The sequence below is a fragment of the Sulfurimonas sp. genome (genome assembly GCF_041563035.1).
Taxonomy (GTDB): domain Bacteria; phylum Campylobacterota; class Campylobacteria; order Campylobacterales; family Sulfurimonadaceae; genus Sulfurimonas.
In genome coordinates, this window is record NZ_JBFFNS010000017.1 from 1 (window position 1) to 53,206 (window position 53,206).

The 53,206-nt window shown below is 32.3% G+C and carries 55 protein-coding genes; 34 read left to right on the forward strand and 21 right to left on the reverse strand.

Annotated elements, in window-relative coordinates; genetic code table 11:
• From ABZC13_RS10645 to ABZC13_RS10695, 11 genes are all read left to right on the forward strand, one after another.
• Window positions 1-141, forward strand: a 141-nt coding sequence (locus ABZC13_RS10645) for an ExbD/TolR family protein (RefSeq protein WP_373003485.1), incomplete at its 5' end; no start/stop codon positions are given.
• On the forward strand, window positions 134-850 hold the full coding sequence (locus ABZC13_RS10650) for a TonB C-terminal domain-containing protein (protein WP_373003329.1): 717 nt from the start codon (window positions 134-136) through the stop codon (window positions 848-850). The genes ABZC13_RS10645 and ABZC13_RS10650, both read left to right, overlap by 8 nt.
• Window positions 851-852: 2 nt before the next feature.
• Entirely contained in the window at window positions 853-2,103 is a 1,251-nt protein-coding gene (gene tolB, locus ABZC13_RS10655) for a Tol-Pal system protein TolB (protein ID WP_373003332.1), read from the forward strand.
• A gap of 105 nt (window positions 2,104-2,208) precedes the next feature.
• Window positions 2,209-2,763, forward strand: a complete 555-nt coding sequence (locus tag ABZC13_RS10660) for an OmpA family protein (protein WP_373003335.1) — start codon at window positions 2,209-2,211, stop codon at window positions 2,761-2,763.
• Window positions 2,764-2,766: 3 nt separating this feature from the next.
• A complete protein-coding gene (locus tag ABZC13_RS10665; protein ID WP_373003338.1) occupies window positions 2,767-3,687 on the forward strand; it encodes a tol-pal system YbgF family protein in 921 nt (306 codons plus the stop codon).
• A 70-nt stretch (window positions 3,688-3,757) separates the two neighbouring features.
• Window positions 3,758-4,276, forward strand: a complete 519-nt coding sequence (locus ABZC13_RS10670; protein WP_373003341.1) for a peptidylprolyl isomerase — start codon at window positions 3,758-3,760, stop codon at window positions 4,274-4,276.
• Window positions 4,239-5,015: a Fis family transcriptional regulator gene (locus tag ABZC13_RS10675; RefSeq protein ID WP_373003344.1), complete on the forward strand. Its 777-nt coding sequence runs from the start codon at window positions 4,239-4,241 to the stop codon at window positions 5,013-5,015. The genes ABZC13_RS10670 and ABZC13_RS10675 overlap by 38 nt, the downstream gene beginning before the upstream one ends.
• A 32-nt stretch (window positions 5,016-5,047) precedes the next feature.
• Window positions 5,048-5,986, forward strand: coding sequence for an ACP S-malonyltransferase (gene fabD, locus ABZC13_RS10680; RefSeq protein WP_373003347.1), 939 nt, complete (start codon window positions 5,048-5,050; stop codon window positions 5,984-5,986).
• A 1-nt stretch (window position 5,987) separates the two neighbouring features.
• Entirely contained in the window at window positions 5,988-6,704 is a 717-nt protein-coding gene (locus ABZC13_RS10685) for a nitrilase-related carbon-nitrogen hydrolase (RefSeq protein ID WP_373003350.1), read from the forward strand.
• 15 nt (window positions 6,705-6,719) lie between these two features.
• Window positions 6,720-7,415 carry a 5'-methylthioadenosine/adenosylhomocysteine nucleosidase gene (locus tag ABZC13_RS10690; RefSeq protein ID WP_373003353.1) on the forward strand — a complete coding sequence of 232 codons (696 nt, stop codon included), beginning with the start codon at window positions 6,720-6,722 and terminating at the stop codon, window positions 7,413-7,415.
• On the forward strand, window positions 7,416-8,177 hold the full coding sequence (locus tag ABZC13_RS10695) for a tRNA 2-thiocytidine biosynthesis TtcA family protein (RefSeq protein ID WP_373003356.1): 762 nt from the start codon (window positions 7,416-7,418) through the stop codon (window positions 8,175-8,177).
• Here ABZC13_RS10695 and ABZC13_RS10700 read toward each other — a convergent pair.
• Complete coding sequence (locus ABZC13_RS10700) at window positions 8,167-8,658, reverse strand: hypothetical protein (RefSeq protein ID WP_373003359.1); 492 nt, start codon at window positions 8,656-8,658, stop codon at window positions 8,167-8,169. The genes ABZC13_RS10695 and ABZC13_RS10700 overlap by 11 nt on opposite strands.
• A gap of 86 nt (window positions 8,659-8,744) precedes the next feature.
• On the opposite strand from ABZC13_RS10700, the gene ABZC13_RS10705 reads away from it, so the two are divergent.
• The 3 genes from ABZC13_RS10705 to ABZC13_RS10715 are packed head-to-tail and all read left to right on the forward strand — an operon-like array spanning window position 8,745 to window position 10,398.
• Complete coding sequence (locus ABZC13_RS10705) at window positions 8,745-9,092, forward strand: hypothetical protein (RefSeq protein ID WP_373003362.1); 348 nt, start codon at window positions 8,745-8,747, stop codon at window positions 9,090-9,092.
• Window positions 9,093-9,103: 11 nt separating this feature from the next.
• The gene (locus tag ABZC13_RS10710; RefSeq protein WP_373003365.1) at window positions 9,104-9,814 is read left to right on the forward strand and encodes a YebC/PmpR family DNA-binding transcriptional regulator; all 711 of its coding nucleotides are present in this window, start codon (window positions 9,104-9,106) and stop codon (window positions 9,812-9,814) included.
• Between the two features lie 8 nt (window positions 9,815-9,822).
• Window positions 9,823-10,398 carry a YigZ family protein gene (locus ABZC13_RS10715; protein WP_373003368.1) on the forward strand — a complete coding sequence of 192 codons (576 nt, stop codon included), beginning with the start codon at window positions 9,823-9,825 and terminating at the stop codon, window positions 10,396-10,398.
• Window positions 10,399-10,408: 10 nt separating this feature from the next.
• Here the strand turns inward: ABZC13_RS10715 and ABZC13_RS10720 are convergent, their stop codons facing one another.
• The 18 genes from ABZC13_RS10720 to ABZC13_RS10805 all read right to left on the reverse strand — a co-directional run bounded on the left by ABZC13_RS10720 (window position 10,409) and on the right by ABZC13_RS10805 (window position 28,056).
• Window positions 10,409-11,653, reverse strand: coding sequence for a type II secretion system F family protein (locus ABZC13_RS10720; RefSeq protein WP_373003371.1), 1,245 nt, complete (start codon window positions 11,651-11,653; stop codon window positions 10,409-10,411).
• Complete coding sequence (locus tag ABZC13_RS10725; protein WP_373003374.1) at window positions 11,650-13,386, reverse strand: GspE/PulE family protein; 1,737 nt, start codon at window positions 13,384-13,386, stop codon at window positions 11,650-11,652. The genes ABZC13_RS10720 and ABZC13_RS10725 overlap by 4 nt, the downstream gene beginning before the upstream one ends.
• A 13-nt stretch (window positions 13,387-13,399) precedes the next feature.
• Window positions 13,400-13,942, reverse strand: coding sequence for a hypothetical protein (locus ABZC13_RS10730; protein ID WP_373003377.1), 543 nt, complete (start codon window positions 13,940-13,942; stop codon window positions 13,400-13,402).
• Complete coding sequence (locus ABZC13_RS10735; protein WP_373003380.1) at window positions 13,939-14,739, reverse strand: hypothetical protein; 801 nt, start codon at window positions 14,737-14,739, stop codon at window positions 13,939-13,941. Before ABZC13_RS10735 ends, ABZC13_RS10730 begins: the two co-directional genes overlap by 4 nt.
• Window positions 14,732-15,547, reverse strand: coding sequence for an AAA family ATPase (locus tag ABZC13_RS10740; RefSeq protein WP_373003383.1), 816 nt, complete (start codon window positions 15,545-15,547; stop codon window positions 14,732-14,734). Before ABZC13_RS10740 ends, ABZC13_RS10735 begins: the two co-directional genes overlap by 8 nt.
• Window positions 15,537-17,165 carry a pilus (MSHA type) biogenesis protein MshL gene (gene mshL / locus ABZC13_RS10745; RefSeq protein ID WP_373003386.1) on the reverse strand — a complete coding sequence of 543 codons (1,629 nt, stop codon included), beginning with the start codon at window positions 17,163-17,165 and terminating at the stop codon, window positions 15,537-15,539. Before mshL ends, ABZC13_RS10740 begins: the two co-directional genes overlap by 11 nt.
• A 13-nt stretch (window positions 17,166-17,178) precedes the next feature.
• Window positions 17,179-17,643: a hypothetical protein gene (locus ABZC13_RS10750; protein ID WP_373003389.1), complete on the reverse strand. Its 465-nt coding sequence runs from the start codon at window positions 17,641-17,643 to the stop codon at window positions 17,179-17,181.
• Window positions 17,643-18,275, reverse strand: a complete 633-nt coding sequence (gene pilO, locus ABZC13_RS10755) for a type 4a pilus biogenesis protein PilO (RefSeq protein ID WP_373003392.1) — start codon at window positions 18,273-18,275, stop codon at window positions 17,643-17,645. The genes ABZC13_RS10750 and pilO overlap by 1 nt, the downstream gene beginning before the upstream one ends.
• Window positions 18,272-19,807 carry a hypothetical protein gene (locus ABZC13_RS10760; RefSeq protein ID WP_373003394.1) on the reverse strand — a complete coding sequence of 512 codons (1,536 nt, stop codon included), beginning with the start codon at window positions 19,805-19,807 and terminating at the stop codon, window positions 18,272-18,274. The genes pilO and ABZC13_RS10760 overlap by 4 nt, the downstream gene beginning before the upstream one ends.
• An 11-nt stretch (window positions 19,808-19,818) precedes the next feature.
• Window positions 19,819-21,051, reverse strand: a complete 1,233-nt coding sequence (locus tag ABZC13_RS10765) for a M99 family carboxypeptidase catalytic domain-containing protein (RefSeq protein WP_373003397.1) — start codon at window positions 21,049-21,051, stop codon at window positions 19,819-19,821.
• Between the two features lie 76 nt (window positions 21,052-21,127).
• A complete protein-coding gene (locus ABZC13_RS10770) occupies window positions 21,128-22,096 on the reverse strand; it encodes a murein L,D-transpeptidase family protein (protein ID WP_373003400.1) in 969 nt (322 codons plus the stop codon).
• Window positions 22,093-22,971 carry a GTPase Era gene (era, locus tag ABZC13_RS10775; protein ID WP_373003404.1) on the reverse strand — a complete coding sequence of 293 codons (879 nt, stop codon included), beginning with the start codon at window positions 22,969-22,971 and terminating at the stop codon, window positions 22,093-22,095. The genes ABZC13_RS10770 and era overlap by 4 nt, the downstream gene beginning before the upstream one ends.
• 96 nt (window positions 22,972-23,067) lie before the next feature.
• The gene (gene hslU / locus ABZC13_RS10780; RefSeq protein WP_373003407.1) at window positions 23,068-24,396 is read right to left on the reverse strand and encodes an HslU--HslV peptidase ATPase subunit; all 1,329 of its coding nucleotides are present in this window, start codon (window positions 24,394-24,396) and stop codon (window positions 23,068-23,070) included.
• The gene (gene hslV / locus ABZC13_RS10785) at window positions 24,396-24,938 is read right to left on the reverse strand and encodes an ATP-dependent protease subunit HslV (protein ID WP_373003410.1); all 543 of its coding nucleotides are present in this window, start codon (window positions 24,936-24,938) and stop codon (window positions 24,396-24,398) included. The genes hslU and hslV overlap by 1 nt, the downstream gene beginning before the upstream one ends.
• Window positions 24,939-25,385, reverse strand: coding sequence for a 50S ribosomal protein L9 (rplI, locus tag ABZC13_RS10790; protein ID WP_373003413.1), 447 nt, complete (start codon window positions 25,383-25,385; stop codon window positions 24,939-24,941).
• 145 nt (window positions 25,386-25,530) lie between these two features.
• The gene (locus ABZC13_RS10795) at window positions 25,531-26,268 is read right to left on the reverse strand and encodes a ferredoxin-thioredoxin reductase catalytic domain-containing protein (RefSeq protein WP_373003416.1); all 738 of its coding nucleotides are present in this window, start codon (window positions 26,266-26,268) and stop codon (window positions 25,531-25,533) included.
• 22 nt (window positions 26,269-26,290) lie between these two features.
• Window positions 26,291-27,529, reverse strand: coding sequence for an argininosuccinate synthase (locus tag ABZC13_RS10800; RefSeq protein ID WP_373003419.1), 1,239 nt, complete (start codon window positions 27,527-27,529; stop codon window positions 26,291-26,293).
• A 137-nt stretch (window positions 27,530-27,666) separates the two neighbouring features.
• A complete protein-coding gene (locus ABZC13_RS10805) occupies window positions 27,667-28,056 on the reverse strand; it encodes a flagellar protein FlaG (RefSeq protein ID WP_373003422.1) in 390 nt (129 codons plus the stop codon).
• 130 nt (window positions 28,057-28,186) lie between these two features.
• On the opposite strand from ABZC13_RS10805, the gene ABZC13_RS10810 reads away from it, so the two are divergent.
• From ABZC13_RS10810 to ABZC13_RS10885, 16 genes are all read left to right on the forward strand, one after another.
• A complete protein-coding gene (locus tag ABZC13_RS10810) occupies window positions 28,187-29,392 on the forward strand; it encodes an MFS transporter (protein WP_373003425.1) in 1,206 nt (401 codons plus the stop codon).
• An 87-nt stretch (window positions 29,393-29,479) separates the two neighbouring features.
• Window positions 29,480-29,752: a hypothetical protein gene (locus tag ABZC13_RS10815; protein WP_373003428.1), complete on the forward strand. Its 273-nt coding sequence runs from the start codon at window positions 29,480-29,482 to the stop codon at window positions 29,750-29,752.
• A gap of 35 nt (window positions 29,753-29,787) precedes the next feature.
• Complete coding sequence (locus tag ABZC13_RS10820) at window positions 29,788-31,065, forward strand: MATE family efflux transporter (protein ID WP_373003489.1); 1,278 nt, start codon at window positions 29,788-29,790, stop codon at window positions 31,063-31,065.
• A gap of 53 nt (window positions 31,066-31,118) precedes the next feature.
• Window positions 31,119-33,278: an EAL domain-containing protein gene (locus ABZC13_RS10825; RefSeq protein ID WP_373003431.1), complete on the forward strand. Its 2,160-nt coding sequence runs from the start codon at window positions 31,119-31,121 to the stop codon at window positions 33,276-33,278.
• 18 nt (window positions 33,279-33,296) lie between these two features.
• A complete protein-coding gene (locus ABZC13_RS10830) occupies window positions 33,297-34,526 on the forward strand; it encodes a hypothetical protein (protein WP_373003433.1) in 1,230 nt (409 codons plus the stop codon).
• Between the two features lie 25 nt (window positions 34,527-34,551).
• Window positions 34,552-36,513, forward strand: a complete 1,962-nt coding sequence (gene ligA, locus ABZC13_RS10835) for an NAD-dependent DNA ligase LigA (RefSeq protein WP_373003436.1) — start codon at window positions 34,552-34,554, stop codon at window positions 36,511-36,513.
• Entirely contained in the window at window positions 36,514-37,056 is a 543-nt protein-coding gene (locus tag ABZC13_RS10840; RefSeq protein ID WP_373003439.1) for an outer membrane beta-barrel protein, read from the forward strand.
• Window positions 37,056-37,763, forward strand: a complete 708-nt coding sequence (locus ABZC13_RS10845) for a TlyA family RNA methyltransferase (protein ID WP_373003442.1) — start codon at window positions 37,056-37,058, stop codon at window positions 37,761-37,763. Before ABZC13_RS10840 ends, ABZC13_RS10845 begins: the two co-directional genes overlap by 1 nt.
• Window positions 37,753-38,574: a bifunctional riboflavin kinase/FAD synthetase gene (locus ABZC13_RS10850; protein WP_373003492.1), complete on the forward strand. Its 822-nt coding sequence runs from the start codon at window positions 37,753-37,755 to the stop codon at window positions 38,572-38,574. The genes ABZC13_RS10845 and ABZC13_RS10850 overlap by 11 nt, the downstream gene beginning before the upstream one ends.
• Window positions 38,571-39,602: a tRNA pseudouridine(13) synthase TruD gene (locus ABZC13_RS10855; protein ID WP_373003445.1), complete on the forward strand. Its 1,032-nt coding sequence runs from the start codon at window positions 38,571-38,573 to the stop codon at window positions 39,600-39,602. The genes ABZC13_RS10850 and ABZC13_RS10855 overlap by 4 nt, the downstream gene beginning before the upstream one ends.
• A 99-nt stretch (window positions 39,603-39,701) precedes the next feature.
• Entirely contained in the window at window positions 39,702-40,376 is a 675-nt protein-coding gene (locus ABZC13_RS10860; protein ID WP_373003448.1) for a F0F1 ATP synthase subunit A, read from the forward strand.
• Between the two features lie 16 nt (window positions 40,377-40,392).
• Complete coding sequence (locus ABZC13_RS10865; protein WP_373003451.1) at window positions 40,393-40,656, forward strand: hypothetical protein; 264 nt, start codon at window positions 40,393-40,395, stop codon at window positions 40,654-40,656.
• A gap of 62 nt (window positions 40,657-40,718) precedes the next feature.
• Window positions 40,719-42,143, forward strand: a complete 1,425-nt coding sequence (gene gatB / locus ABZC13_RS10870; protein WP_373003454.1) for an Asp-tRNA(Asn)/Glu-tRNA(Gln) amidotransferase subunit GatB — start codon at window positions 40,719-40,721, stop codon at window positions 42,141-42,143.
• 7 nt (window positions 42,144-42,150) lie between these two features.
• Window positions 42,151-43,716 carry an ion transporter gene (locus ABZC13_RS10875; RefSeq protein WP_373003457.1) on the forward strand — a complete coding sequence of 522 codons (1,566 nt, stop codon included), beginning with the start codon at window positions 42,151-42,153 and terminating at the stop codon, window positions 43,714-43,716.
• Window positions 43,706-44,377 carry a TrkA C-terminal domain-containing protein gene (locus ABZC13_RS10880; protein ID WP_373003460.1) on the forward strand — a complete coding sequence of 224 codons (672 nt, stop codon included), beginning with the start codon at window positions 43,706-43,708 and terminating at the stop codon, window positions 44,375-44,377. Before ABZC13_RS10875 ends, ABZC13_RS10880 begins: the two co-directional genes overlap by 11 nt.
• The gene (locus tag ABZC13_RS10885) at window positions 44,370-45,260 is read left to right on the forward strand and encodes an NAD(P)H-dependent glycerol-3-phosphate dehydrogenase (protein WP_373003463.1); all 891 of its coding nucleotides are present in this window, start codon (window positions 44,370-44,372) and stop codon (window positions 45,258-45,260) included. The genes ABZC13_RS10880 and ABZC13_RS10885 overlap by 8 nt, the downstream gene beginning before the upstream one ends.
• Here ABZC13_RS10885 and ABZC13_RS10890 read toward each other — a convergent pair whose 3' ends face one another.
• The gene (locus tag ABZC13_RS10890) at window positions 45,261-45,623 is read right to left on the reverse strand and encodes a cytochrome c (RefSeq protein ID WP_373003466.1); all 363 of its coding nucleotides are present in this window, start codon (window positions 45,621-45,623) and stop codon (window positions 45,261-45,263) included.
• 117 nt (window positions 45,624-45,740) lie between these two features.
• On the opposite strand from ABZC13_RS10890, the gene ABZC13_RS10895 reads away from it, so the two are divergent.
• Window positions 45,741-47,099: a DASS family sodium-coupled anion symporter gene (locus tag ABZC13_RS10895; RefSeq protein ID WP_373003470.1), complete on the forward strand. Its 1,359-nt coding sequence runs from the start codon at window positions 45,741-45,743 to the stop codon at window positions 47,097-47,099.
• Between the two features lie 89 nt (window positions 47,100-47,188).
• Here ABZC13_RS10895 and ABZC13_RS10900 read toward each other — a convergent pair whose 3' ends face one another.
• Window positions 47,189-47,404 carry a hypothetical protein gene (locus ABZC13_RS10900; protein WP_373003473.1) on the reverse strand — a complete coding sequence of 72 codons (216 nt, stop codon included), beginning with the start codon at window positions 47,402-47,404 and terminating at the stop codon, window positions 47,189-47,191.
• Window positions 47,405-47,444: 40 nt separating this feature from the next.
• On the opposite strand from ABZC13_RS10900, the gene ABZC13_RS10905 reads away from it, so the two are divergent.
• From ABZC13_RS10905 to ABZC13_RS10915, 3 genes are all read left to right on the forward strand, one after another.
• Window positions 47,445-47,735, forward strand: a complete 291-nt coding sequence (locus tag ABZC13_RS10905; protein ID WP_373003476.1) for a Dabb family protein — start codon at window positions 47,445-47,447, stop codon at window positions 47,733-47,735.
• A gap of 200 nt (window positions 47,736-47,935) precedes the next feature.
• Complete coding sequence (locus tag ABZC13_RS10910) at window positions 47,936-49,477, forward strand: ShlB/FhaC/HecB family hemolysin secretion/activation protein (protein WP_373003479.1); 1,542 nt, start codon at window positions 47,936-47,938, stop codon at window positions 49,475-49,477.
• A gap of 8 nt (window positions 49,478-49,485) precedes the next feature.
• A partial coding sequence (locus ABZC13_RS10915; protein WP_373003482.1) for a filamentous hemagglutinin N-terminal domain-containing protein occupies window positions 49,486-53,206 on the forward strand: 3,721 nt, incomplete at its 3' end.

The following is a 53,206-nucleotide window of genomic DNA, read 5'->3' on the forward strand; positions in this document are numbered from 1 at the left end:
CTTTATTCTAAAAAATTAGATTTAAAAGCTACTGTACTTATAAGTGCAGATAAAACTTTGGACTACGGTGTTGTAATGTCAGTTTTGGCTGCAGTAAAACAAGCAGGCTTTTCTGAGGTTTCATTAGCTACAAATGGGTAACAATAACTCATATTTTTATATAAGTGGATTTATATCAATATCACTTTTTCTATTCTTTTTATCTCTTATTATTTTTATGCTATTTTCCAAATCAAATATTGATATTTATGCTTTAAAAAAAGATAACTACATATCTATATCACTTGAGATGCCAGAAATACAAACAAGTGCAAAAAAGAGTGTTTCAACTCCTATAATAAAAGATAGTGCAATAGAGCCAAATGATGTAAATGTAGATGATCTTTTTAGTGACGTATGGACTAAAAGTATTAATAAACCAAAAAAGATAGAACCAAAAGTTGATAATAAAAGATTGTTAGAAATTGGAAAAAAATCTAAAAAGATTGATAAGAATATTGTTAAGCCAATTTCTGAAAAATCTACTGATAACAGTGCAGTTGAGAAAAGTGATGATTCACAAAAGTTGTCAACTGCGAATGCGGTTAATGAATATTTGGCTAAAATTCAGGCTTTAGTTTATCAAAACTTTGTTCCACCTCAGAATTCTCAAGGTCACAGCGTAAAGGCTGTTATTGAGTTAAGTGCTATTGGTAAAGTTATGGATTTTAGGATCTTAACTTATTCCGCAAACAGTAGTTTAAATGATGAATGTGATAAAATCAAAGATAGACTTATAGGAGTATTGTTCCCTGCAAATCCGCAAAACAAATCCGGTAGTTATATAGTTATGTTAACATCCAAGGAGTAATTTTGAGAATATTATTTATACTTTTATTTGTGTTTAGTCTGTCATATGCAAATGATGCAACCATTGAGGTAATTAAAAAAGTTGAATCTCTACCTACAATGGCAGTGGAAGACTCATCAGTTAGTTATGATGATACGTTTAGATTAAGATTTTTTAAGACTTTAGTCGCAGATTTAAATGTTATTTCACTTTTTAATGTAGACAGACATCATCGTAAAACTCACTTTAACGATACAGAGGTTATGGTAGAGAATAAAGATATGGATTACGTTCTAAGATATAAAATGTTTGAAGATGATGACGGTGCTTTAAATATAGATCTCAAATTATTAAATAAAGATGGCATTGCTCTAAACAAAAAATACAGAATAGGTAGAAAAAATGTTTATATGTTTGTTTCACATACAATTGCTTATGATATAAACGAATTTATGGGAGCACCATCAGTTGAATGGATGAAAAGAAGAGTTATATTTTCAAGAGTTGTAGCTCCTAAAAAAACTGAAGTTGTTATAGCAGACTACACTCTTGCATATCAGCATACTGTTGTTAAAGGTGGCTTTAATGTTTTTCCTAAATGGGCTAATAACGCTCAAAATGCATTTTATTATTCATCTTTAGATGGTAAAAAACCAACATTAAAACATGTAGATATTAAGACTGGTAAGAGTAAGAATATTATATCCTCAGACGGTATGATGATCTGTTCAGACGTGAGTAAAAATGGAAAAAAACTACTGCTTACAATGGCTCCTAAAGGTCAACCTGATATTTATTTATATGATGTAGATACTTTTAAAACTCAAAAGATAACTACATATGGTGGAATAGATGTAAATGCCCAATTTAAGGATGAAGAAACTATTATATTTATATCTGGAAGATTAGGGTATCCAAATATATTTTCTAAAAAAATTGGAAGTAACAGTGTAGAACAGATGGTATATTATGGTAAAAGTAATTCAGCATGTAGTACTCATGGTGAATATATAGTATACAAGGCTAGAGAGAGCTCAAACGCATTTTCAACTAATACTTTTAACTTACACTTGATTTCAACAAAGACGGATTTTATTAGAAGACTGACAGCAACCGGTATAAATGAATTTCCAAGATTTTCTATAGATGGAGATGCTATATTGTTTATTAAAAATTACAAAGCTCAAAGTTCTATTGGTATTATAAGATTAAATCATAATAAAAACTACCTGTTCCCTCTCAAATATGGTAGGTTGCAAGCAATGGATTGGTAACAAAGAGAGTAATATAGATGAAATTCATAACTTTTGTGCATGATATATCAATATATTACTCTTTTTTTGGTACAATCAAACAATTTAAAATCAAGGTAAGTAAATATGAAAAGTATAGTATTCTCAAGTGTAGTAGTTGCACTTTTAGTTTTTAGTGGATGTGCAGACAAGAAGCCAGCAGTTGATGAAAAAGCAAAACAAGAAGTAGTTGCTCAAGAAGTTGAAGCTGTAAAAACTGAAACTGTATCTGCTGAAGATGCAACTGTGGGTGAAAGTAGTATATCAAAATCAGACTCTAATGAGATGAATATGGCAAACTTAGAGAAAGAACTTTCGACTGTTTATTTTGACTTTGATAAGTTTAATATCCGTGCAGATATGCAAAGTAAAGTAACAAACAGTGCTACAGTAGTAAATGCTGGTGCAAGTGCTTTTACTGTTAAACTTGAAGGCAATTGTGACGAATGGGGTAGTGATGAGTATAACTTTGCACTAGGTTTAAAAAGAGCTTCTACAGTAAAGAAAGCACTAATGGCTGAAGGTGTTAATGAAACTCGTATTACAATGGTAAGTTATGGTGAAAGCAACCCGGTTTGTAATGACAAAACTAAAGATTGTTGGGCGCAAAATCGTCGCGTCGACTTTAAACTTCTTCCATAATCTATGAATCGCATAGTTTTAGTTGTTTTCTTTGCAGCTATTGTGCCATTTAACTTAATCAGTGCTGAACCTTCTGCGTTTGGTGCTGGTAATCTAGAAACTTCTCAACCTTATGGCTTAACTTCAAGTGAAAAGGTTATTCTTCAAAACAAAAACAAACTCAAAAAAGTTCTTGTAAAAAGTAATAATCAAGCTAATGAAGTTGACTCATTAAGAGAGAGAATTGACGGTTTACAAACTATTATTGAGGGTTTAAGTAGAAAAACCCAAGAAAATAAATTAACCCTTAAAAATCTAGATGAAAAAAATACACAAGAGTTAATTAGTTCAAATGAGTATGAGAAAAGATTGAGTGAAATATCTCAAGCAAACGCTTTAGAGATAAAAGATATTAAATTAGCAGTTGCTGAACTAACTGCTTTGTTAAATATAGTAAATTCAGCATATGTTTCAAAAGATGAGTTTAATATTTTGGTTGATGACTTTAACAAGTTTAAAGAGTTAGTTTCTAAAGAACTTAAAAAAGATTCTAAACCAAAAAAATCTAAGTTAGACAATATGTCTAATGCAGAGGTGGAGAAATTAGCAAAAGCTGACTATGATAAAAAATATTATACAAAGAGTATAGAATATTATAGTCATCTTATTAAGAAAAACTATAAGCCTGCACGTTCCCATTATATGATGGGTGAGATAAATTATTATAGAAAAAATTATGCTGATGCAATCGCGTATTTTAAAAAGAGTGCTTCTTTATATTCTAAAGCTTCTTATATGCCCGTGCTAATGCTTCATACAGCTATATCTATGGACAATACAGGAGATAAAAATAATGCTAAAACTTTTTATAAAGGTGTTATTGCCAAGTATCCAAGTTCTAAAGAAGCTGAAATAGCAAAAAGTAACCTTAGTAAGATAAAGTAGTTGCATAATATTTTAGTAATATTATGCATTTTTATGTTAAAATCCAAAAAAATTAATAAAGGCTAATATAATGGCAATAGAAGCAAATCAAATCGTATCATTAGAGTATGAAGTTCGTGATGGAGAAGCTGTAGTAGACAGTAATGTAGGTGGAGCACCTTTAGTATTTATGTTCGGTAAAGGTCAAATAATTCCAGGCTTAGAAAATGGAATAATTAATATGGCTATCGGTGAAAAAGGTGATGTTTTAGTTAAAGCTGAAGACGCTTATGGAACTCATAATCCAGATGCAAAACAAGAAGTTCCTAAAGATCAATTTGCTGGAATAGACTTAGAAGTTGGTATGACTTTATATGGTCAAGGTGAAGATGGCGGAACAGTGCAAGTTGTTGTTAAAGAGATTGGTGAAGAAACTGTAATTATTGATTTTAATCACCCACTTGCAGGAAAAGATTTAATGTTTAGTGTAACTATTAACAATGTAAGAGATGCATCTGCAGAAGAAGCTATGACAGGTATTCCTGCTGAAAATCAACAAGATGATGAGTGTTGTGGTACTGGTGGCGGCACTGGTTGTGGATGCAACTAATTTTATAACTGCTTCGGAGTCTTCTCACCAAGCATTTAAAACAGCAACACTTTTAAAAACACTTAGCGTAAACTCTCTTATTTCAGGAGAGGTTGGTGTTGGTAAAAAAAGTCTTGCGCGTTATATACTTCCGGACGCTACTGTGATAGAAGCATCTGATTTTGATGAAATACTTAGTACTCTAGAGAGTGTTAATGAAATCATCATAGTCAATTTAGAAAATTCACCAAATATAAAGAGAATTATTGATGCCATTAATAGCAACTCTGTAAGAGTTATTGCAACAGCTAAGAGCTCTTTCTCAAATGAATATATAGATGAGATTTTTAGTGTAAAATTTGATATTCCACCTCTTCGAGATAGACTAGAAGATGTAGATGAATTAGTTAAGATGTTCATTAATGAAGCATCTTCATTGTTTTGTAGCAGTACAAAATTTAATACTGAAAATTTCACTCCAGACTTGTCTGAAAATTCTAATTCATTAAAAAGACAAGTAATGATTCATTCCTTATTACAAGATATCAAGGAAGTTGAATTAATGGATATCATAGAGAATTATTTGGTAGATAAACTAGGTTCACAAAGTGATTATAGAAATTTTTTGCATCTATATGAAGTTCCTCTTATTAAAGCAGGACTAAATAGGTTTAAATCACAACTTCAATTATCTGATAAGTTGGGTTTAAATAGAAATACACTCAGAAAAAAAATATCTGATAATAAAGAATATTTATAACAATATTTATAACAAAGAAGGGAAAATAAAATATGAGTAAAATAGCAATGATATTTGCAGGACAGGGAAGTCAGGCAGTAGGTATGGGTCAGGACTTTTATAATAATTCAGATATAGCAAAAGAGATGTTTGAAAAAGCGGGTGAAAGAATTGGTGTTAATTTTGATGAGTTGATCTTTAAAGAAAACGATATGCTCGGTCAAACAGCATATACGCAACCAGCTATATTACTAACTCAAATGGTAGCATACCGTATTTTTAAAGAAGCATGTCCAGATATTGAAGCTACACTTTTCCTAGGTCATTCTCTTGGTGAGTTTTCTGCTCTGTGTGCTAGCGGTGCGATAGATTATGTTGATGCTGTAGAGCTTGTTCACAGACGTGGACAATTAATGCAAGAAGCCTGTTCAGATATAGATGCAGGCATGATGGCAATCGTTGGATTAGATGATAGCTCTATAGAAGATATCTGTGCTACTGCTCTAGAAGCAGGTAAAAAAGTTTGGCCCGCAAACTATAACCAAGATGGTCAATTAGTTATTGCCGGGATGAAAGCTGATTTAATATCACTTGAAGATACGTTTAAGGATGCAGGAGCTAAAAGAGCGCTTCTTTTAAATATGTCAGTTGCAAGCCATTGTGAATTGTTATCACCGGCTCAAGTACCTTTAGAGAGTTTAATGGAATCTATGATTAAAGAAAATTTTGAAGCTCCTGTTGTTTCAAATGTCTCTACTCTATCTTATTCAACAAAAAATGAAGCTGTATCACTATTAAAAGATCAATTAGTTAAGCCTGTCAAGTACAAACAATCAATTTTAGCTATTGCTGATGATGTTGATATGGCTATAGAATTTGGTAATGGTATTACACTAAAAGGTTTAAACCGCAGAATTGCTAAAGATCTTAAAACGCTAAATATATCTGATATGGCTAGTCTTGAAAAAGTTGTAGAGGAAATTTGCAACTAAGATGAGAGTAACACTCGCTCAAACATCGCCAAGATTAAATCGTTCTAATTTAGATGATATATGCAAGATTATTGAAGAGTTTAAAAATAGTAGCGATTTGATAGTATTTTGTGAGTTGTCTCTAAATGGTTATCTACTGCAAGATAAACTTTTTGAAGATGCCTGGGATACTCATGAATTTGATCAACTAGAGAGTTTAAGTAAAGAGGTTGATATTGTTGTTGGTGGTGCTATAAAAGTTGGAGATTCATTTAGAAATGCAGCTTTGTATTTTTCTAATGGAAAACTATTAAGTCAACACAACAAGGTTCATCTGCCAAACTACGGTATGTTTGAAGAAGCAAGATACTTTAAAGCTGGTGAAGTATTTGAAAGTTTTGTAAGTAAGTTTGGCAAGACTTCAATGCTGGTCTGTGAAGACTTATGGCATGAAACTGTACACCATGACCTGATAGAAGAAAATCCAGACTTGATTATAGCTTTAGTTGCATCTCCGGCACGTGGATTTAGCGATGAAGGTTTAATTATTGAAGACAAATGGTACTCAATAATTAAAACTGTGGCTCTAGAATGTAGTTCAGAAGTTCTTTTTGTAAATAGAGTTGGTTTTGAAGATGGACTTGGATTTTGGGGTGGAAGCTGTATAGTAGACAAAAATGGAAATATAATCCATCAACTGCCTCGTTATGAAACAATAATAAAAACATTTGAGATTTAAGGAAAGAGAGATAAAATGAAAATAGCAATTATGGGTGCAATGCCTGAAGAAGTAGCTCCAATACTAGAAAAGCTAGGAACATATAAAACAACTAAATATGCAGATAATGAGTATTATGAAGCTTCATATAAGGGTGTTGATATAGTTGTAGCTTACTCTAAGATCGGTAAGGTGTTTTCTACACTAACAGCTACTACAATGATTCAACATTTTAATTGTGATAGACTACTTTTTAGCGGTGTTGCAGGTGGAATAAACCCAAGTCTAAAGATAGGAGATCTGATTGTAGCAACAAAGTTGTCTCAACATGATTTAGATATAACTGCATTTGGTCACCCTATGGGGTTCGTTCCTGGTGGAAGTGTATTTGTTGAAGCAGATAAAGAACTGATAGAACTTTCAAAAGAAGTCGCAAAAGAGTTAGATAAAACTGTACAAGAGGGTATTATCGCTACAGGTGATCAATTTGTACATGATGAAAATGTTAAGGCTAATATTGTAAAACATTTTAATGCTGATGCTTTAGAGATGGAAGGTGGCTCGGTAGCTGTTGTATGTAAATCATTAGGTATTCCATTCTTTATTCTTCGTGCCATCAGTGATACAGCTGATACTGATGCAAGTTTTTCATTTGATGAATTTATGGAATCAAGTGCAATCATATCAGCTGAATTTATTATGAAAATGGTAGATAAGCTAATTGAACAATAAATGAAAAGTATATGTCCATCTAAAAAAATAATGTCAAAACTTGGTAAAACAAATGCCGAGTTTGACCTAATAGAAGAGGGTGATAAAATCTTAGTCGGACTAAGTGGTGGTAAAGACTCTCTTACTATGATTCATGCAATGGCTGAGCAACAACGACGAGCTCCTTTTAAATTTGAGTTTATTACAGTTACTGTAGGCTATGGTATGGGTGAGAATTATGATGCCTTGGCTAAACATTGCCGCGAATATAATATTGAACATATTTTTCATGACACTAAAATATATGATTTAGCAGAAGAAAAAATAAGAAAAAATTCATCATTTTGTAGCTTTTTCTCAAGAATGAGAAGAGGAACACTTTATGGTATAGCTGAGAAATATGGATGTAATAAACTTGCACTTGGTCATCATATGGATGATGCTGCAGAGAGCTTTTTTATGAATTTCATTTATAATGGTCAAATGCGATCTCTTGCACCAAAGTATAGAGCAGAAAATGGTTTAGTAATTATACGCCCCCTTATTCAGATGCGAGAACGACAATTATCTGCATTTGTTAAAGATAATAATTTGAATGCAATTGGAGATGAAGCTTGTCCTGCAATGCGTTTTGATATTAAAATGCCGCATGCTCGTGCTAGTATGAAAGAGATGCTATCCAAGATGGAAAAAGAGTTTCCATCACTGTTTACATCAATGAATGCTGCATTTAAAAATATTTCTGTGGATAGCTTTTTTGATAAAGAGAAGTTTAATATTTAGATTCTAAATTTTCTTCATCTTTAGCAATTTGAGATTTTTTGTTATGTAGAGTCTCTTCTTTTAATTTTTTTAGAAATTCTAGAATATTTTCTTGATATGAGATTGTGTCTCTATCTCTTGTTAAGTCTACAATAGGATGAAGTGAGTCTATATCTATCTTTTTTGCATATCTTGGAATTATCTTTAGTTCTTTTTGTATATGTGACACAAGTGTGTCAATATCCAGACCATTGTTGTCCTGTACTTTTTTAACTAGCTCTTTAGTAGAGAGCATTAGTAAGTTTGCTCTGTCTTCATCATTATGGTATATATCCATACCTGCATTTTTTACTATCAAATAGCTATCATCACTAATTTCTTCATTTGAAACTATAATAAGTGCAAAGATTTTAGCACGAAATTCCAATGATCCATGATGATGAACAAAAAATTCACGAAAGGCACTGAAAAAATGGTGTTTAAGTTTGAAACTAAGCCTCATTTAAATCCTTATGCAATACTTAAAATCGATATATATATGGTATTATACATTTTTGAATTTAAAATATAGTTTTATAGGTGTTAAAAATGTTAAATGACGAAGATTATGACGTTTTAAAGAAAAGTTTTATAGATTCTCAAAGGCTTTTTAATAAGTTAAATGATGTCGCAAATCAAGCTTCTGAACTTGATTATGATGAGAGTGGTTTATTTTATGAAGAAGAAGAAATTCTTGATAGACATTGGCTTAAGCTTAGTTCAAAAATCATAGATGCCCTTGGTGAATCTTTAGATACTTACAATATAGAACTTTTAAAGAATGATAGTTTAGAAGATAGAGAACTAACAATTAATTTAGTTAAAGAAGATGAGTCTAGTAAAGTAGTAGTAGATTATAGTGAAGATGGTGCACTTAGCATCTCACAAGTAAGTTAAGGGATAATATAATGGGTAGAGCCTTTGAATATAGAAAAGCGTCAAAAATGAAAAGATGGGGAGCAATGTCAAAATTGTTTCCAAAACTAGGTAAAATAATTACTATGGCAGCAAAAGAGGGTAGTAGCGATCCGGATATGAATTCTAAGCTTCGTACTGCTATTCTAAATGCTAAAGCTGAGAATATGCCTAAAGATAATATTGAAGCAGCAATAAAGAGGGCATCAGCAAAAGACACAGCAAGTATGTTAGAAGTCAACTTTGAAGGAAAAGCTCCTCACGGTGTTTTAGTTTTTATAGAGTGTATGACTGATAATAATACAAGAACAGTTGCTAATGTGAAAAATATACTCACAAAACATGGTGGAGAATTACTAACTAATGGTTCATTAGAGTTTATGTTTGATAGAAAAGCTCTTATAGAATTTGCTTTAAAAGATGGTATGGATGTAGAAGAACTTGAATTAGAGCTAATAGATGCAGGACTTGAAGAGATAGAAGCTGAAGATGGCGTTTGTTTAATTACAGGTGATTACACAAGTTTTGGAACGCTTACAGAAGCTCTTGAAAGTATGGATATAGAAATAACAAAAGCAAATCTAGAGAGAATGGCTAATGTACCAGTAAGTATTACCGAAGAGCAACAAGCTGATATTGATAAGATTTTAGAGAGATTAGAAGATGATGAAGATGTGCAAAAGGTTTTTACAAATCTTGCATAATAAATTATATGAAATATATAAATAATACATATACAAATACTCTTGAGGTAAAGCAATCTAAATTTATTGCTTACCTTACCCCCTATGTAGATTTTCAAAAAACACTTGAGACACTAAAACAAGATAATCCAAAAGCTAGGCACTTTGTAGTAGCATATCGTTATTTAAATGAATTCAATCAAGTCTTAGAATATTCAAGTGATGATGGAGAACCAAAAGGCACATCAGGTAAACCATCACTCTTTGTCCTTCAGGGCTTAGATATGATAAACTGCTCTGTAATTATAGTCAGGTACTTCGGTGGCACAAAACTTGGTACTGGTGGACTTGTACGTGCATATAGTGACGCAGTAAATCTTGTTATAGAAAAATCTGAACTTTTTGAGTACAAACAAGAGATAGAAGTTGAAATTTTTTTTGAATATTCAAATATCAGATTAGTTGAATATGAGTGTGTAGAATTTGATATTAGAATAGTTGAAAAAACTTTTGATATAGGTGCAATTTATAAATTAAGAGCCAGCAAAGAGAGTATAGAAGAATTTCTTGAAAAATTAGATAGATTAGTGAAGGTTGTAGAGTAGATATAAATATCTACCTACCTTGAACAGCATTACCCATATCCCACATAGGTAAGAATATACCAAGAGCTAAAAGAATAACCATAGACGCAATTATAAGTAGCATTATTGGTTCTATCGCTTCTGATAAACCATCGATAATAGCATCAAATCTCATCTTATAATATTCGGCAACTTTTTTAATCATAGTATCTAATGTACCACTATCCTCTCCGGCTCTTACCATTTGAATAATCATATTTTCAAAAAGTTTAGTCTCTGCCAGACCAGTATTTAATGTACCACCTTTTTCAACAGTCATTCTTACTGAAGATAGTTTTAGTTTAAGAGGAAGGTTATCTATCATAGATATTGAAGTCTCTAGTGCTTCAGCAATTGGAATACCGGCACGAATAAGTTCTGAAAAAACTAGAGTAAAACGACTAAGAGTAGAGAACTTTATAATATTATTTATCAGGTAAGTTCTAAGTAAAAACTTATGCCATCCAAATCTAATATGTCTATAGTTGTTTATAAGATATTTAAAAGTCGTAAAAGCTAAAAACAGTGCGGCTAGAACATATAGACCATAATTGTTAAATAGATGCTCTAGTGTAAGTAGTATTTGTGTGGGCATAGGAAGTTCTGCATTCAGTGACTCAAAAATATCTTTAAATTGTGGTACAACATAGGAAATTAAAATAGTAAATGCTATAGCCATTGCAATCATTACATTTCTAGGATATGCCATTGCTTTTTTAAACTTAATTATATTTGCACGAATCTCCTCAAGCATATCTGCTAATGCATAAAGTGCTTCATCTAAATTACCTGTTTTTTCTCCAAGTTGTACCATTGCTATTGTAAGATTGCCAAGCTCGAAGCGAAAGTTTTCCATAGAGTTTGATAGTGAATGACCTGAATTAATATCATCAGCTAATTTTCCAAATACATGTTTTAAAGCTTGGTCATCGGTTGCGGCTGCAATTTCACTAAGTGAGTCATGTATTGATATACCGGCATTAGTCATAACTGCTAACTGCCTAATTGAAGCTATCTGTGCATCTGGCTTAATTTTTCTCTTTTTAATGTTTTGAAAAAAGTTTGCTTTAAATCTTTTAAGTTGTGCCTCTAATGGTTCTTTTGCTTCAACTACTTTTATAATTATTCCTGAGTGTTTTAACTTGGCATAATCATTAGCTTCTTTTCTATCTTTTGCATATAATGGAATTTCTTCTCTCTTACCTTTTGTAAGAATTGTTGCAACAAAATATTTCATCCTTTGGCCACCCTTAATATTTCTTCAATACTTGTAACGCCATCCAAAGCTTTTTGAATCCCATTTTCAAATATTCCAATAAAACCATCTTTAATAGCTTGAGCTAACATCGCATCTTTTGGTGCACCTTTAGCAATAAGAGATGACAGTTCTTCAGTAACGTTTAATACTTCACAAATCATTTCTCTTCCCATATATCCAGTGTCATTACACTCTTTACAACCTTGACCTTTGTAAAATACAGCATTTTCAGGTATAAAGTTTTCTAACTCTTCTAATGTAGATGTTGGGATTTTTTCAACTGCTTTACATTTGGAGCATATTTTTCTAACTAGTCTTTGCGCTTGTATGGCTACTAGTGCACCACTTATTAGATAATTTTCTATTCCCATATCTACCATACGAGGTATAGCACTAATTGAATCATTTGTGTGTAAAGTGGAAATAACCATATGACCTGTTAAAGCAGCTTTTATCGCAATTTCAAGTGTTTCTTGATCACGAATCTCACCAATCATGATTTTATCTGGATCTTGTCTAAGAATTGATCTAAGTGCATCTGCAAAACTTAGACCGACTTTTGGATTAACTTGAACTTGTTGAATTAGATTCATCCTGTATTCTACAGGATCTTCAACTGTAATTACCTTATCCTCTACATTCCTAAGTTCATTTAATGCACCATACAAGGTTGTAGTCTTACCACTTCCCGTAGGTCCTGTTACCAGTATAATTCCAAAAGGCTCTTTAAGACCCTTTAAAAGTTTGTTATAGCTTACAGTATCCATACCTGCGTCTTCGAGTTTTACAAGAGCCTTTTCTTTATCCAAAACACGCATAACAATAGACTCACCATATAGAATAGGGAGTGTAGATATACGAAAGTCATATTCTCTTTCACCGACAGCAGTAGAAAAACGTCCATCCTGAGGTTTTCTTTTTTCAGCAATATCAAGATTGGCTAATAGTTTAAGTCTAGATGCTAAAGGTGGATATATATCTTTTTCAAAAATAAATATCTCTGCAAGTTTTCCATCAACTCGAGCGCGAACAACACAGTTCTTTTCCGTTGGTTCGATATGAACATCACTCGCTCTTCCACGGATACAAGCTTTTAAAATTACATCAATTAGTAAGAGTATTGATGAGGCCTCTTGCTGCTCTTCAATAGAATTTATAGAGTTAAGTTCGTCACGTATTTTTTTAACTAAACCTTTTACACTGTCTTTTAGTTCAACTTTAAACAAATATGCTTGAATTTGCTTTTTTGTAGCAGTAGCAATTTTTACAATCTTTCTTGGAAAAAGTCGTTGAATGGCTTCTTGCGCTTCTATATTTAGTGGATCACTAAAAGCAATTATTACATGCATTTCATCTTGAGAAACAGGAAGAACTGCATATCTTTTTAACTGAGCCAATGGGATTCTGCTTGTAAGTTGGTAGTCCATATCAATTGAGTCTAAATCTAAAAAAGCAAGTTCAAGTTCTTTTGATAGTTTTTGAAGAACCTCTTTTTCTTCTATGTAGTCATAATTGTCAATAATAGACAATTCGTAAACACCATTTCTTATTTGCTCAACTATAAAACGGATAAGCCTGTCCATTGTCATAAAACCAGATAGCGTAATATCCCTTAGTATAAGATCTGAACTTAAGCCTTTTGATAAAAGCCTGTCAACTTGACCTTGCATAATAGAACCGTTTGCAAGTAGGTCATTGGTTATTCTATCCATTATTTAGTCCCATTTACCAGTAAACATGTCGTTGTATAGTTATTGTATCATAAAACTCTTCAATAACTATTTTCTTAAGTTTTGTACCTTCAGAAAGATATAGTTTATATGTTAGTTTTTTGTCCTTTTCATCTTCAAAGAGGTAAAAATCTCTTTGCTCATGAACACCTAACTTTGCATAAAAATCAAATACCTTAGATAAAACATAGTCTGTTGTAGGTAGATTTAGAGATGATAAATCATAATTATCAATTAAAGCATGATAAAGCAGCTTTTTCTGCATTAGTATTACAGAAAAATACGCAGAGTTTGCACGAGACTCAGGGGAAAATTTTAGCATAGCTACTGGTATAGCTAAACGGTCTATATAATCTGAGTTTAGACATGCAAAGGCATATAATGAAACAAACTCTTCATCTTTTTTGTATCTTTTAAAATTGTCAAAACCTATTCGGCAAACATCTTCATACTTCTTATTTTGATAGAGACTAAGCATATTTTGCTTTATATCTGCAAATAAACTGAGGCTAAATAATAGTATTAGTAATATTCTCATTTGAATTTTCCTGATTTAATCTCTTCTAAAAGTATTTTGGCTTGATTAGAATGTGAGTGTTCAATATATCTTTTCAACATTCTAATAGCTTCATTTTTTTCATTAAGTTTTACTAGTGATTTTGAAAATATGATCCAACTAGCATCAATGTTGTCATTAATCTCATTAGTAATGAGTGCATAATTGTATGACTTATGATAATCTCCCAATTCATAGTATTTTTTAGCAACAAATAAGCTTAGTGCTGGATTATTGTTTTTTTTGAATCTTTTAATGACATGACTAATGTCTTCTTGAGTATTTTGTCTATCAATTTGTATGTGTTTTTTTTCTTCTTCTTTAATTTCTATTACCTCTATTAATTCAATTGGCTTATGTTTTTGTACTTTTTGTTTTGGTATATCTTTTTGCTTTGGCTTATTATAGATATTGTTAAGCTTCTCTTCATCGTTCTCATAACGAGATATAGAACTGTGTTTTATATTTGACATGAAGTTTAATGATGGAGTAAATACAAGCTTTCTATTTTCATATACTTTTTCTTTAACAGTTTTTTCTACTCTTGCTTCTGTTATATTTTGATCAATGATAATTTTTGTTTTATTATTTTCTTTTTCCTCTGTTAGTGTTATTTTTTTTTCTTCAACTATAGTGTTGTTGTCAAATGTTTCATAGTCTTTAATAGTAGATATTATAATGAATATAATTGATAAACTAATTAGAATTACAATATGAGGTATGTACGATTTTACTTTGTATTTGCGCCATCTTTTTTCTAAATCATTAACATTAAGCATTAATTAGACCTGTATGTATAGCTGACATTTCAACAATCTTTTTTGAAATTACATTTGTTTTTAAATTTGATGAATTATTTTCACTATACCATGAGTAGATATCAAAAAGTGTATATAAAAGTTTGTTAGTATCTCTATAGTTTCCTCTTGTCAATTTGTATATTAGATTGACCGGTTTTTGTGAGAACATATTAGCACTATCAAAGCAATTTGCTTTCATAAGTTTCTTTTGTATGTAAATTTTCAGTTCACTACTTGAAGCATTCTCAAGTTCTATTGTCTCCCAGATTCTAGTTTGAAAATGTTCTTTTGCTATTAAATCTTCTTTTTCTGTTTTATGAAGTGTAATAACAAATTTTACGCTTCTTGTATCTGAGAGAAGTCTTATTTTTTCCATTTGCGAACTTGAATAGAGTTGTGCTTCGTCTAAAAGTACTAATGGTATCTGCGAATCTTCAGACATGTTTTGTTTAACAATTAGCATAAATTGTGTAAAGTTAAGTTCACCTTGATATTTCACATTGAACAGATCTCTAGCAAGTGATTTGAAAAATTCACTTTCATCAAGAATTGGTGTTTGATATATAAATACTTTTTGAGAAGATGAAAGGTCATGGTATAGCTTTGTTAGAAACATACTCTTACCGGTTCCGGGTTTACCAAATAAGAGTACCATTTTTAGTGGTTTTTTTACTGAATCCTTAAGAGATTGATATATGGTTGAAACTCTGTCCAGTTGAATGTAGTCCCTTGCATTTACATTGTCAAGAAAAACATTTTTAGAGTCTTCAAAGATGTTATTTTTCATCTTCCTCTTTCACTTTTTCTTCTGCTTCTTTGTCTGTTTCATCTGATAAATTGTCCGTTTGCTTCGATATAGAATCTTTTTTTAGTATAACAGTTTTATCAGTTATCCCTTTATACCCAAGTTCTGCAAGAGAAAGATTGTTGTTTGCTCTGTCTATTATATGTGGTTCAATCACAATAACAAGTTCCTGAATCTGTTTAGTCATTTCTTCATATTTGAATAGATAACTAAGCCCAGGAATGTCGCCTAATAGAGGGACTTTGTTTGATTTATTAACATTTTTAGTATTTATTAGACCACCTAAAATAATTCTATTGCCATCTTTTACAGTAACAACAGACGAAAGCTGACGACGATTAAGGTCAGGTGGCATTACTCTGTTTGCTGAACTTTCTTGTGAAATATCTTGTGAAGTCTCTGATAGAGATGGATTGATTTTTAGTGTAATCGTTTTATCATCAGCTATCTCAGGTGTTATATCTAGTAGTACACCGGCAAATACTGACTGCACAGTGTCATTTTGGGTAGTTGCAGCAACCCCACCACCTGTCCCCTGTTGGTTAGTTTCTGATTTTATTTTATAAAAATATTCAGTTCCTGCTGTGATTAGTGCTGGCTGATTATTTAAAGTTAAAACTTTTGGATTTGAGATTGACACTACATCGCCCTGTGTTTGTAGAAATTTTATAACTTCATCTAGTGTTCCACCGGCTTTAACAGTAACTAGACTCGCTTCACTTACAGCTTGTGCACCAGCTGTTGTTATTTGATCTCCAGTCCATGTTGGTACATTGTTTTTAGCAACATAATCAGCAGATAATGTTACTTTTTGAAGTGCATAAAGTTGTTGCCAATCAACACCTGTTGTTTTCCCTTCTTCCATCGTTACTGAGAGAAGTTGCACATCTATTAAAACTTGTAGTTGCACTTTATCTTGAAGTTTTTTAAGGTAACTTTCCAGTCTATTCATCTGTTTAATTGTAGCTGTTACAGTTATAAGACCTGCGTTTTTATTTATAATAGGTGCATTAGCCTGGTATATATCTTGGGGTGTATTTACAACTCTTTGTAATTCTAAATCAAGCTCTTCCCAAAATTTTACTTCATCAGTAGATTCTATTTTTATTCCAGACTCAGCACTTGAACCACTTCCAGAAGCACCGGTAGTCCCAGATGTTGCTGCAGTTCCAACAGCCCCTGGCGAGCTAGTAGCTGAAGATGAGCTAAGTGTTATGTTTGTACTTCCAACACCTTTTCTTTGCGAAAGAATATAGTCAATTCCAAAAACCTTTGTACCTAGGTATGAGATTTTTAAAAGATTATTTTCAAGAACATAATATAAGTTGTTCTCTTTTAAAACAATACTCAATACTTCATCTATCGTTAAGTTTTTTAAATGAGTCTTGTTAAGCTTTGTATCAAGAAATTTTTCAGCATGAGGATCTGTTACAATAATACTAAATTCACATTCATCGCTCAATTGTTCTACAAAGTCAATAATCCTTGTATCTTTTGTGGAACTAATACTAAAAAGTTCATAAGAGCAGTCTGCATAACTACTAGTTGATAAAAGAAGTGTCAAAAGCGACCCGTAGACTATTTTTTTTATATGTTTCATTCTCTTATCCTGCTTATTTGAATTTTAAATTTCGTTTTGTATCACTTGTTGTAAGAACAAGTTTTCCATTACCTTTTGTCAATACAACGGACGTTCTATTGACACTTGATAGTTTGAAACTATCTACACTCTCATTCACTTTATACCATTCACCATTTATTAGAGCAGAGTTATTAATTATAGCACTAAGAACTAGACGTTTTGATGGTTGCTGCAATATAACACTCCTTGTGTCAGATGAAGTTGTATACTTTTTAACACTGGCATATTTTACAGGTTTCTTTATACTTTTTACATAGTTTTTCTTACTACGATTTTTATAAAATATAAAAGGATCTTTTATTTTGTTTAATTCATCGTCACTCATGCCTTTTCTTGCAGGTTTTATTGCTTCTACTTGAGTGTCAACCCATGATAGTTCATTCGAACTAAGAGCGATTGATGATAACACAAAGGCTATGACAATATATGTTTTCATTAGTATGTAATCCCCCAAACTGAGATAAAAAGTTCAGTGTTTAATGTTTTGTCTACTTTTATTTCTAAATCATGAACATCAACTACTAAATCACTTTGTTCTAAAGAGTTTATAAATCTAAGAGTATCTTTGTAGTTACCAGTACTCTTTAGTGTGATGTCTAATACATGACCAAATGAAGTGTTGTTTTTAGCATATTCATTTGTAAAGTCTACAATCTTAATCCCATGTTTTTTTGCATTAGTGGAGATAGAGTGAAGATACTCACCCCAAGTTCTTTCATCATATATTAGAGATGAGATAGTCTCGATTTTACTTTTAATGTAGGCATTGTTGTCTTTATGAGCTTGAAGTTGAGCTTCTGACATTCTAATTTCTCTATCAAGTGTAGTTATTTTTGATTCAGGGTTAGCTTGTAGGAACCTTTTGTCTGCATTGATTTTAGAGCTTATTGTCGTTATTTGTTTGTTCTTTTCTTCAAAAGCTATTAAAGAACTTTCCCAAAATAGTAGATATGAAAAGGTAAAAATAAGACCAAAAATCATAATATAAGTCATATATATATCTTTTTGAGTCTTATCTCTAAAAGAAGCATCTATCCCTTGTAGGTAATCTTCTATATTTATTTTCATAATATACTCACTTTTAGCTCACTAAAATATTTTTTAGATTTTTCTTTAAATTCTATATGCTCTAGTGAAAAATTAAATACACCCTCGTGTGTTTTAGTTAAATATTCTACCATTTCAGTAATTTTTTTATCTTTTTTTGAAATTAGATTCAGTGTAAATGTTTTTAACTTTTCATCTTCTTTGTAAGATAGAGAGTCAACATTAATATCAAATTTATTCAAATCTTTAGTTAAAAGAGATAAAAGCTTAGCTTTCATTGGGTAGTTGACTTTTACATCGTGAATTTTAATAAGAGTTGCTTTTTTCTCGGCATAATCTTTTTTTTCTTGATTAAGTAGAGTTATAACTTTGGCTTTATCCGCTTCTCTGTTTTTTATAGTTGCTTCTCTTGTTGTCTTAATATTATGCAATTCTGTATACTCTGTACTTAATAGATCATATTGAAGAGTTTGGGCATAAGTTAAAACCCAATATGTAACAGGGTACATAAATGCAAGGACCAATGAAGCTACTGTAAGTAGTATAAGCTTACCACTCTCTCTTTGCGTGAATTTCGGAGGTCGATGATATGTAGTAAAGTTACAATTATACTTTTCTTCCGATGGGAGTGTTGTGTAAATGTGCATTAAAGCGTGAAGTTGATCTATATAAACACCATCACTTTCAAAACCATAGTCAAATTCAAAGTTGCTTGATCTTATGCCAAGTTCAACCTCTGCCATTTCATCTAACTTAGTGACGGTTTGTATTTGCGCACCTATATAAACATGCTCTATTTTTTCGAGCTCATATGCTCTTTTTACATAAGTTAATATGTCATTAGAATTTGCAAAAATCTCTTTATAGAGCTTAATAAAGTATTCTTTGTAATCACTGCTTGTCTCTTTTAAATTGTGAGTAGAGAAGAATTCAATAAAATTTTCATATTCAACTCTTTCACCGTAGAGCTCACAAAATCTTTCATGCATTTGTAAAAATGAATAATTAATAGATTTTGTATATAGGAACTCTTTTTCATTATAGACAGTTATAAATGCGTCGTTTTCTTGAAAATATATAAAACAGTGGGCACCACTAATCTCAATAATCTCTTTTTCATATAAAGATTTAAGTAGTAAAGGAGAAGGGATTATAGTGTCTATATATTTGATTTTAGAAACAACGTTAGCAAATGTTTCTTCTATTGTTAGCGGGTCGATAATAAAAACATGAAAGTTTCTGTTATCCTCATCAAGAGAATTGAAAGTTTCAATAAATTGTATCTGATAAGTAACTGCTTGATCAAGTGCTAGTTCATCATAAACTTTGTTATTTATAGCATCATGTAGATCTTCTTGGGGAATATTCTTTGAAATAGATATTTGAGAATTAATAAAGCCCTTAGTGTTTAAATATGATATTGCATATTGCTCTTTGCTGTATTGGGCAGAGTCTGTTTGTGAAAGAAAACTAGAAATACCACTAAGATATGTATCTTTATATGGATTAACAGAAATTACACTTGAAAAAGAGTGTTCAGTTTTTTTACTCATTTACTATAATCCTATTTAAAGTGAGCCATTGACATAGAACAAAATTCATCATCTTGATAAAACTCTATCCTGTATGTTTTTTGACTTTTATCAACAGAAAATTTTTTGTCTAAAGCTTTGAGGTTTATAGCAACATCACTCTCACTGAGAGTATTTTTTGACTTAAACCCTATAACATTAACACGAAAATTACTGTTATGTACTATACTAAAATCGTCATTAACAAAAAAAGATGAAGCTATATTAACAGATTTTACCTGTTCATTAATTTTAACATCAAATTTTTGCTCACAATTTTTCGCAATTTTAAAGTATTGTGGCTTTAATATTGTTATTTTTTGATTACCGATATAAACAACAAAATTGCCATTAACGTTCTTCACACTACCTAGAGGGTGCGAAAACTCGAATACATTACCCTCTGATTTTATCGGAATAAAGCTTAAAGATTTTTTTATATCACTTAAATTTAATAAGATATTGTTATTTATCCCCAATGTACCATACTTTTTAAGTATTTTATTAAGTTCTTTTTCATTTAGATTAAACTCTCTTTCAAAAGATATTTTCATTATTTTCATAAATTCTTCTATCGCTAATAGCTGATAAAAAACTTTTTTTGAAAGAGAAGAAAGATTTTTACTACTTTCAATTGCAAAAGCTGGTTTGTTATTAGTAACTGCAAAGTAGGTTAGAGAGAGTTGCATTGCTTCATCATCAAATTTTGTATTGGTATTCCTAACATCAAGAGTATGATGCTCTTTTAAAAGCTTTTTATTTATGTTTTGTGTAACAATTGAAGCTATCGAATCTAGATTTCCAAATGGTTGTTCTTGTTTTAATTTACATTGATCTATAACACATGTTTGACCCCAGGAATTAGGGTTAAAAATATTACCTTGATGTTTTTTTCTATAAAAACCATTACCATCGTGTAAGTTTAAAACCAATGAGACTTTTTTCGAAAGAATAATTTCTTTAATCTCTTCAACGATTTCTTTATCTTTATCATTCTTTTTAGTAACAGAAAATTTTCTGTTCATATCTCCATTTAAGCCTCTTTTGTCTTCTTGAATACTATGTTTATTTAGATTTGGTACAATCCAAAGATTTTTTGATTTGATTTTGTAGTGAGTAGCTAAAATAGAAGCTGCAAAATATCCACCTGGTTCATCACCGTGTATCCCACCAATTACTAGCAGTGTAGTGTTTGAATCGGAGTTTTCTTTTTTTATAAGTTGCACATTTGAAGATGCATATATATTTAGACTCAGAAATAAAACAATAGTAATGAAAAATTTAAATTTTATTGTAAGCATTTTATTTTTCAGTTAAAATTTTCATACTGTTAGTTTCATCAAGTTTGATAACTAAAGTTTTATCTCCAGTGAATTCAAATGTATCGGATTTGTAAAACTCTTTAAATGTTATTTGATATACATTTTCAGAATTAGGATATGGAAGTACATTAATATTATTAAAAATTATTGTCTTTTTTTCAACTTTTTTGAATACTCTTGTTTTATATTTTTTAAATCCATAAAAATTCATACCGTCAAATCTAATAAAGTCATTTGAGTAAAAGTTTAAGTATCCCTTAATATCATCAAATAGCCAACTATATCTCCATGCATATAATTGAGATAAAATTGAAGCAAGAGTCTCTTTTGAGACACCTTTGTGAACTTCATTGCTATTAATAATAAGAAGAGTTCCATCAATATCAATTCTTTTATCTAAACACTCAATATTTGAGTTGTTTATAGCTATACACCCTTTAGTAAATTCATCTCTCTCTTGCTCGGTTGGAAGACCATGTATCCAGATTCCATGACCATTCTTTCCTCTATATTTATCATATGTATTTGGATAAGATGTAACAAAAGCTAAGGGTCCGTAAAATGAATCAAGTTTATTTTCACGAGATAGTTTTTTTGTAATTTGATAGATCCCAATAGGAGTTTTTAAATCTCCCTCTTTTATCTTGTCACCTTTTATTTTACCAGTATATGCACTGTATTCTTTTTTAAATTCATAAGTGCTATTTGTGTCTTTAGTATATAAGTTTAGTGTTGAATTTTCTTTATTACATGTTAAAATATTTGGATAAGATTCTAAGTATCCAAATGTTGTGTCTTTATCCTTTATGTACTTATCCCAATATTCTTTTTTTGTTAGTTCTAAATCCATTTGTTTCGCAATATCATTAATGCCATTAATTCTATAATTTGTTAAAATATCATTAGAATACAGGGATAAAGTAACTAGTAGTACAAAAATTATTTTCACGATTTATATCCTATTTCTTCTAGAAATGCTTTATCTTTAGACCAGCCTTTTTTAACGCTAACTTGCAGATTTAGATATGCCTTTTTACCACTTAGTCTCTCTATTTTTTCTCTTGCAGATTTACCAATTCTTTTTATAGATTCCCCGCCTTTACCAATAATTATTCCTTTTTGAGACTCTTTTTCTATAATAATAGTAGCATGTATTCTATCGATTCCTTCTTCCTCCTCAATAGAGTCTATAAGTACATCAGACTCATAAGGTATCTCATCACTTACATTTTCAAAAATACCTTCTCTTATAAAGCCGGCATAGATATCACGAACAAGTTCACTTGTTAAATCTTCTGGATCATAAAGAAACGGTGATTCTGGTAATTTTTTTGATATAGTTTTCAATAGATCTTCATGACCTACTTTTTTCGGAACTGCTATTGGAATTAGCGCTTCAAACTGATCTGAAAATTGATTATAAGAGGCAATTCGTTTAAAGAGTTTTTCTTGATTTACTTGATCAATCTTGCTTAGCACAATTATATGCTTGACTTTAGCCTTATTTAGTCTTAAAAACTTTTCATAGTGTTCTACAGAGTCAGTAACGGGAGCTAAGTAAACTATTAAGTCACAATCACCCATAGCCTTTAGAGCCTCATCCAGCATAAACTGATTAAGCATCTTTTCTCTTTCATGTAGTCCTGGCGTGTCTACAAAAATTATTTGTGCATCACCATGCATTACAATTGCATTAGAACGCTTTCTAGTAGCATTTGCCTTTTGGCTAACCATTGCTATGTTTTCACCTAAAAGCGAATTCATTAGTGTACTTTTACCAGCGTTTGGGCGTCCAATTAAAGATACGAAACCAGCTTTTGTCATTTTATTACCTTTGTTTATATAGCCACGAGGTGGCGTGAGTTAACCGATGAAGTGAAGATAGAGTTAACGTAGCAAGCGGAATTACTTCCGATTGCATTATAGGATATAACGTGACAGGTCATCATTTTCAACGACAATATCAAGTTTATCATGTACCAGCTTATCTGTAACGATAAACTCTTTTTCTTTATAAGCATCTGCTTCAAAGCTAATCTCTTCTAATACTCTTTCTAAAACAGTATGAAGTCTTCTTGCACCAATATCTTCCGTTGTTTCATTTGCTCTATGTGCAAGTTTTGCTATTGCCTTGATAGCGTCATCTTCAAAAGTCAGTTTTACATCCTCAACGCTCAAGAGTGCCTCATACTGTTTAAGTAAAGAACTTTGAGTTTGCGTGAGTATTTTATATAGCGTATCTTCTGTTAGAGATTCAAGTTCAACTCTAAGCGGAAATCTACCTTGTAATTCAGGAATCAAGTCACTTGGTTTAGTGATGTGAAATGCACCGGCAGCGATAAATAAAATATGATCTGTATTTACAACACCATATTTTGTAGTTACGCTACTACCTTCAACAATAGGAAGTAAGTCTCTTTGAACACCCTCTTTACTCGGATCATTTCGTCCTTGTGATTTTGCACTGATAGCAATTTTATCAATTTCATCCAAAAATATTATACCTCCATCTTCGGCACGTTTAAGTGCTTCAGTGTTAATATTTGTCATATCAAGAAGTTTGTGACTAGCTTCAACTTTTAGTATGGATTTAGCATCTTTAACTGTAACTTCTTTTTTATTGTCTTCTTTATTCATAGTCTCAAAGATTTTAGAAAAAGATTCTTGAACTTTCGCCATCTCTGGTGGAAGATTAGTATCGTTAAACTCTAAGTGAACTTTGTCAAATTGAAGTTCAATAATTCTATCGTCCATTTCACCATTTAGGACTCTCTCTTCCATAGCTCCAAGAAGTCTCTGATAATCATCTTTTTTACTCTCACTGGCACCATCGGGAAGTGTTGGAAGAAGTTTTTCTACAATTTTATTTAAAACATAGTTTTCTATTTTATCTTTATTTGCTTCTTCTTTTTCTTCTTTAACAATAGCAATAGAAGAAATAACCAAATCACGAATCATAGACTCAACATCACGACCAACAAAGCCGACCTCTGTATATTTACTCGCTTCTACTTTGATAAAAGGAACTTTCATCATCTTTGCAAGTCGTCTTGATATCTCTGTTTTACCAACACCTGTTGAGCCTATCATCAAGATATTCTTAGGCATTATCTCATCTTGTAGCTCTTGGCTAAGTTGCATTCTTCTATATCTTGTTCTTAAAGCAAGAGCAATAGTTTTTTTAGCATCACGCTGAGAAATTACATGTTTATCAAGATATTCAACTATCTCTTTTGGTGTTAAGTTCATTATTTACTATCCTCTAATATAAGAGTTTTAATACTGTGATTTGTATAGATGCACAAATCAGCAGCAATAGATAAACTTTCTCTTACAAGTTCTTCTTCATCTAATTGAGCATGTTTTTTAAGTGCTCTAGCTGCGGAGATAGCGTAATTTCCACCACTTCCGATAGAAGCAATCTCTCCATCTTCAGGTTCAACTACATCACCGTTGCCTGTAAGTATAAAAATGTGATCATTGTTTAATACTATCATCATTGCTTCAAGGCGTCTTAGCACCTTATCTTTACGCCAAGCTTTTGAGAACTCTATTACAGACTTTAACAGATCGCCTTTTTTATCCTCTAAAAACTCTTCAAACATATCAAAAAGGTTAAAAGCATCTGCTGTACTTCCAGCAAAACCAGCTAAGATCTTGCCTTTGTGGAGTGTACGAATTTTTGTAGCGTTGCCTTTTAGAACTGAGTCTCCAAAAGTAACCTGTCCATCTCCACCAATGACAGCTTTATTTTTTCCCTTATATGCAAGTATTGTAGTAGCATCAAACATCTATTCGCCTTGCACATCCACATGTAGTGTAGCATGTAGACCATGACCTAGTTTAAAGTCTAAATCATGTTCACCGACAGTTTTAATCGCTATTTTTTCATTGATATGTTTTTTGTCAATCTCAATACCATGTTGATCTTGTAATGCCGCTGCAACTTCTTCTTTTGTTACTGAACCAAAAAGATGACCATTTTGACCAAGTTTTTTTGTGATAATAATTTCACACTTATCAAGTTGTGCAGCTATTTTTTTAAGAGCATCTACCTCTTTCTCAAGATTTTCGGCAACTATTAGCTCATCTTGAGCATGTTGAGCTAAAATTTCAGGAGTTGCATGTCTTGCGAAACCTTTTCCAATAAGAAAATTTTTTCCATAACCATCTTTAACTTCTTTAACTTCGCCTTTTTTACCTAAGCTTTTTACATCTTTAATTAGTAATACTTTCATTATTTCACCTTAATTTCATTATATAAAATGAAGGAAATTTCTTCATTTATTTTTAACGATGTCGGAAGTAATCCCGTCATCTACGTTAACACTTGGTTCCCATCAGCGGGAAGCTCATCGTACTAGTACGATTTTAGTGTTGTGACTATCTTTCTATTTCGCCACCATAAGAAACTATACCGTGAGTCAGGTTTCCTACCTTAGTGTATCCCATATCATTTAAGATTCTAGCACAGTGAGCAGAACGACTACCTACGTGACAGTAAAGGATTATATTCTCATCTTTAGATAACTTAGCATCATCTAGTACTTGGAAGAAGCTACTAGTTGGAACTAGAGCATCTGCACCCTTGATATGACCCATTTGCCATTCCATGTGCTCACGAACATCTACAAGTTTAAAGTCAACCATACCAATATCTCTAGCTTCAAGAAGTGACATTATTTCATCACCATCAAGTTCAGCCTGAGAAACTAGCAGTGCACACTCTTCTTTAGTCAGACCACGAGAGTGAGTATGAACAACTTCTTCCATTCCCATTTCTAAGCGTTTGTTGGCAGCAAATTCAGGTGTACAAAAAATTCCACAGTGGCATGCACCCACTTCAGGAATCTCTTTTTCTATAGCCGGTTTACAAGGACATATCCTGTCATCAACGCTTTTTGGCTTATCACCAGTTGCATCAACCATAAAACATGGGCAAAATCTTTTGTTGTACATCATCTTGTATCTAGCAAGACCCATTTGTACACCTTCGTTAACTTCAGCTTGAGGGTTATATTCCCAACCAAATTGAGCAACAACTTTGTCTGTAAACTTTACTGTTTTTTCCATTTCAGCCTGAAACTCAGGTGAATTCATGTCTATTTTGATTATACTCATTATTTACCCCTTATATTAATGGTTATATGTGATTTCTTTTTTTACCTGCAATAATTCTTCTTAACGCATTTAGTTTAATAAAACCTTCTGCATCTTTTTGATTATATACTTCATCCTCTTCAAATGTTGAGTGTGCTTCTGAGTATAGAGACATATCTGATTCACGTCCTACTACTTCAACATTTCCTTTGTAAAGCTTTAGTTTAACACTACCTTGCACATATTTTTGTGTAGTGTCAATAGCAGCTTGAAGCATCTCTCTCTCTGGAGAGAACCAGAAGCCATTATAGATTAGTTCAGAATATTTTGCAATCATGCCATCTTTCATATGAGCTTCTTCACGGTCTAGTGTAATTGATTCAATTGCACGGTGAGCTTTTAGCATAATTGTTCCACCAGGAGTTTCATAACAACCTCTAGCTTTCATACCAACAAAACGATTTTCAACAATATCAACTCTGCCGATACCGTGTTTATTGCCATATTCGTTTAGTGTTCTTAACATTGTAGCCGGACTTAACTCTTCTCCATTTAGAGAAATAGGGTCACCGTTTTTGTAACCGATTGTTATATATTCTTTCTCATCTGGAGCATTTTCAGGAGAATTTGACCATAGCCACATAGATTCTTCGGGTTCATTCATTGGATTTTCTAAGTGAAGACCTTCGTATGAAATATGTAGAAGATTTGCGTCCATAGAATAAGGACTTACTGTTGGATTACCATCTGCATCAACATGCTTTTGATCAATGTTAATGCCGTGTTCTCTAGCGTATGATAAAAGTTTTTCTCTAGAGTTTAAGTCCCATTCTCTCCATGGAGCAATCACTGTAATATCAGGATTAAGACCTAAATAGCCAAGTTCAAATCTTACTTGGTCATTTCCTTTTCCAGTAGCTCCGTGAGATACCGCATCTGCACCCATTTTATTTGCAATTTCAATTTGTTTTTTAGCAATAAGTGGCCTAGCTATAGATGTACCAAGTAGATACTCCCCTTCATAAATAGCATTTGCTCTAAACATAGGGAAAACGTAATCTTTTACAAACTCTTCTTGAATATCAAGTATAAAAATATTTTCAGGTTTTATACCGTTGTCAAGTGCTTTTTGACGTGCAGGTTCTACCTCTTCACCTTGACCTAAGTCGGCTGTAAAAGTGATAACTTCAGCGTTATACTCATCTTGTAACCATTTTAGAATGATACTTGTATCAAGTCCACCAGAATAGGCAAGAACTACTTTTTTAACTTCTTTTTTCATATTAGAAAGTTCCTTATAGCAAAATAATTGACGCGATTTTACTACAAAAGAGATTAAAAAATGGTTAGTATGATATTTAATTATAAGAGAGGTGCAGAATTAAAGGAAAGGTGTCTGCTCAAAAGGGTAAGTTTTGATTACCCTTTTGAGTCAAATAGTATACCGGTTACTTCTTGCATTTTAGGAAGAAAATCCATTGCTTGTTCCGCTGGGAATCTTCTAATCATTTTATTAGTTTGTGCTTCAATTACAGATACGTAAAAAATATCTTGTGAATCAACTCCAAATTTCAAGTTAGTATTCATTGGTGCCATAGCTTTATTAAGCTGATCTACCAAATCCTTCACCTGCTCCTTAGAATTAATCTTAGTACTTGTATTAGAAGACTCTTTTTGAATCTCTTTTACAACATCAGCCTGCTTTGGTTGCTGAACTTGTTGTTGAACTTGCTGAGATGCTCTTCCTTGAGCTTCTTGCGTACCTAGTTGTGATTGTTGTTGTCTTGCAACATTAGCTATGCCATCCATGACTCACTCCTTATCCAAAGAATATTGTTATTACACAGCATATCGACATATATAAAAATAACTTTAATTAAAAAAAACAAATTTTTTAATTTTTTTTAAAAACGCTTTAGAATATGATAATCTTTCATTTATGAATGAGTATATACAACTACTAAAATCAGAGCCGATTCTTCGAAGATTATCAACAATACAACTTATTGCATATTTTGGTGCCTGGTTTAGCAATGTAGCCATATATACGCTACTTCTGGAACTAAATGTTTCAGCATCTGTTGTAGCATTTGTAGCAATGTTGCACTTTTTAGCCGGTGTAGTTCAAGCACCATTTTCCGGTTCTATAATTGACAGTGTACGACCGAAAAAACTTTTATTAATTCTTATCAGTGCAGAAATATTTGCAACTTTTTTCTTAATTTTTGTAAATTCTACATCAGATTTACTGCTTTTGTATCTGTTGATTTTTGTAAAAATGGCGGCAGCCAGTTTTTATTTTACAACTGAGATGTCACTGCTTCCTAAAATCTTGCATGGTGATAAACTTCAAAAAGCGAATGAACTTCACTCTATTATATGGTCTTTTTCATATACACTTGGAATGGCAATCAGTGGCTTTGTTGTCTATTGGTTTGGAGTAAAAACTGCATTTATCTTAGATTCATTAATGTTTGTTGTTGGATTTGTTCTTCTTTACAACTTAGATATAAAAGTAGAGGTAATAAAAACAGGGGAAAACCTACTTCAGATGATGCGTGACACTTTTAGATATCTGAAAAGGACTCCACAAGCACTGCATCTAATGCTAATCCATGCTTTTGTAGGTTTAACAGCTTTTGATGCATTAGTCGCGTTGATGGTTGATAAGTATTATGCATCTGTAATTGCAACTTCTTTGGCTCTAGGGCTTCTTCATGCATCTCGTGCTGTTGGTCTGGTTATTGGACCTATAGTTATAAGTAACTGGGTAAATAATAGACGAATAGTTTATATATTCATTGCTCAGGCTTTAGCTGTCTGGCTATGGGCTGCATTGATGAAAGATTTTTATCTCTCACTCTTTGCAAGTGTGATTGTGGGTCTATTTACCACAACTCTTTGGTCATATACCTATACGCTGCTTCAAAAAAATATTGAAGAAAAGTATTATGGACGAATAGTTGCATACAACGATATGCTTTTTCTTAGTTCAGCGGCTTTTACTTCATTTATGATAGGTTTTTTGGCAACTACAGGTTTCTCTTTAGAGTTTATTACAGTTGTTATAGGAATAGGTTTTATTATTGGTGGAATTTATTTTTCTTGGATTTTAAAAACACAGAATATAAAAGATATAAAGTAGCTTTTTTCGCCAAAAGGCGTAGCTTTAGTGACTGAGTATAATCTGGACTAGTTCGGATTATGCGAGATATAATAAAAGGAATATAAAATGATATATAAATCAAAAATTGGAAATATTGATTTAGCTAAGTTAACTAGACTTTATCCTGCTGCAGTTGTAGAGATGCAAGGTGAAGTGGCTGAGATGAGTTTAGAATGGATTGAGATGAATGAAGATAAAGTGAATCTAAAAGAGTATATTTTAGTCTTTGATTTTACTTCGCCAAAAGAAGAAGTTAAAGACAAGAAAGTTTTACATTTTGAGACAAAAGATGAGCTCATACAAACTATGACAGAGGTAGCACAATTTTTTCAAGATTAGTCTCAAATGACACTAAGCGTGTATTTAAAATCGCAATTCCTGCTGCATTAAAACATCTAGTTGATATATTACAGGTTCTCATTGATATGCTTATGGTCGGTATGGTCAGTGTATCGGCATTAGCCGCAGTTGGTATGAGTATGCAGTTTATAATGGTCATTAATGTTTTGATGACACTCTATGTTGTAGGTGGAAATGCCTTGATTTCAAGGTTTATAGGTCAAGGGCGTAAAAGAAGAGCTTCGGCTCTTCTATATGGACTCGGTATTTTTGCAATTATCTTGTCAGTTTTTGTAACTATAGGAGGTTATTTTGGAAGCTCACATATCTATGCTCTTATGGGTGCATCTGAGGATGTAATCTCTCAAGGCTCAATGTACTTTAAAATACTCTCTTTGGGAATAGTTGTAATATTTATAGATAATCTTCTTTATAATGCACTCTCAGCTGCCGGAGACACAAAAAGTTCACTCTATATAAAACTCTTCTCTGCCGGTATAAATGCTTTTTTAAACTATGTACTTATCTTTGGTCACTTTGGTTTTGAAGCATATGGCATTGAAGGTGCCGCATATGCGACTGTAATAGCATATATATTTAATGTCATCGCATATTATTTTCTTATCAAAAAGTCAGACTCTAAACTAAACCTTATTCCAATAGTCCGTATAAAAGATATGCTAAGAGTCTGGAATGTAGGCTGGAGTGCGGCACTCGATCGTGGCATCTCCAGTATGTCATTTTTAGTTTTTATTTCAATAATTACAGCTTATGGTACGCACGAACTTGCCGGTTATCAGGTTGGTCTTCGTATTGAGGGCATCGCATTTATGCCTGGTTTTGGTTTTGCTATTGCCGCTATGGCACTTGTTGGTCAAAATCTGGGAGCTAACAATAAAGACAGAGCCTATAACATGGGAATAATTAGTGGAAGAATTGCTTATATGTTTATGGGAAGTGTGGGCGTTGTATTAATAACAATTCCTGAGATATTAGTATCTTTCTTTACACAAGATGCTGCAACGATTGAAGTAGCGTCTTATTATCTAATCCTTGTTGGATTAGCCCAAATTCCTTTAGCCATCATGTTTGTGTATTCTGGAGCTTTAAGAGGGGCGGGGGCAACTAAGACCACTTTAAAAGTAAATGTCTTATCTCTATGGTTTTTAAGAGTTGTCCCTTCATACATAGCTTATAAAATGGGATATGGAATAATTGTAATATTTATAATCATGAATGTAGAGACATTGCTCAAAGGCTTAATATATTGGTATATATACCAAAAAAGAGAGTGGTTAAACATAAAAGTTTAAATTAAAAATGTTACAATGCATAAAAATATTAAAATTTATAATAATGAGCAATATTGAACATTCCTGAGCAGACGAAACAAAAGACACTCTTACTAGCCATCATGGTGTTACTTATATCGTGGGTAGTTGGATACGTATTTTTAGATTATCAGTTTAAAAAGTCTACAGATGAACAGATAAACAGCATAACAGATTCTACAGAGAAATTGTTTGATATTAAACTAAAAGAAGAAGATAAAATTTTAAAATTCAGACTAAATAGAATAGTCTCAGCAGATGGGCTGTCTGAAGCTATAGCTAATGCTGATTATGAAAAAATACACGCTATTATCACTCCATATTACAACCGTTTAAAATCTATAAACCCAGATACTAAAATTCTTACATTCCGTTCTAAAGACGGAATTACACTCTATCGTGCTCATAAACCTGAGTTTCGTGGTGATTCGCTAAATCAAAAAAGAAAACTTATATTAGATACAAACACTATGCAAAGATCTTTTAGTGGTTTTGAAGTAGGAAAGTTAGAAATGACTTATAGAACTACACAAGCCATTTTTTATGATAACAAATATGTTGGAAATGTAGAGCTTGGTGTATCACCTGGACTTTTTATAAAAGATTTAAATACAGTTTTTAAAATAGATATGGGCATAGCAATAGATAAATCACTTATAGATATTATGATTGAGAATGACAAAGTATCTATTGATGATAAATATACTCTTATAAGAGGCAGTAAGACTTTAAGAAAGTATTTTACAAATCATGAAGAGTTATCTGACTTTAGAATAGATATGAATATGCCTCTGCAAAATCATCTATCTAAGACTTTAGGATTTTTAGTCGTAGGATTTGATATCTCTAAAATAGTTTACCAAAATAAAGCTTTTATGTATAAGTTGCTTTTTATTGGAATATTTGTCGCCTTGCTACTTGTAATCGTACTTCATGAAGGTTTTAACATGATGCTAAAACACTTTACAAAGCAGGTTTATACAGACCACTTAACAGGTCTTGGAAATAGACAAGCCTTAAATGATGAACTATTCTCAGGAAAAAGTAATGTACTTGTTCTAAGTAATATAAAAGAGTTCAGTCTTTTAAATGAACTTTATGGTGTTGACATCGGTAATGAGGTTTTACAACAAGTAGCACATGAATTTCAAAATTTTGCTACTGAGCATGATTTTATTGCCTATAGAGTTTCATCAGATGAGTATGTTCTTTTAAAGCATGACGCAAATTTTCAAGCAGATATCTATAGTGAGATTTTAGATGAATTACATAGCAGAATAAATGCTCTTCCTATATATATTGCTATGATAGAAGAAACTTTGAGAGTAGAGATATATTCCGGACTTGCATTTGATCAGGCACACTCTCTTGAAGAGGCTCAAATGGCACTTAGAAAAGCTAAAGAGAAATCGCTGCCTTACCTTGCATATTCTCAAAGTGTAGATACTAAAAAGAATTCTGAGCGCATCTTAGGTATGAAAAGAATTATTAGACATGCCTTGGAACATAAAAATGTTATTCCATTTTTTCAACCTATCACAGATAAAGATGGTAATATAGTTAAATATGAAGCCTTGGTTCGTATAGTAGATTTTGAGAATGGTGAAAAAAGTATAATATTCCCTGATGATTTCTTGCCGGTTGCCATAAAAAGTGGACTATACATTGAAGTCGCACAAGAGATGCTCTTTCAAGCATTGTCTTTCTTTGCAGACAGAGATGAGAAGATATCTGTAAACTTCCTTCCTAATGATTTTTTCAACTATGCTCTTATGGATAAATTAGTAAATCTAATAAAGAAATTTGAATCACCTGAAAAAATAGTCATAGAGATTACGGAACAAGAGGGTATAGAAGACTTTGACAGACTTGTTAGAGTTGTAGAGAGATTAAGAAAACAGGGTGTTTTAATCGCTATTGATGATTTTGGTAGCGGGTATGCAAATTATGCCCATATTCTGAAGATTAAGCCTGATTATCTAAAAATAGACGGCTCCCTTATTAAAAATATATTAGTAGATAATGAATCAAAAATTCTAGTAAAAAGTATTATACGATTTGCTAAGGATTTGGAGACTAAAACTATTGCAGAATATGTAGAGAATAAAGAGATATTTGAACTTCTTAAAGAATATGGCGTAGATGAGTTCCAAGGTTACTATTTTGGCCGTCCTACAGATCTTATAAATAGTTGAAAAGAGATATAAATAATTATGAATTTAGAAACAGAAATTGTATACATTATAGAAGATAATAGTGATTTGATCGAATATAAAAAAAATCAAATAATTATAATACCAAATGCCTTGAGAAATGGCATCTATGGGTTAATTGAAGAAAACAATAGTGAAGATTTTGATGAAAAAGATCTGATTAAATCAGCTGTTAGAAAAGCATTAAAGCTAAAAGAGAGTGATATTATTGTTCTTAAACAAGAACACATTTTTATCAAGATCTTCAACGAAGCAAAGAGAACCAAGGTCTCTCCAAGTGAAGTAAATACTATTGCCGGTAGATTTAATGGTATTGATGAGAGTGAACTCGATGATTTTTATGATGAGTACTTCTCAAAAGAAGAGAGAAAGATTTTTTTTAACTCAATTGTAAAGCAGTTTGTTGAGATATATTTTATAGAAGAAAAGATCGACAATAATCTATATGAAAAGAATGTATTTGCTTATATCCAAGAACTTATAATGAAGCAACTTACTAACGAGTTTGATCACTGTCTGGAGTTTTTAAAAGGTTTTACCGGTTATATATTTAGAATACACTTTAATGATGTGTTTGAATCAATAGCTGAGTTTATGTTAAATGAGATTTCAATCTCAAACGATTACATGATAGAGTTTTTAAAATACTACTCTCTGAATATAGTTATTCTAAATGGTGAGAAGTATATAGTTCCATCTTTAGAGACCGAAGATGGTTTAAAATGGAATGTAATTTCTATGCTTTCTATTGCTAAAGTATATACAAGAACAAGAGATTCTGTCAACAGACTTCAAAAAGAGATATATGTTGTTGATGAGCAAATCTTAGGACTTTTTATCAATGAACTTTCCCCAGTAGAATATAATAACCTTTATAAAAAAGAGAAACAAAAACTCTCAGACCAGTTAAGAAAAGAGGGACGAGCCTTAGAAGATATGCTCGACTCAGTTCATAGAGCAAAAAATGAAAATATTAAAGATGGCATTAGACAAAATATAGAGAGAGCAAAACAAGATATAAGAGTGACTAAGAAAAGTATAGATAAACTTTCAGATAAAGAGATAGATAGAAAAAAAATAGATAAGTACATCAAACTAGAGCGTGAAATTGAGAGTATGCTTCGTGAACTAAAATCTCAAGAGAAGATATTAGCTCAAAATAAAAACTCTTTTATGTCTATTAAAAAATCACTTGTAAAAGCTTTAATATCAAAAAAACAGCGTATATAAATTAACTTTGAGATAAAATCCGATTATGAAATTCGAAGATTATAAAAAAGCAGTTGAGCAATTAAACTTGTACTCACATCACTACTATGTACTTGACGACCCTATTACAACGGATGAGGTTTATGACAAACTTTATCATGAGGTAGTGGAGTATGAAGAGAACAACAAAGATGATATTTTAGTATCTTCTCCTACACAAAGGGTTGGTGACACTGTCTCTAGTGGATTTACTAAGGCTTCGCATCTATCGCGTATGTGGTCTCTAGAAGATATTTTTGACTCAGAGGGTTTGGAGAAGTGGCTTACTAAGACGTATAAACTGGATAGTAATATCTCATTTTACTGTGAGCCAAAATTTGATGGAGCAAGTCTTAATCTTGTTTATGAAAATGGTGAACTCATTCAGGGAATCACTCGCGGTGATGGAACTGTCGGTGAGCTAATAACTCAAAATGTAAAAACAATTCGTTCTATACCTCTTACAATAGATCATAAAGAGCGCATAGAAATCCGCGGTGAAGTAGTGATTTTTAAAGATGAGTTTGACAAAATCAACGAAGCAAGATTAAAAGCAGGCGAGGCAGTCTTTGCAAACCCTAGAAATGCAGCTGCGGGAAGTCTGCGACAGTTGGACCCCAGCATTACAGCATCTAGAAATTTAGTGTTTTTACCTTATGGTGTTGGTGAAGATACACTTGAGCATAAACTATTGAGTGACAAGATGAATTACATCTATGAACTTGGATTTAGAAAACCACCCAAAAGTTCTACTTGCAAAGGTTATGATGAGATAGAAGCCATATATGAAGTGATGAAAAAAGATAGAGATAGCTACTCCATGATGCTAGATGGTATGGTTATAAAAGTAAACGAAATAGCATCTCAGATAGATATGGGCTATACAGTTAAAAATCCTCGTTTTTCAGTTGCATATAAATTTCCGGCTGTTGAAAAGATAACAACTATAAAAGAGATTGTTCTTCAAGTTGGACGAAGTGGAGCAGTTACTCCCGTAGCTCAAGTTGAGCCGACAGACATAGACGGTGTTGTAGTTGAGCGTGCAACTCTTCATAATTTTGACGAGATAGATAGAAAAGATATCCGTCTAAATGATAAGGTAATTATTCTTAGAAGTGGAGATGTAATACCTAAAATCATTAAAGTCCTAACTCATGAGAGAGATGGAAGTGAAGTTCCTTATGAGCGTCCAACACTTTGTCCTGTATGTGAGAGTGAACTTTTAGATGAAGGTGTTTTACTCAAGTGTCAAAATTTAGAGTGTGAGGCTAGGGTAGTAAACTCTATCATATACTTTGCATCTAAGGCATGTCTAAACATTGACGGTTTAGGAAACAAGATAGTCGAAGCTCTGTTTACATCAGGACTTGTAAAGAGTGTTGTTGATCTGTTTGATTTGACTCTAGATAAACTCTTAGCTCTTGAAGGTTTTAAAGAGAAGAAATCTCAAAATCTTTTAAACTCTTTAGAAGCTGCTAAGGGTTGTGACTATTGGAGATTTATAAACTCTTTAGGGATAGAACATGTTGGAGAAGTTGCTTCTAAGACTCTTAGTGAGAACTTTGGATCATCTTTTATAGACGCTTCTAAAGAAGATATAGTAGCATGTGATGGCATCGGTGAAGAGATGGCTGAATCTGTTTTAGAGTTTGTAAGAGTAAACAGAGAGACTATTTTAAACCTGCAAGAGATTTTAAAGCCACTTGAGCCAGTACAAAAAGTTGAAGCAGTGGAAAATCCTTTTAAAGGAAAAACCGCTGTTCTAACTGGAACTATGAGTGAATCGCGTGGAGCAATCAAAGAGATGCTAGAAGAGTTCGGTGCCAAAGTGTCTGGTTCAGTTTCTAAAAAGACGGACTTTTTGATTTACGGTGAAGATGCCGGTAGTAAATATGACAAAGCTATGAGTCTTGGTGTTGAGTGTTTAACAGAAGATGAGATGCGAAGTAAGATAAACGAGAGTGCATAAATGAAAATAATTTTATCAATACTACTGTTTTGTACGCTATTGGCAGCAGATAGATCTGGACCATATATAGGTTTTGGATATGGACTTTCTCAGTTTGACGATGATGGCATCTATAAAGAACTTAAAGATAGTGAGTCAACATCTATGACACTTTATGGAGGTGCTTATATAAACAAGTATTTATCAGTAGAGTTAGCATATGTAAATATGACTGCAGGTAATGCTTATAAGGCAGTAGATGCAACAAATGTGGAGAAAGATTTATCTTTTTCATCTCTAAATGTCAGTACATTGGCTCACTACGCCTTTTTTGATGATACTTTGGACTTTTATGGAAAGTTTGGTGTCGGTGATATGACTGCCGGCGGTGTTGGAAGTACAGGCTTTACTATGCTCTTGGGTACTGGTGTTGGAGTTAGGTTCAATGATATGCTAAGCATGAAAGTAGCCTATGACAGATATATCACAGATTATGAAAAAGATGGTTTAAAAAATGAGATGCACGTAGATTTTTTATACACAGCTTTTGAGGTTCAGTTTTGATGAGACTGGATAACTATCTTGTTGAAAATTCACTTAGTGAGAGCAGAACAAAAGCTCAAAGCATCATTAAGAATGGACTTGTAAGTGTTAATTCAAATGTAATTACAAAGAGCTCATTTAAGATAGAATCTAACGATGAGGTAAATGTAGCTGAGCATAAAGAGTATGTATCTCGGTCAGCACATAAGCTGAGTTCATTTTTAGAAGAGCTAAAGATGGATGTGAAGGGTGATGTTGCTTTAGACATAGGTTCATCTACAGGTGGATTTACTCAGGTTCTTTTGGAATATGGAGCTAAAGAAGTCAGTGCTGTTGATGTTGGACGTGATCAACTTCACAAGAGTCTGCTCAATGATGAACGTGTGTTCTCTCATGAAAGCTGTGACATACGAGAGTTCAAAAGCGAGAAAACTTTTGAGATAGTTGTAAGTGATGTTGCTTTTATATCACTGCTTAATATTTTAGATGACATAGACAGACTTGCATCAAGCAAAATTATCCTGCTTTTTAAACCCCAGTTTGAAGTAGGACGAGAAGCTAAACGAGATAACCATGGTGTTGTAGTTGATGAAAAAGCTATTATGAAAGCGATGATAAAATTTGAAGATGCAGCTATGCTAAAAGGATGGAAACTGATTATGAAATCTCCATCAAAACTAACAGGTAAGGAGGGTAATCTTGAGTATTGCTACTGCTATGAAAAATAGTACTGCCATAGCCATCGGTGGGTTCGACGGTATGCATATAGGTCATCAGCATCTCTTTGCAGAACTTGGTGAGAATGGAACTATTGTCGTTATCGAGACAGGATATGCAAATCTTACACCAAAAAATGAGCGTGAGCATTTTTCACACTATCCCATACTTTATCTTGAACTTGACGAGATTCGTCACTTAGATGGAAAAGCATTTATATCTCTGCTTGAGAGTAAGTTTCCAAAACTAGATAAAATAGTTGTCGGTTATGATTTTCACTTTGGTAAAGATAGAAAGTATTCATTTGAAGACCTTGATACTCTGTTTAGCGGAGAGGTGAAAGTTGTTGCAGAAGTTACTCATAATGGTGATTCAGTTCACTCTCACAAGATTAGAGCAAAACTGCAAATCGGTGATATTAAAGGTGCAAATGACTTTTTAGGACATAACTATACTATAAAGGGAGCTTTAGTATCCGGACAGGGTATAGGTAAAAAAGAGTTGGTAGCCACTATAAACATAGAAGCAACAGGCTTTTTAACTCCTAAAGAGGGGGTTTATGTTACTCTGACTCGTATAGACGATGAGGAACATTATCATCCATCTGTCTCTTTTGTCGGACACAGAGTTACTACAGATGGCTCATTTGCCATTGAGTCACATATTCTAGACGGTGAAGTGTTATGTAATACTAAAGCTAGAATAAGTTTTGTCTCTTTTATAAGGGATAATAAAAAATTTGATTCCATTGCGGAGTTGAAAAAAGCGATACAGAGTGACATCAATATTGCTTCACAAAAATTAAAGTTATTGCAATTATGAGAAAAAGAGAATATTTACAGAGTGTTGGTGGTGACATAAGTTTTAAGTTTTATCAGACTCCTACTGATTTCGTTGTTGATGAAATACCATCAACAGAATTTAAGGGTAAGGGTAACTATCTAATCTTACATGTTAAAAAAGTTGAACTTACAACTTGGGACATGATTGCTGTGTTTGCTGAGTATATGGCAGTCCCTGCACAGAAGATTGGTTATGCAGGTCTAAAAGACAAACATGCAACTACTACGCAGTATATATCAGTAGATGCTTCTTATGAGCAACTACTTAAAAAGTTTTACCATAAGCAGATAAAAATACTGAGTACTACGAGACATTCTCACTCTATTCGTATGGGTGATCTAGCAGGAAACAGATTTAGCATTAATCTTCATTTTGTTGATAATATAGATGCAGGTAAGATAGAAAAAGTTGCTAGAAAAATCGCGAAAGACGGTTTACCTAATTATTTCGGTTATCAAAGATTTGGTCGTGATGCCGACAGTATTCAACAAGCAAAAGAAATGATTCAAGGAGAACTTTTTATAGAAGATAACAAAGTAAAGAAATTTCTTATTTCTATCTATCAGAGTGTATTTTTTAATGATTGGCTAAGAGATAGAGTTATGCTGACTTTGGAAAATAATGAAACTAAATTTAAACTGCTTGAAGGAGATGTTTATCAATCAAAAGATGGTAAGTTGTCTACTCCAAAAATTATGCCTACAAATGATTATGAGAGCAAAAAAGTAGTTCCTACAGGGCTTTTATGCGGTAGAGACGTTTTTCGTGCACGTTCAGAAGCTAGAGAGATAGAAAAAGAGTATGATGATGAGTTTTTACAAGACAAGGGGTATAGAAGAGAAGCTGTAATTTATCCAAAAGATATAGAGTGTACCTATGTTAAAAAGCAGACACTTTTAAATTTTTCATTCTCACTTCCAAAAGGTTCTTATGCTACGGTATTCTTAGAGTCGATAGCCGGAAAGAATTATAGTGCCAAAGATGTAAAAGCAAAGGCTAAAAAATAGTAATAAAAGATAAATTTGTAAAAAAGTATCTTTTATTATAATAATTTAATGCAAGTTAGATTATAATCACGCAATTAATTTGAGACAGGGAGTACACCTATGGGTGAATTATTCACATTTTTCGGTCTAATATCTCACGATAAGACTTTTATCTACATGACACACATGTTATTATCTGCTGGTATCGCCTTACTAATCGTAAGAGCAGCAATGTCAAACCTTCAACTAGTTCCTAAAGGGGCACAGAACTTAATGGAAGCATACATCGGTGGTGTTCTTCAAATGGGTATAGATGTAATGGGCGCTGAAAATGCTCGTCGTTATGTACCACTTGTTGCTACGATCGGTCTTTTTGTTGTTATTGCTAACTTAATTGGTGTTGTTCCAGGTTTTGAAGCTCCAACAGCATTTTTAGAAATGCCTTTAACACTTGCTCTTGTAGTGTTTGTTTACTATAACTTTGAAGGTATCCGTCGTCAAGGTGTTATTAAGTACTTCAAACACTTCATGGGTCCAGTTTGGTGGTTATATTGGTTAATGTTCCCAATCGAGATCGTTTCTCACTTTTCTCGTCTTATCTCTCTTTCTTTCCGTCTTTTTGGAAATGTAAAGGGTGATGATATGTTCTTAATGGTAATCTTGATGTTAGCTCCTTGGTTACTTCCAATGATTCCATTCGCACTACTTACTTTCATGGCATTCTTACAAGCGTTTATCTTTATGATGCTTACTACAGTTTACCTTGGTTCTGCCGTAGTTATGGACGACCACTAAGTCTTGATAAGACAATATGCAAAAAGATAAATTCGATAGAATTATAAGCTTTTTGCTTGGAGCATCATGGGCAATTGTCATTTTTGGTGCTCTTATAACTTTTAAAGTTTTCTTCTTCCTCGGCTTTTCTTTAGCCCTTTTCACTACAGTCGTTTTTGTCGTTGTCGCTCTTTTCCTGATTTTAGGATTAGACTCTTTTGCTATAAACAGACAGAGACTTGATGAAGCTAGAAAACAGACTGAACTTTTAGAAAAAATCTACTCTCAACAAACTACATAAAACCCTTTAAAGCAAAAATTGGATAGAATCGATAATCAATTATTATTTATCCAAGGAAATATATGTTTGAAGTAGTTATAGGGCTTGAAGTCCATGTACAACTTAACACAAAAACAAAACTTTTTTGCTCGTGCCCAACGAGTTTTAATCATAAACAAAATACAAATACATGTCCAACTTGTCTAGCTCTTCCTGGTGCTTTACCGGTTTTAAATAAAGAGGTTCTGCATAAGTCTATTATGCTAGGTACTGCGATAGATGCTACTGTAAATCAGACATCATTTTTTGATAGAAAGTCTTATTTTTATCCTGATTCTCCAAGTGCATATCAAATCACTCAACTTTATACGCCTATAGTTGAACACGGTAAGCTAAGAATAGACTTTGAAGATGGAAGTCATAAAATCATTAGAATAAATCGTGCTCATATTGAAGCAGATGCAGGAAAGAATATTCACGATGGTGATATCTCTAAAGTTGATCTGAATCGTGCAGGTACTCCACTATTAGAAATCGTTTCTGAACCAGATATGAGTAGTTCAGAAGAAGTAACTTTATACCTCAAAAAGCTTCACTCAATCATTCGTTACTTAGATATTGGTGATGCAAATATGCAAGAGGGAAGTTTCCGTGTAGATGTAAATGTTTCTATCCGTCCAAAAGGTGATGAGAAACTTTATACTCGTGTAGAGATTAAAAATATCAATAGTTTTAAATTTATCCAAAAAGCTATAGAAGTTGAAGTCGCTCGTCAAACTGAAGCTTGGGAAGATGGTATTTATGAGCAAGAGATTTGCCAAGAGACTAGACTCTTTGATCAGGTAAAACAAGAGACTCGTTCTATGCGTGGTAAAGAAGAAGCAGCTGATTACCGTTACTTTCCAGAACCAGACTTACTAAAAGCAATTGTAACTGATGAGATGCTACAGAAGTATTCTAAAATACCAGAACTTCCAGATGAAAAAATGGCTAGATTTGTAAGCGAATATGGAATGAATGAATACAATGCAGGCGTTGTAACATCAAGTGTAGAGATGGCTCACTTCTTTGAAACTATGATGGAAGATGGTATTAGTGCTAAAAATGCGCTTACATGGCTTACAGTTGAACTTCCATCTCGCCTGAAAGGTGATGTGAATATTACTAACTCACCTGTAGATGCTAAGAAACTTGGTCACTTGGTTAAGCGTATAGAAGATAAGACTATTAGTGGTAAAGCTGCTAAAGAAGTTCTTGATTACTTAATGGAAAATGCTGAAGATGTAGATGCTGCTATTGAAAAACTTGGGCTTAAGCAAGTTAGTGACAGCGGTGCTATTGAAGTGATTTGTGATGAAATTATTGCTGCAAATCCTGATAAAGTAGAGCAATACCAAGGTGGTAAAGATAAGCTGTTTGGCTTCTTTGTAGGTCAGGTTATGAAAGCTTCTAAAGGTAGTGCTAACCCACAGGCTGTAAATGAAGTTTTAAAAGCAAAACTGGGGTAGATGACTTTTGTTTAAGCGTATGATTGTAGATATTGCATATTTTATAAATACGTCAGAAGCTTATCAAAGAAAAAAACGTTTCTTTTATAACCTACTGGAAAATAGTAGTTATAGATATAAAAAATACTTCGATATTTTTATGATAACACTTATCTTTGCAAGTGTTGTCATCCTTATCAGGGAAGTAAAGTCACATGTAAATGACGACCTTCTCTTTTTTAACAACTATATAATATCTATTATCTTTTTTATTGAGTATATGCTGAGGCTTTGGATAAGCAGTAGTGTTACTCAAGTTATTATAAATCAGAGCGAACATGATGTTATGCTTGGAGATAAGTTTAAACTTCTAAAAGCTCTAAAAGATATAACAGTTGCCAAATTTAAATATATTTTATCAATCAAAGCTATCATAGATTTACTAGCTATTATTCCATTCTTCCATCAGTTGAGATTGCTTCGTATATTTATACTGTTTAGAGTCTTTAAGCTCTTTAGATACGCAAAAAGTATACAAACATTTACATCAGTTATAGCAGCTAAAAAATTTGAATTCTTTACACTGCTTATTTTTGCATCTATAATCATATTTGTTTCATCGGTACTCATTTATGTCATGGAAGCGAATAACCCAAGTTCTCCTATAGATACATTGTTTGAAGCAGTATATTGGTCTATAGTAACTATTTCAACAGTAGGTTTTGGAGATATTGTTCCTGTTACACAAGAGGGGCGAGTTGTCGCCATGTTTGTAATAGTTGCTGGTATCGGTGTATTTTCATTCACAACATCATTGATAGTTACATCTTTTACAGAAAAACTTGACGAGATTAAAGACCTCAAAGTTATAGATGATATATCAAAGTTAAAAGAGTTTTATCTCATATGTGGATATGAAAATGTATCTAAAGAAGTGGCTAAAAAGCTTTCCATTAACAACAACGTAATAATAATGGAAGAAGATTTTAATAAGTCTGAGACAGCTAAAAAAGATGGTTTTGTCTCATTAAATTATGATCCCGGTTCAATCGATAGTTATAAAAAACTTCGTATAGATATTGGCACACAGGTAAAAGCTATTTTATGTTTGAGTCATAGTGATGTAGAAAATGTATATACGGCTCTCACAGTTCGCTCTTTTAATAAAGATGTTTTTATTCTTTCTATCTTGATAAATAAGATGAATAGAAATAAATTAAACTTTGCCGGTGTAAATGAACTTTTTTATGAAAAAGAACTTGTTGGAATAATTGCTAAAGAATTTGTGGGACAGCCAGTTGCATTTGAAGCTATTCATGCTCTTCGTACAAACTATAATGGTATTGATGTACAAGAAATGTTAGTAAGTGATAGAGTTTTACAGAGCTTTGTAACAGTAGGGCAATTAGAAAATAAAAAGTATAGAATAATACTATTGGGTATTTATAAGAAAAATAAAAAGAGATTTTTCTTCAATCCGATTGATAGTACAGTCCTAGAAGTCGGAGACTACCTTTTGGTAATCGGTAATACTCAGTTTTTAAAAGAGTTTAGCATTTATCTTCATAAAAAAGGCTCTAATAATGAAAAGTAATGCCTTAATCTTCGGATATAATGATTATACATTTGAGATAGAAAAAAACATAGCATCAGAATATAAAAAAGTACACATTCTTAAACTAGGTCAAGATGGTGAAGATAGTTTTGATTTAGGCGATAATTGGGATAACTTAAATAGTAGGGTTGATATCAATGATTGTGTCGCCTTTTGTGTTCTTGAAGATATGGCTGAAAATATATTTTTAACTATTTCGCTACGTGATGCTTTTAAAAACTTGACTATTGTAGCCTTGGCACAAGATAAAGAGAGTGCAGATAAACTTACTTTAGCTGGTGCAACCAGAGTTCTTCCAACTACTCAAACAACAGCAAACGTTATTGTTGAGATGCTTGAAAAACCGATAGTTACAGAAGTATTGCATGATATCTTATATGAGAAAAGTGCTTTGCAAATAGCTCAGATAAAAATAGAAGACCACACAGTATTTGATGGAAAATACCCTGCAGATATTGAATGGAGTTCTAAGCATGGGATCATTGTCATATCAGTTGTTCATGAAGATATGAGTAGAGAGTTTATTTACTCTTCAAAAGCAAAACATCACATTATAAAAAGTGGTGATATTTTTGTTGTGGTTGGTTATGAGCATGATATAAAAGAATTTGAAAAGTTAATAGGGAGCAGATGTGACTAAAATAGGTGTAATTGGAGCTGGAAAATGGGGCTCTGCCTTGGCTTTTGCATTAGGGCAGGAGAATGAAGTTTATATAACCTCTAGAACACCTAGAGATGTTGAGAATTTTATATCTTTAGAAGAGATATTGAAACTGGAGTATCTGGTTATTGCAATTCCAGCTCAGCAAGTGTCATCATGGTTAAAAGAAAACTTTGTATTTAATAACCAAAAAATCTTAGTTGCTGCAAAAGGAATAGAAGCATCTACAGGTAGATTTTTAAATGATATTTATAAGCCTTATGTCCCTGATGAAAACATAGCATTTCTCTCAGGTCCATCGTTTGCTACAGAAGTTCAAAAATCACTTCCTACTGCACTAGTAATAAACTCACACAACGAAGAGCTTAGTGCTAAGTTTGCTACATTTTTTCCACCTTTTATAAAAACATATACGTCCACAGATGTTATGGGTGCTGAAGTTGCAGGAGCATATAAAAATGTAATTGCAATAGCTGCAGGAATATGTGAAGGTCTTGGTCTTGGTAAAAATGCCGCTGCTTCACTTATCTCTCGAGGATTAGTTGAGATGCAGAGATTTGGTTATGTTTATGGTGCTAAAGAAGAGAGCTTTGTAGGACTAAGTGGAGCAGGAGATTTATTTTTAACTGCTTCATCGACTATGAGTAGAAACTTTCGTGTAGGACTTGGTATAGCGGCAGGAAAAAGTCAAGAAGAGATACTAGAAGAGTTAGGGGAAGTTGCAGAAGGAATCGGTACTACATACGCACTTCACAAAATAGCAAAGAACAAAGATCTCTATCTTCCAATAGCAAGAGAAGTTTATGAGATGCTAGAGGGTAAAGACCCTCATGTAAGTCTCAAAGACTTTCTATCAAGCTGATTATTTATCTAAAATATACTCAGCTATAGCTTGAAGTTCTTTATCTGTAAGAGCGCCTTTTTGTGATGGCATCACACCAAAACGCTCTTTAGTCTCTTTTGGAAAAAGCATTTTGTCTTCAGACGGCTCAAGTGTGTAGTTGATTATAAAATTAATTCCATCTAACCTGTTTGGGTAAGCTACTTTAACTTTCTTAGCTAGTGCCCATGATGGCGGTGCTGCCATTCTATTTAGTTTTTCTTTTGTTATCTCTCCAATAAGGTGACAACTACCACATTTATTTTCAGCTAAACTCTCTATATCAGATGCTTGAACAAGTAGAGAAGCTACCATAATGAATGGTATAGCTAATAAGTTTCGCATAATCTAATCCTTATAAAAATTATTTATAGATATTATAATTCAATATTATTTTATTAGCTTTGACTTTAATCAAATCATTATGTATAATAGTTCATAGATTAATTAAAGTAGGTATATATGAGCGAACACAAAGAGCAGTTTCAAAAAATAGGAATTGGTGTACTTATTGGCATCTTTGTATTTGCAATATCACTTTTTTTATTTAACCCGACTCAGGCTTCGCTTTTAGGACTCATAGCTTTTTTAGTTGCACTTTGGACAAATGAAGGTCTGCCTCTTGCCGTTGTATCTCTACTCCCTATCGTGCTCTTTCCGGCTTTCTCTATTTTAGACACAAAGGCTACGGCTGTAAACTACTCACATCCTATTATATTTTTGTTTTTAGGTGGTTTTATGCTTGCTATTGCAGTTGAGAAAAGTAATCTTCATACATGGATAGCGGACAAGATGCTTGGGCTGTTTCCAAACACTCCAAGAGGGATGATCTTTTCTTTAGCTATAACATCCGGACTTCTTAGTTCGATTCTATCAAATACCACAACAACACTTCTTCTTATGTCTATTGCTCTGTTTATTACTGATGATGTAAAGCTAAAACTCAGATTTGCACTTGCAATAGCTTACGGTGCAAGTGTCGGTGGGATTATGACTCCTATCGGAACTCCGCCAAATCTTATTTTACTTGGAATCATGTCAGATAAAGGTATGGAGACTATTCCATTTTTCCAATGGGTCTGGATGGTCGCTCCACTTGCATTTTTAATGTTTATAGTAGTAAGTATGATTCTGAGTCTAGGAGTTCCAAATACTCCTATCAATAGAGATGGAGAAAAAGTACCACTAAATACAGCTCAAAAAAAAGTTCTATACATTACCGGAGGACTTGTTTTTTTACTGCTTTTAAATGCTCCTATGAAACCATTTTGGGGAGGCTTGGGTCTTAGCGAAGCGGGTATCTTACTAGCTGCCGGACTACTACTGTTTATGCCTCCGTTTAATATATTGGAGTGGATGGAAGATAAGGCAAAGATACCTTATAGAATCATGTTCTTATTTGGTGCTGGTTTTTCTATTGCAAAAGCTTTTAGTGAAACGGGTCTCGCATCTGAGGTTGCATCTTATCTTATAGTTATGACAGAGTTAAGTCCTATTATCTTACTCTTTGCAGTTGCGATGCTTATAACCTTCACAACAGAGATTACATCAAATACGGCCCTTATATCTATCATGCTTCCTGTTATCTACTCAGTGGCCCAGCAGACAGGAATAAACACGACTCTATTTATGATGGTAGCAACTCTATGTGCCAGCTATGCCTTTATGCTACCAATAGCAACTCCTCCAAATGCCATAGCTATGAGTAGTGGCGTAGTTGACGTTAAGAGTATGATCAGATACGGAATAGTTTTAAATCTTGTGGGAATATTTTTGATAGTTATGATAGCTGAGTTTTTCTGGAAAGGGATATTAGTTTAAATCACTATAATGAGCTAAGCCCATTACAATGGCATGTACTTTTAGTCCCTACAACCCTCTAAAGCTACAAAAGATAAATCTTTTGAGAGTTATTTAATCTCGCATCTATTGATTTTTTTATTTTTAATCATAGTGTATACATCTTTTAATATTAAAAACAGACAATAAAACCAAAGTCCATCAAGTATGAAGTTGTTGTCTAGTCCATTCATGTACAGATATGGATAACCAAAAAAGTATGGCCACTTTAAAAAGTAGAAAAATAGTATACCGACTCCATAGAGTTCTTTTAAAGTTCGTTTCATCTTCGTATTATGCTAGAATTGCACTAAAAAAGGTATAAAAATGATAGTACATATAGTTATGTTCAAGTTCAAAGACGAAAATAAAGAGGCAAATATAGAAGAAGTAACAAAAAGACTTAACGCTTTAGTAGACTTAATCCCAGCTCTAAAATCAATGGAAGTCGGAGTTGACTTTAACAAATCAGAGAGAGCATTTGACCTTTCACTTTACAGCACTTTTTGGGATAAAGAAGACTTACAAGCTTACGCAGTTCACCCAGAACATCTAAAAGTTGTAGCGCTTATAAAAGAAGTTACACTTGAATCTAAGGTTGTTGATTATATTCTTTAATAATTAGTCTTATATTCCCATCATTTTAGATGGGAGTTTACATATTACATCTCCCCGCACATTCTACTTCCAATATTTAAAAAGAAACTTTTTTACTATTTTGTTGTGTTAATATTTTCATAATTAATGTTTATTAATATTAAAGTTAAGTGAAGATAGTTGAGTTATAATAATTTAAAAATTAATAATGGTTAAAATATATGAAAATTGTTATAAAACAGTTTTTAACGATTTTAATGCTTGTGCTTACTTTAAATCTTCAAGCAAAAGATTGTATAAAACTAAAACAGATAGATGTAGATGATAGTGAAATACTAGATGCTAAAACTAAAGATAAGTTGTTTGAAAAATACTATGGTCAATGTTTGGAGGCTGCTACATTTAAAAGCATTATAAACTCTCTTTCAAAATACTATATAGACAGTGGATACATAACCACAAAGCCATATCTAAAAGAACAGAGTATTTTAGATGGACAAGTTGATATATCTGTCTCAAAAGGCATAGTAGAAGATATTATAGATGCTAATACTAGTAAAACAAACGATAAGATTAAAACTGCATTTGTTCTGCAAAAAGATAATCCACTAAACTTAAGAGACTTAGAAACATCATTGGAAATGATGAACAGAGTTCCATCTACAGATGCTAAGTTTGAGATCAAAGCAGGAACTAAACATGGTTCTAGCATAGTGGAAATTAAGACTAAAGAAACATTTCCTTTGCACCTAGATATTGGTGCAACAGGAGAGAAAAATATATATGATGATAGTCTATATCTAACAGCTGTAGTATCTTTAGATAATCCCTTAAAAATAAATGATATTTTAACCTTTAGAAATAATGGTAGTAGTATCCAAGAAGACTATCAAAGTTCATCTGGTAAGGAATTAAACTACTCTTTTCCCATAGGAAGCTACTTAATCGAATATATATGGTTTGATTTTTTGTATAAGCAAAGAGTTTTAGGTTTAAATGATACATATATATCTGAAGGAACAACAATTGGTTCGACTCTAAAAGTTAGTAAGATCTTATTTAGAGATAAAGCTAATAAGATAAAACTAGCTTTATCTCTTCAACATAAAAATACAAAAAACTATTTTTCAGATGCGCTAATAGATGTTTCTAGCTATTCGACTACTTTGGCTCAAATAGATATATCACATACTTATGTTAAAGAGTGGGGACAGTTAATAAGTACATATAGTTTTCATAGGGGGATGGACTGGTTTGGTGCTAGAAACGATAGCTATTTTACTGGTGATACAGAAGAAAAACTACAGTTCACAAAACATACTCTTAGTGAGTATCTATACTATTATCTCCCAGATAAAACTTACCAACTAAATTCAAATCTTCATATTCAGTACTCAGAAGACCTTCTTTATGACAACAACAAATTAAGAGTTGGTAGTTACTACACAGTAAGAGGCTACGAGTCTTCTTACTATGGAGATACTGGTGGGTATTTGAAAAATGATCTTATTAAAACATTTTATCCAGATCTTAACCCTACTTATGTAGAAACAATCTCACCATTTGTTGGTCTCGACTATGGACATGTAAGTTGTCAAGAAAAAAATAGACTTGCCTGTGGTGATCTCTTTGGTTCGGCAGTTGGATTTAAAACAGAGTCTAGAAAAGTAAGTACAGACTTTACACTAAGCAGAGCTTTAACAAAAGTTGAAAATTCAGAGATAGAAACGCTATTCCGATACAACTTAAACGTAAAATTTTAGGAGAAAACATGAAACATATAAAACAATCACTGACAATACTATTATCATACACTCTTACATTTATGCCACTTCATGCGGCTAACCTTCAAACAGATGGTACTACTAACACCACAATAGAAAAAGCAAGAAATGATGTTCCTGTTGTAAATATAGCAAATCCTAATGCTACAGGACTCTCTCATAATAAATTTAATAATTACAATGTAGATAAGCAAGGTCTAATCCTAAATAACTCTAAAGATACTACCGTAAATACTCAACTGGGTGGATATATATTTGGTAATAAAAACTTAACTTCAAATGCTAAAGTAATTTTAAATGAAGTAACAAGTACCTCAAGATCTCAGTTAAATGGTTACACAGAAGTAGCTGGACAAAGAGCAGATTTAATCATTGCAAATCCAAATGGACTTAGTGTAAATGGAGCAGGCTTTATAAACACGTCAAATGTAACATTAACTACAGGTGTACCTATCATAAATGGCGGTAATCTAGACTCTTTTAATATCCTTGGTGGAGATATAAGCATCGAAGGTGATGGACTAGACTCTATGGGTCCAGACAGTACTTCTATATATGCACACTTTCTACAACTAAATGCTGATATACACGCAAAAAACTTGGATATAAAACTAGGTAAAAATAGTATAGATGCTAATACTAAACAAATAACATCTTCTACAAATAGTAATGAAGTAGCTCTACTGCTAGATGCATCTGCTCTTGGTGGAATGTACGCAAACAGAATCTCTTTAGTCGGAACAGACAAAGGATTAGGTGTAAACCTACCTCCAGAAGTACTAGCATCTACTGGTGAGATAACTATTACGAATGATGGAAATATTAAACTACAAAGTGTAAAAGCAAAAACAGATATTAGTATAGATGCAAAGAGCTCAGATATAGAAGTTAAAGATACTATATCAGCTGGTTCAGATATTAACATAAAGGCAGAGAATGTTACTAATAATGCACTAGTTCATAGTGGAAATAACTTAACTATAAACTCTACAAAGTTAAATAATAGTGAATTAATAGTATCAAAAAATATTACTATTGAAGGTACTACTTTAAATAACAATAATGGTATTGTACAAGCTATAGAAAGTCTATCTATAGATGTAGATGATATAAGTATCGATAATTCAAAGCTTTATGCTAAAAGTGATTTTACTTTAAAAGTAAATGAATTAAATAACATATCTACTTCTTCAATAGGTTCTGGAGGAAATCTTAATATTAATGCAAGAGATTATATAACTAATGATTCTGATATATTGGCAAATGGTAGTTTGACTTTAAGTACAAACGGAAATCTTATAAATAAAAAAATAATTTCCTCATCAAATGAATTAACTATATCATCTGGTTCACTTACAAATGATGCAACTATAGCAGGTGGAAGCGGAACGAGTAGCATAACTGCAACAACAAATATTACAAATAATTCAAGAATAAGTGGAGAGAATAACTTAAATATTAGTGCAACTGACATAGTAAATAGTGGGTACTTTAATAGTGGAAATACCTTAGCAATAACATCAAATAATCTTACAAATAACAAAACTATCTTTAGTGCTAATGACATGAACCTTTACACACAAAATACTTTACAAAATAATGAAAATGCAAATATATTCGCAATAAATAATTTAACAATGGCAAGTGATGATGCGAATAATAAAACAGAACTTATTGAAAATATATCTGCAAATATAGAAAGTTATCAAGGAGATATTAATATACATGCAAAAGAACTTTTCAATAAAAGAGTTAAAGCTATAGATGATGATGTTTTTTTTACATCTAGAACGATTTCAGATTCAGTATATTTTGATGAAGATATACGATACGGTAAAACGTCGTATGGTGCTAATAATTTAGTAAGAGTTGTAGGCACAAATTATAATGATACTTTTTTTCCATATGTTGATGATTACGGCTTTAGGCTTCATGTTGATTTAGCTAAAGAACCATTTAGCTATCACTTTGCTACTTTTGGTGTTGTTGTAAATGAAAAGTTACCTTATGATAACCCTAACTATAAAGCTTCATCAATTTTAGCTGGACATAATCTTAATATTAATGCTGATAATGTATATAACGAAATGAGTAATATCTCAAGTGCAAATGATATGAATTTGAATATAAGTAATGAATTTATTAATAGAACAAGTAATTATAGTGGGGATATTACTTTAACCTTATATCATACCGGGAACCTTAATGGTGATACAGTAAATAAAGGACATAGTGGATATCTATATAAAAATGGAGTTTTGATTAAACGTGTTATTAATACGTACGGAGATTATAATTATGGTACTCATAATATTACTAACAATGATACTCCTCTCATCCTTGCAAATGTTACTGCCGGAGGAAGTATAACAGGTGATATTGCTAAAGTTAAAAATGGAAATGTTAAAGAAAATGATTCTATATCTGCTCCAACAAATAAGTCTGAAGATACATCTACTAAAGACAATACAACCTCTATTGATGAAGAAAATATTATAATTCCAGAAGGAGATTATGGATTATTTGTAAAAACGAAAGAGCCAAATTCTAAATATCTTATTGAAACAAATCCAGAGTTTGCATTATTTTCAAACTTCATCAGTAGTGATTATATGATGAAATTTATAGACTATGATGCTGAAGCAACTACTAAAAGACTAGGAGATGCTCTTTATGAAAATACCATTATTCGTGACAGCATACTTAAACAGACAGGAAAAAGGTTTTTAAACAAAGATATAAAAAATGATAATGAGCAGTATAAGCATCTTATGGACAATGCTATAGCTGCTAGTAAGTCTCTTGATCTTAGTGCTGGTATTTCTCTAAGTAAAGAGCAGATAAATGCTCTTACACAAGATATAGTATGGATGGAAGAAAAAGAAGTAGAAGGAACAAAAGTACTAGTTCCTGTTGTTTACATTGCAAATATTAATAATTACAAACTTCGAGGTTCTCAAATAGTAGCGGGAGATGATATTAGTCTAAAAGTTGCTTCTTTTACAAACAGTGGAAATATGAAAGCAGGAAATAACATATACTTAAATGTTATTAATTTAGATAATGCTGGAGCATTAAGTGCTAAAAAAGATTTAAATATCAATGCAGCAGATACTATCCAAAATAATGGTGGTCTATTAGAAGCAAATGAAGATATAAAACTACAAGCAACAAATGATATAAAAAACATAAGTGCCGATATAAAAGCTAAAAATATAGATATAAAATCAACAGATGGTGATGTTATAAATGAGAGATATAGCAAGGCTGTATCTTATGCGGGAAGCAAGTTTAAAAACGATGCAACCCTTATAGGAAAAGCAGGAAATATAATTGCAACAGGTAGTTTAAATCTAAATGCCAATCAAGTTAATATTAAAGGAAGTAATTTAAAAGCTAATAATATTGATATAAAAGCTAATCAAGTAGAAATATTATCTTCAGCAAGTAAGAATGACCTGTTTATTGGTGATTCTGATAACTACATCAAAGAAAAATCTACGACTCACTTAGCATCTAATATAAATGCTCAAAATCTAAATATAAACTCCAGCGGCAATACAATAGTAAAAGGCTCAAACCTAAATGCTGCAAACAACTTAAATATAAAAGCTAAAAAGATAGATATATTAGCGGTGAATGATTCATCATATATAGAGAAAAAATCATCATCAAGTGGTTTTATGTCTAGTAGTACAACTTTAGATA

What these genes read in the sequence shown, in the direction of transcription:
- ABZC13_RS10715 (WP_373003368.1), top strand. Translation starts at nt 9,823, where the DNA reads ATGAAATATATAAATAATACATATACAAATACTCTTGAGGTAAAGCAA.
- ABZC13_RS10860 (WP_373003448.1), top strand. Translation starts at nt 39,702, where the DNA reads ATGGGTGAATTATTCACATTTTTCGGTCTAATATCTCACGATAAGACT.
- hslV (WP_373003410.1), bottom strand. Translation starts at nt 24,938, where the DNA reads ATGTTTGATGCTACTACAATACTTGCATATAAGGGAAAAAATAAAGCT.
- ABZC13_RS10880 (WP_373003460.1), top strand. Translation starts at nt 43,706, where the DNA reads ATGAAAAGTAATGCCTTAATCTTCGGATATAATGATTATACATTTGAG.
- hslU (WP_373003407.1), bottom strand. Translation starts at nt 24,396, where the DNA reads ATGAACTTAACACCAAAAGAGATAGTTGAATATCTTGATAAACATGTA.
- era (WP_373003404.1), bottom strand. Translation starts at nt 22,971, where the DNA reads ATGACAAAAGCTGGTTTCGTATCTTTAATTGGACGCCCAAACGCTGGT.
- ABZC13_RS10865 (WP_373003451.1), top strand. Translation starts at nt 40,393, where the DNA reads ATGCAAAAAGATAAATTCGATAGAATTATAAGCTTTTTGCTTGGAGCA.
- ABZC13_RS10750 (WP_373003389.1), bottom strand. Translation starts at nt 17,643, where the DNA reads ATGAAAACATATATTGTCATAGCCTTTGTGTTATCATCAATCGCTCTT.
- ABZC13_RS10895 (WP_373003470.1), top strand. Translation starts at nt 45,741, where the DNA reads ATGAGCGAACACAAAGAGCAGTTTCAAAAAATAGGAATTGGTGTACTT.
- fabD (WP_373003347.1), top strand. Translation starts at nt 5,048, where the DNA reads ATGAGTAAAATAGCAATGATATTTGCAGGACAGGGAAGTCAGGCAGTA.
- ABZC13_RS10855 (WP_373003445.1), top strand. Translation starts at nt 38,571, where the DNA reads ATGAGAAAAAGAGAATATTTACAGAGTGTTGGTGGTGACATAAGTTTT.
- ABZC13_RS10695 (WP_373003356.1), top strand. Translation starts at nt 7,416, where the DNA reads ATGAAAAGTATATGTCCATCTAAAAAAATAATGTCAAAACTTGGTAAA.
- ABZC13_RS10850 (WP_373003492.1), top strand. Translation starts at nt 37,753, where the DNA reads ATGAAAAATAGTACTGCCATAGCCATCGGTGGGTTCGACGGTATGCAT.
- ABZC13_RS10905 (WP_373003476.1), top strand. Translation starts at nt 47,445, where the DNA reads ATGATAGTACATATAGTTATGTTCAAGTTCAAAGACGAAAATAAAGAG.
- mshL (WP_373003386.1), bottom strand. Translation starts at nt 17,165, where the DNA reads ATGAAACATATAAAAAAAATAGTCTACGGGTCGCTTTTGACACTTCTT.
- ABZC13_RS10665 (WP_373003338.1), top strand. Translation starts at nt 2,767, where the DNA reads ATGAATCGCATAGTTTTAGTTGTTTTCTTTGCAGCTATTGTGCCATTT.
- ABZC13_RS10685 (WP_373003350.1), top strand. Translation starts at nt 5,988, where the DNA reads ATGAGAGTAACACTCGCTCAAACATCGCCAAGATTAAATCGTTCTAAT.
- ABZC13_RS10705 (WP_373003362.1), top strand. Translation starts at nt 8,745, where the DNA reads ATGTTAAATGACGAAGATTATGACGTTTTAAAGAAAAGTTTTATAGAT.
- ABZC13_RS10840 (WP_373003439.1), top strand. Translation starts at nt 36,514, where the DNA reads ATGAAAATAATTTTATCAATACTACTGTTTTGTACGCTATTGGCAGCA.
- ABZC13_RS10815 (WP_373003428.1), top strand. Translation starts at nt 29,480, where the DNA reads ATGATATATAAATCAAAAATTGGAAATATTGATTTAGCTAAGTTAACT.
- ABZC13_RS10725 (WP_373003374.1), bottom strand. Translation starts at nt 13,386, where the DNA reads ATGGATAGAATAACCAATGACCTACTTGCAAACGGTTCTATTATGCAA.
- ABZC13_RS10660 (WP_373003335.1), top strand. Translation starts at nt 2,209, where the DNA reads ATGAAAAGTATAGTATTCTCAAGTGTAGTAGTTGCACTTTTAGTTTTT.
- pilO (WP_373003392.1), bottom strand. Translation starts at nt 18,275, where the DNA reads ATGAAAATAAATATAGAAGATTACCTACAAGGGATAGATGCTTCTTTT.
- ABZC13_RS10670 (WP_373003341.1), top strand. Translation starts at nt 3,758, where the DNA reads ATGGCAATAGAAGCAAATCAAATCGTATCATTAGAGTATGAAGTTCGT.
- ABZC13_RS10740 (WP_373003383.1), bottom strand. Translation starts at nt 15,547, where the DNA reads ATGAAAAATAACATCTTTGAAGACTCTAAAAATGTTTTTCTTGACAAT.
- ABZC13_RS10845 (WP_373003442.1), top strand. Translation starts at nt 37,056, where the DNA reads ATGAGACTGGATAACTATCTTGTTGAAAATTCACTTAGTGAGAGCAGA.
- ABZC13_RS10760 (WP_373003394.1), bottom strand. Translation starts at nt 19,807, where the DNA reads ATGAGTAAAAAAACTGAACACTCTTTTTCAAGTGTAATTTCTGTTAAT.
- ABZC13_RS10910 (WP_373003479.1), top strand. Translation starts at nt 47,936, where the DNA reads ATGAAAATTGTTATAAAACAGTTTTTAACGATTTTAATGCTTGTGCTT.
- ABZC13_RS10700 (WP_373003359.1), bottom strand. Translation starts at nt 8,658, where the DNA reads ATGAGGCTTAGTTTCAAACTTAAACACCATTTTTTCAGTGCCTTTCGT.
- ABZC13_RS10730 (WP_373003377.1), bottom strand. Translation starts at nt 13,942, where the DNA reads ATGAGAATATTACTAATACTATTATTTAGCCTCAGTTTATTTGCAGAT.
- ABZC13_RS10830 (WP_373003433.1), top strand. Translation starts at nt 33,297, where the DNA reads ATGAATTTAGAAACAGAAATTGTATACATTATAGAAGATAATAGTGAT.
- gatB (WP_373003454.1), top strand. Translation starts at nt 40,719, where the DNA reads ATGTTTGAAGTAGTTATAGGGCTTGAAGTCCATGTACAACTTAACACA.
- ABZC13_RS10800 (WP_373003419.1), bottom strand. Translation starts at nt 27,529, where the DNA reads ATGAAAAAAGAAGTTAAAAAAGTAGTTCTTGCCTATTCTGGTGGACTT.
- ABZC13_RS10710 (WP_373003365.1), top strand. Translation starts at nt 9,104, where the DNA reads ATGGGTAGAGCCTTTGAATATAGAAAAGCGTCAAAAATGAAAAGATGG.
- ABZC13_RS10735 (WP_373003380.1), bottom strand. Translation starts at nt 14,739, where the DNA reads ATGCTTAATGTTAATGATTTAGAAAAAAGATGGCGCAAATACAAAGTA.
- ABZC13_RS10690 (WP_373003353.1), top strand. Translation starts at nt 6,720, where the DNA reads ATGAAAATAGCAATTATGGGTGCAATGCCTGAAGAAGTAGCTCCAATA.
- ABZC13_RS10890 (WP_373003466.1), bottom strand. Translation starts at nt 45,623, where the DNA reads ATGCGAAACTTATTAGCTATACCATTCATTATGGTAGCTTCTCTACTT.
- ABZC13_RS10650 (WP_373003329.1), top strand. Translation starts at nt 134, where the DNA reads ATGGGTAACAATAACTCATATTTTTATATAAGTGGATTTATATCAATA.
- ABZC13_RS10805 (WP_373003422.1), bottom strand. Translation starts at nt 28,056, where the DNA reads ATGGATGGCATAGCTAATGTTGCAAGACAACAACAATCACAACTAGGT.
- ABZC13_RS10900 (WP_373003473.1), bottom strand. Translation starts at nt 47,404, where the DNA reads ATGAAACGAACTTTAAAAGAACTCTATGGAGTCGGTATACTATTTTTC.
- ABZC13_RS10810 (WP_373003425.1), top strand. Translation starts at nt 28,187, where the DNA reads ATGAATGAGTATATACAACTACTAAAATCAGAGCCGATTCTTCGAAGA.
- ligA (WP_373003436.1), top strand. Translation starts at nt 34,552, where the DNA reads ATGAAATTCGAAGATTATAAAAAAGCAGTTGAGCAATTAAACTTGTAC.
- ABZC13_RS10795 (WP_373003416.1), bottom strand. Translation starts at nt 26,268, where the DNA reads ATGAGTATAATCAAAATAGACATGAATTCACCTGAGTTTCAGGCTGAA.
- rplI (WP_373003413.1), bottom strand. Translation starts at nt 25,385, where the DNA reads ATGAAAGTATTACTAATTAAAGATGTAAAAAGCTTAGGTAAAAAAGGC.
- ABZC13_RS10720 (WP_373003371.1), bottom strand. Translation starts at nt 11,653, where the DNA reads ATGAAATATTTTGTTGCAACAATTCTTACAAAAGGTAAGAGAGAAGAA.